The sequence below is a fragment of the Alteromonas abrolhosensis genome (assembly GCF_001953635.1).
Classification (GTDB): domain Bacteria; phylum Pseudomonadota; class Gammaproteobacteria; order Enterobacterales; family Alteromonadaceae; genus Alteromonas; species Alteromonas abrolhosensis.
In genome coordinates this window covers 922,742-980,412 of sequence record NZ_MEJH01000003.1, presented here as the reverse complement: position 1 = coordinate 980,412, position 57,671 = coordinate 922,742, and the positions used below count along the sequence as shown (strand labels likewise).

50 protein-coding genes (2 of these 50 running past the window's edge) are annotated in these 57,671 nt (G+C 45.3%); 22 read left to right on the top strand and 28 right to left on the bottom strand.

Translation table 11 applies throughout. From position 1 onward, the window contains the following. A protein-coding gene (locus BGK61_RS06405; RefSeq protein WP_076012503.1) for an Nramp family divalent metal transporter crosses the window boundary here: on the bottom strand, positions 1-666 show its 5' portion. The gene continues 531 nt to the left of window position 1, outside the view; only the first 666 of its 1,197 coding nucleotides appear in the window; it begins with the start codon at positions 664-666; the stop codon falls past the left edge of the window. Between the two features lie 251 nt (positions 667-917). Here BGK61_RS06405 and BGK61_RS06400 point away from each other — a divergent pair, with 251 nt between their 5' ends. Continuing rightward, a complete protein-coding gene (locus tag BGK61_RS06400) occupies positions 918-1,625 on the top strand; it encodes a UPF0149 family protein (RefSeq protein WP_076012504.1) in 708 nt (235 codons plus the stop codon). 54 nt (positions 1,626-1,679) lie between these two features. On the opposite strand, the gene BGK61_RS06395 is transcribed toward BGK61_RS06400, so the two are convergent. From BGK61_RS06395 to BGK61_RS06385, 3 genes are all read right to left on the bottom strand, one after another. Then, positions 1,680-1,871, bottom strand: coding sequence for a hypothetical protein (locus BGK61_RS06395; protein WP_014950582.1), 192 nt, complete (start codon positions 1,869-1,871; stop codon positions 1,680-1,682). A gap of 194 nt (positions 1,872-2,065) precedes the next feature. Next, positions 2,066-2,494 (bottom strand): CopD family protein, encoded by a 429-nt coding sequence (locus BGK61_RS06390; protein ID WP_076012505.1) that lies wholly within the window; start codon positions 2,492-2,494, stop codon positions 2,066-2,068. A gap of 1 nt (position 2,495) precedes the next feature. After that, on the bottom strand, positions 2,496-4,172 hold the full coding sequence (locus BGK61_RS06385; RefSeq protein ID WP_044556839.1) for a chloride channel protein: 1,677 nt from the start codon (positions 4,170-4,172) through the stop codon (positions 2,496-2,498). A gap of 106 nt (positions 4,173-4,278) precedes the next feature. On the opposite strand from BGK61_RS06385, the gene BGK61_RS06380 reads away from it, so the two are divergent. Continuing rightward, positions 4,279-4,986: a DUF6776 family protein gene (locus BGK61_RS06380; RefSeq protein ID WP_076012509.1), complete on the top strand. Its 708-nt coding sequence runs from the start codon at positions 4,279-4,281 to the stop codon at positions 4,984-4,986. Positions 4,987-5,035: 49 nt separating this feature from the next. On the opposite strand, the gene BGK61_RS06375 is transcribed toward BGK61_RS06380, so the two are convergent. After that, complete coding sequence (locus BGK61_RS06375; RefSeq protein ID WP_083648715.1) at positions 5,036-6,283, bottom strand: putative manganese transporter; 1,248 nt, start codon at positions 6,281-6,283, stop codon at positions 5,036-5,038. A 77-nt stretch (positions 6,284-6,360) separates the two neighbouring features. Further along, entirely contained in the window at positions 6,361-6,810 is a 450-nt protein-coding gene (gene azu / locus BGK61_RS06370; RefSeq protein ID WP_076012506.1) for an azurin, read from the bottom strand. A 159-nt stretch (positions 6,811-6,969) separates the two neighbouring features. Here azu and BGK61_RS06365 point away from each other — a divergent pair, with 159 nt between their 5' ends. From BGK61_RS06365 to minE, 5 genes are all read left to right on the top strand, one after another. Next, positions 6,970-7,302, top strand: coding sequence for a hypothetical protein (locus BGK61_RS06365; RefSeq protein WP_076012507.1), 333 nt, complete (start codon positions 6,970-6,972; stop codon positions 7,300-7,302). 105 nt (positions 7,303-7,407) lie between these two features. After that, complete coding sequence (locus BGK61_RS06360) at positions 7,408-8,781, top strand: class II fumarate hydratase (protein ID WP_076026032.1); 1,374 nt, start codon at positions 7,408-7,410, stop codon at positions 8,779-8,781. 362 nt (positions 8,782-9,143) lie between these two features. Continuing rightward, positions 9,144-9,923: a septum site-determining protein MinC gene (minC, locus tag BGK61_RS06355; protein WP_076026041.1), complete on the top strand. Its 780-nt coding sequence runs from the start codon at positions 9,144-9,146 to the stop codon at positions 9,921-9,923. 30 nt (positions 9,924-9,953) lie between these two features. Then, positions 9,954-10,763 carry a septum site-determining protein MinD gene (gene minD, locus BGK61_RS06350; RefSeq protein ID WP_014999406.1) on the top strand — a complete coding sequence of 270 codons (810 nt, stop codon included), beginning with the start codon at positions 9,954-9,956 and terminating at the stop codon, positions 10,761-10,763. After that, on the top strand, positions 10,763-11,023 hold the full coding sequence (gene minE / locus BGK61_RS06345) for a cell division topological specificity factor MinE (protein WP_014999405.1): 261 nt from the start codon (positions 10,763-10,765) through the stop codon (positions 11,021-11,023). Before minD ends, minE begins: the two co-directional genes overlap by 1 nt. A 48-nt stretch (positions 11,024-11,071) precedes the next feature. Here minE and BGK61_RS06340 read toward each other — a convergent pair whose 3' ends face one another. Continuing rightward, positions 11,072-11,905, bottom strand: coding sequence for a polyphosphate kinase 2 family protein (locus tag BGK61_RS06340; protein ID WP_014999404.1), 834 nt, complete (start codon positions 11,903-11,905; stop codon positions 11,072-11,074). A 246-nt stretch (positions 11,906-12,151) separates the two neighbouring features. Between BGK61_RS06340 and erpA the strand changes: the two genes are divergently transcribed. Both erpA and BGK61_RS06330 read left to right on the top strand, forming a co-directional pair. Beyond that, positions 12,152-12,496, top strand: coding sequence for an iron-sulfur cluster insertion protein ErpA (gene erpA / locus BGK61_RS06335; RefSeq protein ID WP_014999403.1), 345 nt, complete (start codon positions 12,152-12,154; stop codon positions 12,494-12,496). A 173-nt stretch (positions 12,497-12,669) separates the two neighbouring features. Beyond that, positions 12,670-13,242, top strand: a complete 573-nt coding sequence (locus BGK61_RS06330) for a glutathione S-transferase family protein (protein ID WP_014999402.1) — start codon at positions 12,670-12,672, stop codon at positions 13,240-13,242. Positions 13,243-13,332: 90 nt separating this feature from the next. Here BGK61_RS06330 and BGK61_RS06325 read toward each other — a convergent pair whose 3' ends face one another. Further along, complete coding sequence (locus BGK61_RS06325) at positions 13,333-14,325, bottom strand: D-2-hydroxyacid dehydrogenase (RefSeq protein ID WP_076012023.1); 993 nt, start codon at positions 14,323-14,325, stop codon at positions 13,333-13,335. 155 nt (positions 14,326-14,480) lie between these two features. Here BGK61_RS06325 and BGK61_RS06320 point away from each other — a divergent pair, with 155 nt between their 5' ends. Continuing rightward, positions 14,481-16,292, top strand: a complete 1,812-nt coding sequence (locus tag BGK61_RS06320; protein WP_044556837.1) for a trans-sulfuration enzyme family protein — start codon at positions 14,481-14,483, stop codon at positions 16,290-16,292. A 201-nt stretch (positions 16,293-16,493) separates the two neighbouring features. Then, complete coding sequence (locus tag BGK61_RS06315) at positions 16,494-16,940, top strand: SRPBCC family protein (protein ID WP_014999399.1); 447 nt, start codon at positions 16,494-16,496, stop codon at positions 16,938-16,940. A 100-nt stretch (positions 16,941-17,040) separates the two neighbouring features. On the opposite strand, the gene BGK61_RS06310 is transcribed toward BGK61_RS06315, so the two are convergent. Beyond that, positions 17,041-18,162 (bottom strand): alkene reductase, encoded by a 1,122-nt coding sequence (locus BGK61_RS06310; RefSeq protein WP_014999398.1) that lies wholly within the window; start codon positions 18,160-18,162, stop codon positions 17,041-17,043. Between the two features lie 212 nt (positions 18,163-18,374). Continuing rightward, positions 18,375-19,694: a carbohydrate porin gene (locus tag BGK61_RS06305; RefSeq protein ID WP_076012024.1), complete on the bottom strand. Its 1,320-nt coding sequence runs from the start codon at positions 19,692-19,694 to the stop codon at positions 18,375-18,377. A gap of 503 nt (positions 19,695-20,197) precedes the next feature. Between BGK61_RS06305 and fucP the strand changes: the two genes are divergently transcribed. Further along, on the top strand, positions 20,198-21,535 hold the full coding sequence (gene fucP, locus BGK61_RS06300; protein WP_076012025.1) for an L-fucose:H+ symporter permease: 1,338 nt from the start codon (positions 20,198-20,200) through the stop codon (positions 21,533-21,535). Between the two features lie 260 nt (positions 21,536-21,795). Beyond that, positions 21,796-23,049 (top strand): sodium:proton antiporter NhaD, encoded by a 1,254-nt coding sequence (gene nhaD / locus BGK61_RS06295; protein ID WP_076012026.1) that lies wholly within the window; start codon positions 21,796-21,798, stop codon positions 23,047-23,049. 63 nt (positions 23,050-23,112) lie between these two features. Here nhaD and BGK61_RS06290 read toward each other — a convergent pair whose 3' ends face one another. Next, positions 23,113-24,315, bottom strand: coding sequence for an anhydro-N-acetylmuramic acid kinase (locus BGK61_RS06290; RefSeq protein WP_076012027.1), 1,203 nt, complete (start codon positions 24,313-24,315; stop codon positions 23,113-23,115). Positions 24,316-24,325: 10 nt separating this feature from the next. Beyond that, positions 24,326-25,651 (bottom strand): OapA family protein, encoded by a 1,326-nt coding sequence (locus BGK61_RS06285; protein WP_014999393.1) that lies wholly within the window; start codon positions 25,649-25,651, stop codon positions 24,326-24,328. A 302-nt stretch (positions 25,652-25,953) separates the two neighbouring features. On the opposite strand from BGK61_RS06285, the gene tyrS reads away from it, so the two are divergent. The 4 genes from tyrS to BGK61_RS06265 all read left to right on the top strand — a co-directional run bounded on the left by tyrS (position 25,954) and on the right by BGK61_RS06265 (position 29,518). Then, the gene (gene tyrS / locus BGK61_RS06280) at positions 25,954-27,153 is read left to right on the top strand and encodes a tyrosine--tRNA ligase (protein ID WP_076012028.1); all 1,200 of its coding nucleotides are present in this window, start codon (positions 25,954-25,956) and stop codon (positions 27,151-27,153) included. A 373-nt stretch (positions 27,154-27,526) separates the two neighbouring features. After that, complete coding sequence (locus BGK61_RS06275) at positions 27,527-28,234, top strand: hypothetical protein (protein WP_076012029.1); 708 nt, start codon at positions 27,527-27,529, stop codon at positions 28,232-28,234. 70 nt (positions 28,235-28,304) lie between these two features. Beyond that, a complete protein-coding gene (locus BGK61_RS06270) occupies positions 28,305-28,832 on the top strand; it encodes an RNA polymerase sigma factor (RefSeq protein WP_076012034.1) in 528 nt (175 codons plus the stop codon). Continuing rightward, positions 28,829-29,518, top strand: coding sequence for a hypothetical protein (locus BGK61_RS06265; protein ID WP_234349491.1), 690 nt, complete (start codon positions 28,829-28,831; stop codon positions 29,516-29,518). The genes BGK61_RS06270 and BGK61_RS06265 overlap by 4 nt, the downstream gene beginning before the upstream one ends. 15 nt (positions 29,519-29,533) lie before the next feature. Here the strand turns inward: BGK61_RS06265 and BGK61_RS06260 are convergent, their stop codons facing one another. From BGK61_RS06260 to gltB, 12 genes are all read right to left on the bottom strand, one after another. Beyond that, positions 29,534-29,887, bottom strand: a complete 354-nt coding sequence (locus tag BGK61_RS06260) for a DUF1428 domain-containing protein (RefSeq protein ID WP_014980153.1) — start codon at positions 29,885-29,887, stop codon at positions 29,534-29,536. Positions 29,888-29,984: 97 nt separating this feature from the next. Next, on the bottom strand, positions 29,985-31,343 hold the full coding sequence (locus tag BGK61_RS06255; RefSeq protein ID WP_076012030.1) for an NAD(P)/FAD-dependent oxidoreductase: 1,359 nt from the start codon (positions 31,341-31,343) through the stop codon (positions 29,985-29,987). A 30-nt stretch (positions 31,344-31,373) separates the two neighbouring features. Continuing rightward, positions 31,374-31,979, bottom strand: coding sequence for a GNAT family N-acetyltransferase (locus BGK61_RS06250; protein WP_014999386.1), 606 nt, complete (start codon positions 31,977-31,979; stop codon positions 31,374-31,376). Next, complete coding sequence (locus tag BGK61_RS06245) at positions 31,976-32,377, bottom strand: DUF2721 domain-containing protein (protein WP_014999385.1); 402 nt, start codon at positions 32,375-32,377, stop codon at positions 31,976-31,978. The genes BGK61_RS06250 and BGK61_RS06245 overlap by 4 nt, the downstream gene beginning before the upstream one ends. Positions 32,378-32,528: 151 nt before the next feature. Further along, the gene (locus tag BGK61_RS06240; protein ID WP_014999384.1) at positions 32,529-32,933 is read right to left on the bottom strand and encodes a rhodanese-like domain-containing protein; all 405 of its coding nucleotides are present in this window, start codon (positions 32,931-32,933) and stop codon (positions 32,529-32,531) included. Positions 32,934-33,064: 131 nt separating this feature from the next. Beyond that, the gene (locus BGK61_RS06235) at positions 33,065-33,988 is read right to left on the bottom strand and encodes a cobalamin-binding protein (protein WP_199820726.1); all 924 of its coding nucleotides are present in this window, start codon (positions 33,986-33,988) and stop codon (positions 33,065-33,067) included. Continuing rightward, the gene (locus BGK61_RS06230) at positions 33,988-34,932 is read right to left on the bottom strand and encodes a cobalamin biosynthesis protein CobD/CbiB (RefSeq protein WP_076012031.1); all 945 of its coding nucleotides are present in this window, start codon (positions 34,930-34,932) and stop codon (positions 33,988-33,990) included. Before BGK61_RS06230 ends, BGK61_RS06235 begins: the two co-directional genes overlap by 1 nt. A 1-nt stretch (position 34,933) precedes the next feature. Continuing rightward, entirely contained in the window at positions 34,934-35,635 is a 702-nt protein-coding gene (locus tag BGK61_RS06225) for a 5'-methylthioadenosine/adenosylhomocysteine nucleosidase (protein ID WP_014950548.1), read from the bottom strand. Positions 35,636-35,784: 149 nt separating this feature from the next. Beyond that, on the bottom strand, positions 35,785-36,372 hold the full coding sequence (locus BGK61_RS06220; RefSeq protein ID WP_076012032.1) for a DUF2726 domain-containing protein: 588 nt from the start codon (positions 36,370-36,372) through the stop codon (positions 35,785-35,787). 209 nt (positions 36,373-36,581) lie between these two features. Next, entirely contained in the window at positions 36,582-37,019 is a 438-nt protein-coding gene (locus BGK61_RS06215) for a hypothetical protein (RefSeq protein ID WP_014999380.1), read from the bottom strand. Between the two features lie 212 nt (positions 37,020-37,231). After that, positions 37,232-38,647, bottom strand: coding sequence for an FAD-dependent oxidoreductase (locus tag BGK61_RS06210; protein WP_076012033.1), 1,416 nt, complete (start codon positions 38,645-38,647; stop codon positions 37,232-37,234). Between the two features lie 13 nt (positions 38,648-38,660). Then, positions 38,661-43,127 (bottom strand): glutamate synthase large subunit, encoded by a 4,467-nt coding sequence (gene gltB, locus BGK61_RS06205; RefSeq protein WP_014999378.1) that lies wholly within the window; start codon positions 43,125-43,127, stop codon positions 38,661-38,663. 663 nt (positions 43,128-43,790) lie between these two features. Here gltB and BGK61_RS06195 point away from each other — a divergent pair. The 5 genes from BGK61_RS06195 (at position 43,791) to BGK61_RS06175 (ending at position 51,291) form a co-directional block, all read left to right on the top strand. Further along, positions 43,791-44,726, top strand: a complete 936-nt coding sequence (locus BGK61_RS06195) for an N-acetylmuramoyl-L-alanine amidase (RefSeq protein WP_076012581.1) — start codon at positions 43,791-43,793, stop codon at positions 44,724-44,726. Between the two features lie 99 nt (positions 44,727-44,825). Further along, a complete protein-coding gene (arcB, locus tag BGK61_RS06190) occupies positions 44,826-47,180 on the top strand; it encodes an aerobic respiration two-component sensor histidine kinase ArcB (protein WP_076012580.1) in 2,355 nt (784 codons plus the stop codon). Between the two features lie 172 nt (positions 47,181-47,352). Beyond that, positions 47,353-47,907: a PH domain-containing protein gene (locus tag BGK61_RS06185; RefSeq protein ID WP_076012579.1), complete on the top strand. Its 555-nt coding sequence runs from the start codon at positions 47,353-47,355 to the stop codon at positions 47,905-47,907. After that, positions 47,907-49,628 (top strand): PH domain-containing protein, encoded by a 1,722-nt coding sequence (locus BGK61_RS06180; protein WP_076012578.1) that lies wholly within the window; start codon positions 47,907-47,909, stop codon positions 49,626-49,628. Before BGK61_RS06185 ends, BGK61_RS06180 begins: the two co-directional genes overlap by 1 nt. 85 nt (positions 49,629-49,713) lie before the next feature. Continuing rightward, positions 49,714-51,291 carry a sodium:solute symporter family transporter gene (locus tag BGK61_RS06175; RefSeq protein ID WP_076012577.1) on the top strand — a complete coding sequence of 526 codons (1,578 nt, stop codon included), beginning with the start codon at positions 49,714-49,716 and terminating at the stop codon, positions 51,289-51,291. Between the two features lie 10 nt (positions 51,292-51,301). On the opposite strand, the gene BGK61_RS06170 is transcribed toward BGK61_RS06175, so the two are convergent. The 4 genes from BGK61_RS06170 to prpC form a co-directional block, all read right to left on the bottom strand. Continuing rightward, complete coding sequence (locus BGK61_RS06170) at positions 51,302-52,558, bottom strand: diguanylate cyclase (RefSeq protein WP_014999371.1); 1,257 nt, start codon at positions 52,556-52,558, stop codon at positions 51,302-51,304. 121 nt (positions 52,559-52,679) lie between these two features. Further along, a complete protein-coding gene (gene prpF, locus BGK61_RS06165; protein ID WP_076026031.1) occupies positions 52,680-53,861 on the bottom strand; it encodes a 2-methylaconitate cis-trans isomerase PrpF in 1,182 nt (393 codons plus the stop codon). 211 nt (positions 53,862-54,072) lie between these two features. Beyond that, positions 54,073-56,664, bottom strand: coding sequence for a Fe/S-dependent 2-methylisocitrate dehydratase AcnD (acnD, locus tag BGK61_RS06160; RefSeq protein WP_014999369.1), 2,592 nt, complete (start codon positions 56,662-56,664; stop codon positions 54,073-54,075). Between the two features lie 18 nt (positions 56,665-56,682). Then, positions 56,683-57,671 carry the 3' portion of a bifunctional 2-methylcitrate synthase/citrate synthase gene (gene prpC, locus BGK61_RS06155; RefSeq protein ID WP_014999368.1) on the bottom strand. The gene runs 136 nt beyond the window's last position, so the window shows 989 of its 1,125 coding nt (coding positions 137-1,125); its start codon lies beyond the right edge, outside the window — the gene reads right to left on this strand; the stop codon is at positions 56,683-56,685.

The following is a 57,671-nucleotide window of genomic DNA, read 5'->3' as shown; positions in this document are numbered from 1 at the left end:
GTTTCGGCAGGCGATGACCGCTTCTTGTTTATCTTGGCCTTCCGATGATTTTGCAACGAGACTGGCGTGAAGGAACAGGTTGTACGGTACTATGGTTGTGCCGATTAACGCCAGTACCGTCGTGATGGCATCTGCATCTAGCCGAGGTGATATGAGCTGGCTAAACATAGCGGCAATATCAGGTTTCGCTACCAGTAGTGTAATCAGAAAAACGCCAGCCATAATGAAGACAAGGTAAACTAAAACTGTTTCTATCCACTTATAGCTACCTGACCAAAGCAGTACAATAGCAATAGCACCGAGGATGCTGGCCCAGGGACCTATACCAATATTAATAAAAGCATCTAGGCCAATAGCAGCACCGGTGAGGTTACCGGATTCATAGGCTGCATTGCCAACGCCGATAGCACTGACGATAAGTATGATAAAAAGGTTCTTTAGCCATGGCTTGTAAGCCATGTCTTTCATTGCACTGGCTAAGCTCTGCCCGCTGGCCACACCCAGACGCGCCGCCATGTCTTGCAGTATAATGGTTGCGAATATTGAGAAAAGCAGAGCCCATACAAGGTGAAAGCCAAAGTTTGCACCTGCCAGACTTGCTGTAGTTACTGTTCCAGGGCCAATAAAGGCGGCCGCGATGATATATCCTGATTTATCTTTTGCCATTGCAACGACTCTTAGTTAAGTTTTGCTATCATGACAATAGGTAGGCGAGCACGCAACAGTACCGCTAAACCAATACAGTAACAGATTGGTTTTAAACCTATTGTCGCGTACCCAATACAGATAAGCCGCTTTTCTTCAGCCTTATATCCCATTATTTTGTGTAGATATTAGGTAAGAAAACGCACCCTCTGTAAAGTGGCCGCGCAGACTACCGTTTCATAAAACAGAACGCAAATTAAAATAGGAACGCAATGGTGAAAGACGGGTTTCCAATAGACATAATCAGCGGTATTGTTTCGCTTCCTAGCTTCGAGAATGTGCTTCCAAGTGCCTATCAAGTGGATGGAATGATCTTCGCCGTAGCGTCAGCGCCAGAAATCCCTATGCCCGAACAGTGGATGCCGTGGCTTATTCAATCAAGCGATAGTCACCTTGTAGACAAAGACGTAGACAAACTTGCCGATACACTGATGAACGGCCTGCGGGCACATCTAGATTTCATGCGTCAGGATAAATCGCCATTGCCCGGTCAATTGACCGAAACGTCTGAGATTCATGGAGCAGCTAGGCCGTTAAAGGAACTAGAAAGCTGGCTAAACGGATTATTGCAAGTGCATAAACAGTTAGAACCTGTGTGGCAAAATGCCTGGAATCACTGGGAAAAGCAGTCAGAAAAAAGCGAAGTAGATAAGGAAGAGGCAGGCGAAAATAATTCACATCATCAGCCAAATGAGCCTGCAGAAGCAAGGTTGTCCCGCTGTTTAAAATTATTCTCAACGCTCGCCAATATAGAATTAGCGTTGTCGTATAGAAACGACAAACAAGCCGCGCAGCTGGAAAGCAATATTCAGATGCTTGTTAAGCAACTACCGTCGGTACTAGCTGATTACACGAAATTATCAGGGGAGCTTGCAGGGGCGTTGCCCAATCAGTTTGAAACCTTCAATAAGGTTACGTAACTTGAGACTTCTTAAGCCTGTAGTAAAGACACAATCGAATTACGCGACTGTGAACTAACGTTGTCTTTGTTGCTGGTGGCGTTGGTTTAAAGTGTGTTTTAGCGAAGCAGTGTAGCTATCCAGCTCTAGCTTCGCTTTTTCATATTGCTCGTTCAAAAGCCTGGATGCAGGCTCTCTCATAAGCGCTTTGAAGGCGATGTCTGTTTGCTTAAGCAAATGCTTGAGGTGTTGATTACTGTCATCCATGGTTAGTATTCCGATATAAACAATTCATTAAACCCAAGAAATAACACGTTATGGGCGGTATTGTGTAATGACTACAACACGCTCTACATTAAGTTACAATTTACTTATCACATTACACAGCAGCACTGGTTCCATGAGTACTGGCTTTGACACACTTCTTACGTTTCTCTTTACTATTTAGTTTTGTATTACCTTTAAAGCGGTTTCACCACAGCCAGGCAAACAATAGCAAGAATGAGCAACACCGGCGCTTCGTTTAAAAAGCGATAAAAGCGCGGAGAATGTCTATTTTCGTCACGTGCGAATTGCTTCATTAATTTAAACAAATAGAAGTGATAACCATAAATAGCAAGCAACAGCAGTAACTTTATATGAAGCCACCCCGACATTTTAAACCATGTACCACCGTAGCTGACAATAAGCGCAACGCCGAATGCTAGAGTTAATAAGGCGAATGGAGTTACGAAGAACCATAGACGGCGCTCCATGACCTTAAATTCATCTTTAACCACTTGTGATGTCGTTGTTGCGTGATAAACGAAGAGTCGAGGTAGATAGAAAAGACCGGCCATCCACGCAAGCATAAAAAAGATGTGCAGAGCCTTAAACCATAAAATGTACATATTAATAATGCGCCTTCTGTAAGAAGCTTTGTAAGATATTCCACGTCACTACGCCAATAATATCGTTAAGCTCCTGATCATAAATATAAACTGCGCCAGAGCGCGAATTCTTGAGATGTTCGTATACTTCGTGAAGCGTAGATTGTGCGCTTACACCTTCCATTTCGTAATAGTTTAATGCAGTTGCATCGTGGTCCAAACTCACATTGTATTGGACCAGTTTATACTGCACATCTATTTCAAATCGTGATTTCTGAATGACAATTTTTGTGGGTTCACTTTCTAAATAATTGGTTATTGCTTGCTCTGGTGCGTCATGAAATAGCTTGTACTCGGTATTCATCGCCGCAAGTACCCCAGTCTTCTCAAGCGCTTCGCGAATAGACGAAATGGCGTAAGGAAGGTTTTGATAGTCGAGTTGGCGAATAAATATAGAACGGTTGCCAAAAAACTGCGTTGAGGTCACGTAAGCAGGCACAATAACCAACATGGCAGGCAGAATTATTTGAGGGCTGTAGGATAGCTCCATAACCGCGGAAAGCGCCGCAAGGGGAGCATGCAATACGGCGGTCAACATGCCAGCAATGCCCAGCAGAGCAAAGCTATTAGTAAATTCAGGCACATTGATAAAGTACGACAGCGGCAGTAAAAGTACAGCGCCTGCCAGCATACCAATCACCATAACCGGCCCAATTATCCCCCCTGGGATACCAAGTCCAATGGCAAAAACAGCGAGGATTACCTTAAACACCAAGGTAGACACTAACAACAAAGCGCCGGGGGAACTATCAAACAAATGTTCGACGTCCATGAAGTTTGCACCTAAGGCCTCAGGAATGAACATGCCAATAGTACCTGTAATAAGTGCGGCAAGTATTAAACGCCACACCATTGAAACCGGTCTAAACCACGTCATCACCCGCATGAGTTGGTTATTAAATAGTACCGCTAACATGCCTAACAGAATGCCGAGTAACACTAAATAAAAATACATCCATTGGCTAAACGCATTAAACGATAAAAATGAAAGCTCGTTGACCTCCCCAAATACGATGCGGGTGAGTACAGAACCGCAGGCTGCGGCCAACATGACGGGAACAAAGATGTGTATTTTATATTCCCTAAGTACCACTTCCATCACGAAAATGACGGCAGCAAACGGTGTGTTGAAAGACGCTGATATTCCTGCCGCGACGCCGCAACCAGCGAGAATTCGAATGCTGTTGTAAGGTAAGCGAAGCCACTGTCCTAAAAAGCTACTGCCCGAGGCGCCTAAATGAACAGAAGGGCCTTCTCTCCCCACTACAAATCCGCCAGCAAGCGCTAGCATGCCGCCAAAGAACTGATTAATTGTAGTTCTAAATGGAATGTGGCCGTAATAGTATTTTACTCTGTGTATAACAAAGGGAATACCAAGGCGGTAGTGCTTAAAGCCTGTAAGAAAGGCAATAAATAAAATTAGCCCTACACTGATAAATGGCATGATAAGCCAAACTAACCAGTCATAGGCAAGAACGGATTGAAGCGACGTAATACCTGTTTCTTGCAGCCACTCTACGCAAAGGCGAAACAGTATAATCAAAAGCGCCGCGCAGGTTCCCCCGACAATGCCCAGCATGCACAACTGAATGGATGTGCGTGGATGAGCTACTTCCTCTCTTAAAGCCTGCAAGCGCATGTTGTGGTACAGTAGATTAACGTAAATAGAAGCTTACCATAAACACCTAAAATTCATAATGTTTAGAGCGCCTTAGCGCAGGGTGTTTTTTGTTGATGTAGAAATCATGACGACAGACCAATTAAAAGAAGTATTAGGCAACTATAAGTGGACATTGCTAGTAGCGTTTATCATGTTCGCAATGGTTGGGTTTGGCTACAAGCTGGCGCGAATAATTGATGAAGGCGACAGTAAAAAAGTGCTGGCTCAACAGGAAACGATTGCGATTTTGTCGGAAGAAAATCACGCGCTCACTACGAGGGTGAATCAACTTGAAGTCGCCATGGAACTGGCCACACTCGAAACTGAGAATATTACGAGTACCTTGAGCGAACAGAAAAAAGAGCTTGAGGCGCAGCAGGAGCTTCTGAGTTTCTATGAACGCGTCATGGCGCCAGAGAAAACCGATGACGGTTTTGTCATTGAAGGAGTTGAGGTATTTAAGTTAAGTGATAACACATATCAACTTAGGCTGGTTTTACTGCAGTCTAAGCAGCAAAAGGCAGTCATAAATGGCAGTTTAGACATTGCTATAGTGGGCCAGCGTAACGGCGAAAGCGTTACGCTGAAATCTGGTGAGTCTAACCTGCTCGAAGAAGACGTAAAATATCGCTTTCGCTTTTTCCAGGCAGTTAACGTCATGCTTACTATCGATGAGGATATCGACGTCGAATCTATTGTCTTTTCTACATCGGTATACCAATACAAAACCCGTAAAGGCAATTATCAGATCAGCGTGCCGTGGAAAGAGGCGCTTTCTGTGGAAATAGAGTAATCCTTAAAAGGCAGCGCTAACCTATTTTATGCCTTGGCGCTTAAAAGCTTTATTCGAATAAATACCAGTAGCCATAGCCTACAAGAAACGCTGGAATAGCAGAGTATAGTGTGGCGATAAGAGCAGCTTTGGGAGACAGAGCGATAGCTGGAAATAAGGCGTCGCCGTCATTACTTATTGCATTGCCCAACTGCGCTGAAAAGGGAACTGCGCCGTTTAAATATAAGGTGGTTACCAGTATCTGAGGGCCGCATCCAGGCAAGAAGCCAATGATTATTGCTAAGGCAACCAATCCGGGCCCCATGGCGTTAAACATGCCAACAATGTCCAGTCCAAACCAAACAACAGACAGTTCGAACATCAGAAATGCTAGCACCACCCACGCTAGTACAAATTGTGTATCTAACGCGGCCTTTTCCTGCCACTTAGGCGGAGGCGGAATTAAATCTTCTTTTGTTATTGATGCATACCCGCTTCCCGAACCACACAACCACCAAAGCACTAGGCTCGAAATACATGCTGTGGCACCAATTAGGGTTAAGCTGCTTTCATCAATTCCGAGGTAATTGTGTACGGGAAGCTGAAATGCTAGCGCAAGTGCAACAGCTAGCGAGGGCAAACTGACAAGCATCCAAAATATTTTGGAAATGGATATGGCGCTACGGCTTACTACATGAGCACTCTCACAGTTTTGTGACGTGGAAACATCGCCTTCATTTTCAGGTGCTTGGTAATTGTGGAATTTGTTAACGACCAGCCCAGTTACTGCACCCACCGTCACGCTAACGGCCATTACAGTTAAAGCATCGAGCGGCGCTTGAGCGAGTAATAGGAATGCCGCATCCCCCATGGTGCTGGTCAATACTGCTACAACCGCGCCAAAGCTAGTTACACCCCGTGTATATTGCGTAACAACGATAATAGCACCGCCACAGCCTGGTAAGGCACCAAGCAGGGCAGACAACCCCACCTCGTGAACAGGATGCGCTCTCATGTAATTGCCAATAGCATCTGCTGAAACCCTCAATGTAGCTAGATAATAAAGGGCAAGCGAAGCATACACGAATGCGGCCACTTGAAAATATGCATCTGAGAGTACTGAAAGTGTAACAGGGCGAGTATTGTCGTAGGCAAGGAGAACCGCGATAAAAAGCGGCATGAGTAATCGTTTATTAGTGAGGTGTGGGTAAAAAACGTCGCGAGTCAGGTTGCGAAAAAGGCTGCCTGAGAAGTAGGCTAAGTGCCTATGCAGAAACATCCCTTTTGTGCTTTTTGATGCCTGAGACGTCGTGTCCATTACAACCGTTCCCTTGACCTTGCGGTATCCATTTAGAAAGGCGCACTTTAATGAGCGCGCCTTATTATCGTGGAAAGTTAGCTAGAAAATGTAACTGTGCCTTTCATAATGCCTATATGGCCAGGGAAAGAGCAGAAGAACATGTATTCTTCATCTTTGTTTAGGCCTTCAACAGAGAAGGTGGTAGAGGCCTGCTCGCCGCCGCCAATGATGTTTGTGGCACCTATTACTCGCTCGTCGTCAGGTTTAAGGTAGTTGTTGTCTAAGCCCGCACCCATGCCATCTGTTGCGACGGCTTGTCCATCAGCTTTTGTAGTCATTACCCAGTTATGTCCCATAGATTGCTTAGGCAATTGACCGGTGTGTTTCAGGGTAACCGTAAACTCGCTACAGCTCGCAGGGATGGTGACATTCGACGTATTGAACTGCATGGCATCATTCGACTCCACTGTAACCTCACACTCGTTAGCAAACGCGCTAGAGGCTAGAAAGAAGAGGGCTGTGCCACCTAGTAGTTTCTTAATCATAAAAAATGTCCTTTGAATATTGGTTAATTACACCTTTCGGGTGGAATCGGGAGACTCAAATTCCTATACGAAAAAGAATAGCACTGGATCATTGTAAATGCTAACGATTATCATTTATATTAATTGGGTTGTTCAATTTTTGCTACGTTAGGGAGTCGCATGTCATCGATACGCAATGCACTTCGTCAAGTTCGACTAGGTCACCACGAAAAAGACTTCGACGTATTAGTTAACTACCTTGATGGTGTAACGTGTGTAGCAAACCTTATGCGAAGCGATCACGACAGGTTTTCTGTCTATAGAAACGCCATTGAAGTGCTTTACGAAACCATTTGTGACCCATTGGTGAGTGAGCAGTGGCGTTATTATTGTTTAGATCACGTATACAAACCTTTGCTCAAAGCTGAACGATACGCAAAGAGTGAGAGTGATCGAATTGCGCTAGCAAGAATAAAAATAGATATGCAAATGTTAGTACCCCATTTTTTATAGGCGATCTTATTAGCGCTAGTTGATTTTTTCTGAACTTAAAAAGTCTTCAACTTGTGCGCAATAAATACGCCATATATAAGTTTCATCAACACAAGGATACGAGTCATGTCAGCAACACGCACAGAACGCGACAGTATGGGAGAGTTAGAGGTTCCCGAAAAAGCACTGTATGGCGCGCAAACTCAACGTGCTATTCAAAATTTTCCTGTGAGTGGGCAGCGAATGCCTGAAGCATTTATACGTGCACTGCTTACAGTTAAGAAAGCCGCGGCACAAGCCAATATGAAACTAAAAGCGCTTGATGGCGACCGGGGACAAGCCATCGTTAAAGCGTGTGATGAACTACTGGCTCTTGATGACGTGATGCAGCACTTTCCGGTAGATATTTTTCAGACAGGTTCTGGCACCAGTACCAATATGAACGCCAACGAAGTCATTGCACGATTAGCGTCGCGTTATTCAAGTGAAGAGGTTCACCCGAATGATCATGTCAATTACGGGCAAAGCTCAAACGACGTAATACCTACAACCATTCATGTAAGTGCAGCCATCGCGTTGTCGGATGAGCTCATACCGGCTGTTGAAAATCTTGTTCGCATAATTGAAGTTAAAGCGAAATCGGTAGCGCAATATTGCAAAACCGGGCGCACACATTTAATGGATGCAATGCCGGTGGGCATGGATCAGAGTTTACTCGCGTGGGCATCTCAGCTTAAACAGCAGATAAAGACACTTCGTGCTGTGCAGCCAGCAATTCAAACTCTCGCTCAAGGTGGTACTGCAGTGGGAACAGGCGTAAACGCCCATGCTGATTTTGCGGTTACTTTTTCAGACGTGTTAGGGGAGCTTACCGATATTGCGTTTAAGCCCGCCGACAACTTCTTTGCACTGATAGGCTCTCAAGATACCGCAGTGACGCTTTCTGGCGCAACGAAAAGCTTGGCTGTAACCCTAATGAAGATTGCCAATGACCTTCGATGGATGAACTCTGGGCCCTTGGCTGGTTTGGGCGAAATCGCGCTGCCTGCATTACAGCCGGGTTCGTCTATCATGCCCGGCAAGGTAAACCCGGTTATCCCAGAAGCCGTGGCAATGGCTTCAGCGCAGGTAATGGGTAACGACACGGCGATTACCATTGGTGGGCAGTCTGGTAACTTTGAGCTCAATGTCATGCTGCCCATGATAGCCACCAACTTACTTTCAAGTTTGTCGCTAATGACCAACAGTGCAACGCTTATTGGCGAGCAGGCAATAGAAGGCTTTACTGTTAATCAAGACAATATAGAGGCTGCGCTTTACAGAAATCCTGTACTTGTTACAGCACTCAATCCAGTGATTGGCTATGCCAAAGCTGCAGAAATTGCAAAAACTGCTTACAAGGAAAATAAGCCTGTTATCGATGTGGCTGAAGCGATGACAGATATCTCCCGATCAGAGCTAGAGTCGTTGCTAGACCCTAAAAAGCTCACTACACCATAAGTGTTTAAAGCGGAATTTAAGTAGTAAAAAGTGCGTCTGACAATCGCACTTTTTTGCGTTTAAAGGGGAAAATTAATATAAGTGATTTTCGGAGCAAACTCGCAGAACTCCCCCTTGTTTAAAAACTGTTCGCTCATTGGCACGTTCTTGGCTTATTCTACGCGCGCTCTTGGGTATTGTAGGGGCAAAACGTGTTTAATCAGGCATAACAGTTGCTGTATGTGAACAGGATTTTTGATACAGTGATGCAATAAATTATTTGTATAGCTGCGTAAGACAGCAACAAACATTAGCGCTAATAGGTTTTACTTTTAATCATGGCTTTGGCTATGGAAAAAGTAACGCCTTTTCGGGAAGAAAAAATGACAGAAACTTGCTTTCGCATGAAGGGCACTACGCTCACCAGTATTGTGTTAGAAGTATTAGATTTTGAGCCAGATAACTTTGAAGCTCAGTTATCTCAGAAGATTGCGAGCGCGCCGCAGTTCTTCACCCGTTCCTCACTGATTTTGCATTTAATAAAGCCTTTATCTGCCACTGAATTTGAGCTGCTGGTAGCACTTTGCCGTCAACTGCAATTACAACCGATGGCGGTGAAAGGCGAAGTCGCAGAGCTTAAGCCTACTATTAATGATTTGGGTTTGGCCGATGTGAGCCAAAGTAAATTCACAGATAGTGCGCTTCGTTCGCAAAAAGCGAGCGCCGACGGCGGCAGTGAAACCAGTAACGGCAACACCGCTGCTCAGACTCAACAGCAAACTGCCGCTGCTCCGGCCCAAAGCGAGCCAGTTTCCACAACACCACCCACTCTTAAGCCTGCCAAAGTAATAAATCGACCTGTACGTTCAGGTCAGCAAGTTTATGCAGAGGGCAGCGACTTGGTGATTACGGCATCGGTTAGTGAAGGTGCTGAGCTTCTGGCTGATGGCAACATCCATGTTTACGGCACACTGCGCGGTCGTGCGTTGGCCGGAGTTAAAGGCAACACGGGAGCCCGTGTATTTTGTCAGTCGTTAGACGCGGAACTTATTTCAATTGCAGGGCAATTCATTATGCATGAAACCGTTAAAGGTGAATGTTGGAAGAAACCTGCACAAGTATATTTAGAAGAAGAAACATTACGTATAGAGCCGTTGGCTTAATGCTTTGTACGCACCAATAGGAAAGAATAGATGGCAAAGATTATCGTAGTAACCTCAGGAAAAGGTGGTGTAGGCAAAACTACATCGAGTGCAGCAATAAGTACGGGGCTTGCGCTAGCAGGTCACAAAACGGTCGTGATTGATTTCGATGTGGGTTTGCGAAATCTTGATCTTATCATGGGCTGTGAACGCCGCGTTGTGTACGATTTCGTAAATGTTATCAACAAAGAAGCATCCCTTAAGCAAGCGCTTATCAAAGATAAGAGAACAGAAAATCTTTTCATTCTTCCTGCATCGCAAACCCGCGATAAAGATGCCCTTACCGTTGAAGGTGTACAGGCAGTATTAGACGAGCTTAAAAAAGACTTTGAATACATTATTTGTGATTCACCTGCAGGTATAGAGCAGGGGGCTCAGATGGCGCTGTATTTCGCAGATGAAGCCATTGTAGTGACCAACCCAGAAGTATCTTCAGTGCGCGATTCAGACCGTATTTTAGGTATTCTTCAAAGTAAGTCGATGCGTGCAGAAAAGGGCGAGCCGGTTAAAGAGCACCTTTTATTAACCCGTTATAACCCAACCCGTGTTGAAAGCGCTGAAATGTTAAGCGTTGCAGACGTTGAAGAAATCTTAGCTATTCCGCTATTAGGGGTTATTCCAGAATCTGAAGCGGTACTTAAAGCGTCGAACCAAGGTCAGCCGGTTATCCTTGACGAAGAAGCTAATGCAGGACAAGCTTATGCAGACGCTGTTAAACGTCTGCTAGGCGAAACTGTTCCACATCGTTTCCTAGAAGCAGAGAAGAAAGGGTTCTTTAAGCGTCTGCTAGGAGGGAAGTAATGGGAATTTTCGACCTGCTCAAAAAGAAGCAAAAGCCGAGCACTGCGGCAGTAGCCAAAGAGCGGTTACAAATTATTGTTGCGCACGAGCGTAAAAAGCGGACAGAGCCTGATTACTTGCCCATGATGCAGCAGGAAATCATTCAGGTTATCCGTAAATATGTGACTATTGCTGACGACCAAGTATCGGTACAGCTAGACAACAATGACGATTGTAGTGTACTTGAGTTGAACGTAACGTTACCGGACAACAACAACTAGCGCGCATTCGCCAAATCAGTTTTGGTTGGCGTCTAATGGACGCGCGCTCTATTTGCTAATTAGGTCTTCATCCACATCAAGTTGTTTGGAGGCCAGCGCTATCAAACGCTCATTCAGTGGAGGTGGAGAGATATCTACGCCTTCACTGAGTCTCTCAATTACGGTATCGAGTACATTTACTCTTGCTTGCCATTTAAACTCTCCGTTTATTACATGCCACGGCGCGTAGCTGGTGTGAGTATGCTTGAACATGTCATTCGTTGCTTCGATATAGGCTTTACGCATTTTACGGTTATGCAAGTCTTCTTCGGTTAACTTCCAGCGCTTGAAGGGGTTGTGAAGACGCTCTTCAAATCGCTCGCGCTGCTCGCTTGACGATATATGCATAAAGAGTTTGATAATGCGAACCCCGCTGTCACTGAGCGTTTTTTCAAATGCGTTTATTTCGTCATAACCCCGTCGCCATACTTCTTCATCTACCAACTTATCTACTCTTTCTACAAGCACTCTTCCGTAGTGTGAGCGGTCAAATATTTTAAGAGATCCGGGAGAGGGAACCTGTTGCCAAAAGCGATAGAGAAAATGCTTTTCCTGATCTTCTTTAGCAGGCTTTGCCACAGGAAATACGCTTACGCCACGAGGATCAAGCTTTTCTGTAATACGTCTAATCGCGCCACCTTTTCCTGACGCATCCCATCCTTCAAACACAATGAGTGCACGCTTTTTCTGATGAAAGTAAGATTGCTGCACGTGAAAGAGCTTTTCTTGTTGTTGTACTAACGCATCTTTGTACTCTTCTTTACTAGCAAAGCGAGACTGTCCGAAATCTTCAAACAGAACAGGGCTAGAAGAAAGTATCTCTGTGTTATTGGGTTTGCTCATATCCGCCCCTTTATTCGTGTATCGCCGACACTTGGAAGCGTTGTTCACGCTGCTGTTTACTATTTGTCAGTGTTAACCAGTTTGCTTCACATTTCTATCTCAACGTGTCATTTAACTCAAACGCCATTACTGCGCAGTAACTTGAATCGTTAAGTTTTGCCCCAATAATTGCTAACTATCCGCAAGTATTAGATAATTGCGAGCAAGCACAAAGTGCGCAAGCACGAGGTTAATGTAGAGGTGGGTATGTCTGTAGAAACGGCGTTGCCAATTGAGTTTTCAGACGCTGCAGCAGCGAAAGTGAAAGCCCTTGTTTCAGAAGAAGAAAATCCTGATTTGAAATTACGTGTATACGTAACAGGTGGTGGTTGTTCAGGCTTCCAATATGGTTTCACATTCGATGAGAAAGTGAACGAAGGCGATATGACCATTGAAAAAGACAGCGTAACCATGGTTGTCGACCCAATGAGCCTACAATATTTAGTGGGTGGGGTGGTTGATTATGTGGACGGCTTAGAAGGTTCACGGTTTTTAGTTCAAAACCCAAATGCCACAACGACTTGTGGCTGTGGGGCAAGCTTCAGCGTTTAAACGATTTCGTTTGTTCGCTAAATCGTTCTTCAATAGACGATTGCAGCCAAAACGGTAGGCATACATCGCATCATTTTGTATGCCTGTCGGTTGTATCCAACGTTATACTTCCTTTTATTTTTAAATTCCGGCTACACTAATTTCAATATAGATCACGGCTTAGGATAGCGATTATGAAATTGTATGGCTCAACCACTTCTCCCTACGTACGTCGCATTCGCATTGTACTTGCTTCTACCGAGCACGAGTTTTTGAATCTTCAAATCTTTTCAGGCGAAGACCGCGAACTTCTGGCTTCTCGTAACCCCACGCTCAAAGTGCCCTGTCTTGAAGATGACGGCCAAATGATTTTCGATTCCCGGATCATCTACAATTACCTTGCTGACAAGCTTGATCACGATGGCTTGAGTTGGGAAGAAGAGAATCAACTCACCCTAATTGACGCAGCGAATGATTCATTTGTTCAGCTTATGCTACTTAAGCGTTCAGACTTTGATATTAACGAAGACAAAATGTATTACCGACTTCAAAATGAGCGAATTGAAGCGGTATTGAGCGCGCTGGCAGATCAGCTTGATGCGGGTGGTTTTAGTGGATGGACCTACCCAGAAATCTGTTTATACAGCATGATTGATTGGGTGCTTTTCCGTGAGTTGCACAACATGAGAGACTACCCTCAGTTATTAGCGTTTCATGAAAAGCATCACGATCGCATTGAGATAACGGCAACTGACCCCCGTATTTAAGCGGTGGCGTTTTAATTGGGCTTTAGCTAAGCACTAGCTGAACCTTGCACAGACACACTTGTTTAAACACAAAAAAGGGCTAGTTAACCTTTAATAGCCCTTTGCAAAATCAAACTGGTAATTAAGCGGTTCACCGTTGATGTAACGCAGTGCATTTTCTAAAAACACGTCAGCTACATCGCTCGGTTGAGATTCCGCGGCAGTATGAGCGGTCACCGAAATACGAGGGTGCTGCCAAAATGGATGAGCGGAGTCGAGTGGCTCGTTGCAAAATACGTCCAATACTGCATGGGCCAATGTGCCGTTGTCTAAGGCTTGCAAAAGCGCTTCGTCGTTAATAGCACTGCCTCGCCCTGCGTTAATAAACACACTGTGGGGTTTCAGCGCACTAAAAAATTCGTGAGACAGTATATTTTGCGTAGATGGCGTGTCGGGCATTAAATTCACCACATGATCACACGCTCTAGCAAATGCTTCTATATTTTCGGGAGTATAAACAGCCGCTGCACCTTCTATCTGCTTTCCGCTTCTTGTTAACCCCACCACATTCATTCCAAACGCGTGGGCGACGGGAATTAACGCCTGACCAATGCTTCCAAGCCCTACGATACCTAGCGTTTGACCATTTAGCGGCATCCGCTTTGACGCTTCCCATTTGGGCCGAGCGGCGCGCTGGTTTTGCTCAAATGCTTTTACGTTTCTGGCATGCCCAAGTAAGTAAGCAAAAACATACTCTCGCATGAGTTTTCCAAAAATGCCTTTTACGCCAGTAAGCGTGTAGTCTTTTTTGTCTGAAGTTAACAGTGGAGCATTGCCAGCCCAAGTTGATTGACACCAGGTGAGAGCTGAACACTTATCAATTATACGGGAGGCAAGGTCGGGGTCTGCAAGCATTACCGTAACGGTTTCTGAGTTTACATTTTCAGGGCATTGAGCAATTTGTTTAAGCGTTAAAAGCGGGAAACCATCAGCGCCTATGAAGTCGTTATTATCTGCTATTCTTTGGCGAATCGCTTCGGCAATATCATTCGCCTCATCGCTTAAAATGGTGAGTTCAATACTCTTCGAACCCCTTGCTGTCATTCGCTTAACACTCCTAAAGTAAACTTTTCTTTCCTCTGTCTAGCTGCACAATCGTCGGTCGAGTTGTTCTAAAAATGTGATTTAAGTTTTACATTTTTGTAAACAGTGTTGGTGTCATGTATATGCACCTGAAGTCAATTTGCAACGGAATCGCTATGCAGTCAGAAAACAAATTCCAAAACTCAACAGATGTTGATGTAACGCACGCTAAAGTGCTCTCACCTAAGCGTAACACAACCCAAGCTGAAACTACGCAGGCTTTAGTTGAGGAACAACTATCCCATTTCGGTATAAATGCTGAGAGCGACTACGGTAGAGCACTCGCTAACACCGCCCATCACTTATATGGTGCTCAAGCCAGCGTTATGCAGCTATGGGATATCACCAGCAATACCTTGCAAGGACTCGACAAAGAAGACAGATTAGCTTACTTCAACGCAAAAAAGTTTCTGTCTTTTCAAATTGCCAAAATATTAGATACGTTACAAAACCCATTTCGTGCCACGTATCAAAGTTTGTCGAGTGGCAATGGCTCGCAAGGGCACTATCCACTGTTCGACAATGTTACGGCACTTTTTTCTGCAACACCGGTGGTGGTAAGAACAGCGACTTATGTGTATGCCTGTACTGAATGGGTAGATGACGCGTTTCAAGGCAAAGAGTTCACCCACCAAATTTATTCGCGCCTGTTAAACCCTACTAATATCTCTCTTGCTAACGCCATTGTGGACATGGAAGCGGGTCCGTATGCTGCCGAATATTTAGCGTGGAACTTCAACTCGGGCATGGCGGCAATTGATGCGTGTTTATCAAATGTCCTTAGTCACGGCGATGTTTTGATTGTTTCTAGGAATGTTTACGGCGGGGTGTATCAGCTACTCCACGACTACTTTGCTCGCAGCAACCGAATGGATATCCAAATAGCGTGGTTTGATGGATACGACACCGCGAGCTTCGCTGAATTTATGCAGCAAACCAAGGCCGAGCATGCATCACGCTTAAGCAATGGCGCTAAAATGCATGTCTATCTAGAATCGCCTTGTAACCCACATGGCTACGTACTGGACGTGCCTGGAATATGTGAGTTAGCTCATGCACAAGATGCGTTGGTAATGTTGGACTCCACCCTTGCTACACCTGTACTGCACCAGCCACTTCAGCATAAAAACAAAGCTGCGCGACCAGACTATGTCATTCACAGCTATACCAAAGATCTATGTGGCAGTGGCGCAACTACAGCGGGCGTGGTGATTGGTGAAGGACACCGTATGTTCCAGCCAAAAGGCAGTTCAGCAAATGGTGTTGATTGGTCACAGACCATGTTCTGGGATGTTTACTACATTAAAGGCGCGTTCTTAGATTCTGAAAAGGCCTTTGATGTACTAAACGGCATGAAGACCCTAGAGCAGCGTATGATGACGAAGGTCATCAATACCCAAGTGTTTACTGCATTTTTGAATGCTCACGACCAAATTCGCGTTAACTGTCACGCACTGCCTGAACACAGTAATGCCGGGTTGCGCGAGAAGCAGCATACACACGGCTGGCCGTGTACCTTATTCACTGTTGATATGGCCCCGGCAAACCTGCCTCGCGATGTATTTGTGCGGTTCTTCGATGCCCTAGAGCCGGCATTCAGCCACCAAGTGAGTATTGGCCAGAATAATACGATAATTTTATGCCCGGCGCTGACGTCTCATTCGGAACTCAGTACCGAAGAGCAGAAGAAAGCCGGCATAGAATTGACGACTATGCGTATCGCCATGGGTACCGACAACGTTAAACAGCTCATTGCCCACTTCATGTTGGCCGCTAAACATTTTATCGAGCCTCATGTTCCGGGATTTTGTGAGAAGTTTATGGCAAATGCCGACATCGACAATCTGTATTTGTCGGTAAGTGAAAGAGTAAGTTCACAACACTTTGGCAGTAAAGCCAGCATGGATTCACTGATGAAAGGTGCATAGGTTCATTTTTTAGCTCAAGAAGTCGCATTGAGCTGTCGATAAAAAATGTTGAGGATGTTCTCCTTCTCCCGGGCCTTTCCTTACGCGGGCTCGGGATTTTTTTATTTATAGCAAAGGTAAATGACGTTAGAGCGCCTAACTTTTGTTATAAGGTAAGATAGACACAGACCCTTAACATTAAAGAATATCTAAGGCGGCTTTATGCACGAGTTTAAAATTGATGTAACGCTAGATGCATCATTGCCCTTTGTTTTTGCAGCATTTCATGAGCCTGAATATCTTAGTGAGTGGTTTGCGCCGGGCGATTGTTCGGTCACACAAATCATGAGTGATTTCAAGGAAGGCGGTCGCTATCGCATAAAGATGATGGATCCCAGCGGCATTGAAATGTCATTGACTGGTGAGTACGTGACTATTTTAGCGAACGAGCAGCTGTCGTTTTCTTGGGCGTGGGAAGATGATATGGAAGAGTCGGTGATGACATCAGTCGACATTCACTTCGAAAAGACTGAAGAGGGGAATGTAAGGTTGGTGCTCATTCAGCAAGGCTTTGTAAATAAGCAAGAATGCGATCAGCACAACTACGCGTGGATGTCGTGTCTAGAAAAACTTGCCGTATTAGCCGCTAAGAAAAAGTCGTTTAACTAAGGCCACATTTAGATAGTGAGAACGCGTTAGCATTACGCATCGTGTCATTTCAAATAACGCTTTTGAAAAGGGCAGAGCGCTAAGCTCTGCCCAAACAACATCAGGTCAACGATGTCATCGCGTCTTTCCCACTTTTCTCGCGATAGGTTTCAAAATCGTTGTAGCCTTCAACACCACCTCCGTACCATGATGATGGATCGTCAAAGGATTCGAGTGGGTAATCGTGCTTAAATCGAGTCGGGAGATCTGGATTCGTGATCCAAGGTCTTCCAAACGCAATCATGTCACCATCGCCATCAGATAAACGTTTCTCTGCTTCTTCTTTGGTGTAGCCACAGTTTCCAATGATCATTCCGTCGAATAGCGCTCTAAATTCAGCAAGGGTCATGGCTTCGCCCCTTTCATGGAAACCAAAGGCCAAGCCATCCATTACGTGTAAATAACCTATCTCTAATTTATTTAGCTGTTGAGCTACATAGGTAAAAGTTTCACGAAAATCATCAGCCCCCATATCGTTAAATACACCGTTGGGCGATAATCTGACGCCAACGTGCTCTTTAGCCCATACGCTTAGCACTGCGTCCATCACCTCGGCTAAGAAACGGTAGCGATTGGCCAAACTACCGCCGTAGTCATCATCCCGTTGATTACTTCGGCTATCTAAAAATTGATTGATGAGATAACCGTTTGCCGCATGAACCTCCACACCGTCGAATCCCGCTGCCTTGGCGTTTATAGCTGCTTTTTTGTAATCTTGTACAGTGCGCTTTATATCGTCGAATGTCATCGGTTTTGGCACTTCGTAAGGTTTCTTGCCTTTAGGAGTATGAATTTCATCCCCTTCAATTTTTATCGCTGATGCAGAAAGGGGCAAATTTCCATTGTGGAAGTCGCTGTGCGAAGCACGTCCAGTATGCCATAGCTGTAGCACAATCTTTCCGCCTGCCTCGTGCACTCTATTGACTACCGAGCGCCAGCCCTCAACCATGTCGTCAGTATAAATTCCAGGGGTATCAACCCAACCAATACCTTCTTCTGAGATGGCCGTCGCTTCAGTAATAATGAGCCCTGCATCAGCACGCTGAACATAATGATCGCCCATAATTTTATTGGGTATGCGATCTGCGCCTGCTCTGCCTCTGGTCATTGGCGCTAACACCATGCGATTTTGCAATGTATTACCGGCCCAATCATACGAGCTAAAAAGTACTGACTCTGTCATTCGTAATCCTTATCTAACATTGAATAGATTGTTATAGCAGCGCCAAGCGTTACGGCGTGCATGCGTTTTTTGATAGTATTGAATACAGAAATTACGTGAAGTTGGATTGATTAACCTAGTTGCGAGAATTAAATAAATACAAATGAATAAAGTGCACTACGATTAGCAAAAAAAAGCGCCCGAGGGCGCTGTTAAGTGTATTGCAGGGAGGATTAGTTAACTATCAAAGCTGCTAGATTTACGTCGAATCTCAGCCCTAGAACAATAGCGTCATCAAGTTCCATGACCCTGTCGCGCTGTGCGAATTGGTCGGGGTTGATGATGTAGTGAATGTTCGGCTGAATTCTTATGTGGTCGTTGAGCTCATACCCATAACTCAGTTCTAACATAGTCTGACTGCTTGAGGGTGTTCCTACACCGCCGTTGGTGGCTCTTAGTATACGCTGGTCTTCCAACGCTTCGTCACTGTACTGTTGGCGGGTAAATACAAAACCAATGGTATCGTTAGGGCGTGAGGCCAGGGTGCCTCGTAGTACAAAACCCGCTTTTATATAGTAGTTTTCAATCAGCTCACCCGATGTACCACCTAGCACTGCACCGAATAGGGTTAACCCTTCTTTCGTTAGCGGGTTAGGGCGGGTAACGGTTTGTTCAAAACGTGCAAATATACCCGAGCGACCGTTTCTAACTGCGTAATCATTACCTGACTGCGCCGCATAGTTGCCTTCATCATCAAAGACTGGGTCGGTGTAGTCTGCGCCATCGTACCAACCGCCAATCTCGTAACGTCTCGGTAATTCGTCATTGTCCCACGTGGTTTGATATCCCAGAGTGAAGGGGACAACAACACCAGTCGCCTCATTTGTTGCCCAATCGAAGCCGTGATCACCCAAGTCTTGATGACTGGTGTTATCTTCGTAGACGCCGGCATGGAAGTATGTTTTTGGTGAAAGCCAGTATTTTGCATGGCCGCCCCAGCTTGAAACCGGCCACCAAGTAAAGTTACTGGTTCTAAATACAAAGGTTGGATTTCCACAAGCAGCATTGGTTTGAAAGTACTGACAAAGCTCAGAGCCTAAAAAGCTGATATTCGCTACCGTACGGCCACCTTCAAGTTCTAAATCACCATCTAAAAACGAGGAAGAAATCGTAAACCGTGCAAGACGAGTATTTTGACCACCAAAGATCTCTTGTACAGAAGTGCTGTTTCCAATGTAGTGCTCGGCTAAGTTTTTGCCGTGTCGGTTTGTCATAGCAATATGGATTGTAGTGTCATCCCAGCCTGCCAACGAATCTAAATCTAATTCTCCACCAACAAAGAGCTGACCAGCATAGGCACTGCCTCTGCGCTCGCCACCGCTAACATTGGTGGCTGACTCACCCGTATAACTTGCTTGAAAGTCGAACGCGTCTTGTAACTTACCTTGTGATGCCGACACAGTGGAGGCAAAAAGGAAGGGGCTAACTAAGAGCGCTGTATGTAAGCTTTTCTTACATCCAGTGAAATAGCGTGCGGCGTTAGTTGTTTTCATCGTTCTTCTCTCAATAAAAAATGCTTATCAGTCTCCATTTGTCTTTAACGGGGGACTGATATCATCTGCGCGTTTGTTGCTAACCCCTTGTTGATGCTTGATAAATCAGTGTGTGGAACACGTTACAAGGCGTTAACATACGATTGTTTTGAACGAAATCTAACGAACCTTGTAAATTAAATCAACCTTGTTTATTTAATAATATTTTGCAACTTGTAGGTTTTTGGTTAATGAGATAAGGGTGAGATCCGAAGAATATAAGAGATTGAAAAAGCTTTAAGTTAACCTTGTTTGTGTTCCTATCTTATTGACTATTAGTGATTTTATTGCTCACGCGCAGACCAGCAAGGAAAACCCTTTAGCGATGTGTTAATGAGCGTCTAAACATAAAGTATAAATTTTAGCGTAATTCGCATTAAGTAAATTAAATTGATTTATTGACAGGGCAAATGAGCAATGCTTAAATTGGTTAACTAATTATTTACAAGCGAAAGGCCGTTCTTATGAAAAACAACGCCCCTTTGGTTTCCAAAGACACACTGATTCCCTTTGTATTGTTAACGATTTGCTTTGCTGCATGGGGTGTGGCTGCCAATATGACAGATCCCTTGGTTAAAGTTTTTAGTAAAATATTTACCATGTCATCTTTGCAATCGGCACTGGTTCAATTTGCCTACTATGGCGCGTATTTTTGCTTAGCCATTCCTGCTGCTTTTATAAATAAGCGCTTTTCTTATAAAACAGGTGTATTAACCGGACTGGGCTGCGCGGCTGCGGGGGCATTCTTGTTTTACCCTGCAAGCCAAACCATGACTTACGGCTTTTTCCTTGCGGCACTCTTTGTACTAGCCGGTGGTTTATCCATTCTTGAAACGTCGGCGAACCCTTACGTCATGGCGATGGGAAATCAAAAAAGCGCGACACGCCGTTTAAATCTAGCTCAAGCATTTAATCCTGTTGGTACTAATTTAGGTGTGTTTTTGGCTGCAACGCTTATATTGCCAAACCTGAATCAGGCATCTGCACAAGAGCGTGCCGCCATGTCGGTAAGCGAGCTTAAAAACGTGATAGGGGCTGAGCTTGATGCGGTAATGCTTCCTTATGTAGGTATGGCGTGTGTACTAGTTTTGGTTTGGGTTGCAATTTTCCTAATTAAAGCGCCAATTCAAGAATCGGTTGAGTCTAGCGTGGAAGACGTAAAGTTGGGTGCATCGCTTAAGCGCTTGGTTGCCAACAGGCATTATCGGTTTGGCGTGTTGGCTCAGTTCTTTAACGTCGGAGCACAAACGTGCGTGTGGACCTTCACCATCCAATATGCAATGAAAGCGACAGGTGGCAACGAAGTGAGTGGTGGTGAAATTTTACAATACAGCATGATTGTATTTCTAATTTCTCGCTTCGTGATGACGTGGGCTATGCAGTATCTCTACCCAGCTAGACTGCTAATGATCATGTCACTTATTGCCATGGCGCTATGTATCTTTATGACACAGTCACCCAATTTAGCAGGCGTGATAGCATTGGTATCTATTTCTGCATGTTTGTCGCTAATGTTCCCTACGATTTACGGTATTGCACTGGAAGGACTGGGAGATGACACCAAACTAGGCGCAGCAGGTCTTGTAATGGCTATTCTTGGTGGAGCCATTATGCCGCTGTTCCAAGCCGCCATTATCGATAGTGCAGGTGTAGTTGTCTCTTATGTTGTTCCAGCCATTTGCTTCTTGCTTGTAGGTGGCTACGGCTATTTCGATATGCGCGCTAAAAAGAGCAGTGTTAAATCCCCTTTAGCAACAGGCACTGAAACGCTTAAAGAAATGGAAATGGGAATAGCTAAATAGCTTTTAGATGTAACTTCTGAGGGCCAATAATTATATTATTGGCCCTTTTTTATTTTTTAAGAGCACTAGTTACAAGTGCAGGAAATCTCCCATCTCTTAAAAAATCCACTCAATTTATTAACAGCATTTTTTCACTTTATTTTCATCAGTTTAGTGCATGTTGAATATAACTGATTTATCCCCTTTTATGGCGCAGAACACCTGCTAATGCATGAACAGCAATCGTATAATTCACCCCTGACAATTTGGGAGTAAAACGTATGCTGGACTATGTGCTCATTGGCATAGCGGTAATGGCATTATTGGGCGTAGTATTTGAAGAAGTGCTACACGTGAATAAGGCCAAAACCACACTTTTTTTCGGAACATTCGCATGGATCCTTCTTTTCATAGATGCGAATAGGGGCCCTCACCTAGCAGAGCTTAATGAACACCTCATAGAAAACATAAGCGAAATATCCACCCTCTGGTTATTCCTTGTGGCGGCAATGACTTTCGTTGCTTACCTTAACCGCAAAGGTATGATTGAAAACATGTTAAACATTATCATGCCGCAAAAAATAACCCTCAAAAAACTCATTTTCTTTACCGCTATTTTTAGTTTTTGCTTCTCCTCATTAGCTGACAACATCACAGCGACCTTGGTGTCTATTGCCATGGTTTTATCCTTGGGCTTACCCTTCAATCAAACTATGCGATTTGCGGTGCTGGTGGTGTTTGCTGTGAACTCTGGGGGCGTGTCGCTAATAACCGGCGATGTGACCACGCTGATGATTTTCTTAGATGAAAAGGTCACTATAACTCAGCTGCTCCTGCTGATTTTTCCTTCGCTTACCGCAGTACTATTTTTAGCATTACTGTTGAGTATAGGTATGAATGGTACGGTAAAAATTAAAAAGACACGCCATGAACTTAGGCGAGTTGATTACGTTATTGCGGGAATATTCTTATCTACCATTGTGCTGACGTTAATCGCCAATGTACTTTTTGCCATCCCACCTATGCTGTCGTTTTTAGCGGGTATGGCGGTTATGTTCTTAGTCGCAACCTTTATGGGCGAAGAAGAGTATGACGATCCTATCTTGGACTATATTCGCCTAATAGAATTCGACACGCTTCTGTTTTTCCTTGGCGTATTGTTGTTGGTTGGTATGCTTGACCATATTGACGCGTTGGGCGCACTGTTGCATGTATACAGCGTAATGCCTTCAACAGGGGCGAACTTTGTGATGGGTGTGCTGTCTTCCATGATAGACAATGTGCCGTTAACTGCTGCGTTGTTAAAAGCGGACATTGCCATGTCGACGGCCGAGTGGATGGCGTTCACGTATGCAGTAGGCGTAGGTGGATCGTTACTTATTATCGGCTCGTCAGCAGGCATAGTTACTATGAGTAAGGTAAAGGGCCTGACGTTTGCCAAATACGGCAAATTCGCGTTGCTTCTTCTTGCCGCCTATAGTGTGGGGTACACGTTGGTACTGGTGATGGCGAATATGTTTGTTTCCGCAAGTTAAAGTGGTGAAGTGGCATTTATAGACTGAGCCAAAAAAGCGTTTGAGGGCGATAGCCTGTCGCCCTTACGCTTTTTTATATAACGCTCCGAGTACCGTGGCTTTCGAAGCCCCTGTGACTTCAGGCACGTTGCCTGGAATATCATTCATATACGCATGTGCAAACCACGCAAATGCTGCGCCTTCAACGTGCTGTGGATGGATGCCCAGAGCATGGCTGTCTGTTACTACATAATCGCTTAACGCATTGCTCAGGTTATGCATCAATGCTTTGTTGAATGCGCCACCGCCACACACTATCACTTCGCTTTTTGCGCCTTCTCTATTCGTTTTAGGTAAATGCTTCGCAATTTCCTGAGCGATAGTGCTACCTGTTAGCGAAAGTAAGGTTGCTTGCACGTCTTTAGGGGCTAAATTATTGTTCTTTTCTTCGCTTTGTAGCTCTGCACTAGAAGGGAAGTAATCGGCAAGCGCATTGCTTAACCAATTGATATTGAAATACTCTCTGCCAGTACTTTTAGGCGCAGTCACAGCAAAGTAATCATCCAGTAAGAGCCTGTCTAACAGACCTGAGTGACAATGCCCTGACGCCGCCCATGCTCCGTCTTTATCAAAGCTTTTATTTAAATGAAGGCTTATCCACTGATCCATCAAGGTGTTACCTGGTCCGGTATCAAACCCTTTAGGTGGCGAAGCATCTTGTTTTGGCGCAAGCAGTGAAACGTTTGCTATACCGCCAATGTTAACGAGTGCTCGGTGTTTATCATCACTGGCAAATACTGCATTGTGAAAAGCGGGAACTAAGGGAGCACCCTGACCACCAAGGGCAATATCTTTGCGCCTAAAGTCGGCAATAACGTCAATGCCGGTAAGAACAGCGATGGTATTAGGATCGCCTATCTGACAGGTGAAGCCGCGTATGGATGATTCTGCAAAGTGTGCTGACAATACATCGGAATTCGGGTGGTGACGCACGGTTTGGCCGTGCGAGCCGATAGCCGTAATGTCCGAGGGACGTAGGTTGTTTTTCTCAAGCAGCGCTAAGGTGACCTTTGCAAAGGTTTCAGCAACCAGTCTATCAGCGATGGCTAAACTATTAAGTTCATCAGGACCTTCACTACATAGTGCATTGAGTGCAGTAAGTAATTCGGCAGAATAAGGAATTGAATGGGCGGCGAGGGTAGTACAAGACGTATGTGAAATATCGCATAGGACGGCGTCGACGCCGTCCATGCTAGTACCTGACATCAGGCCAATATATTTTGCCATCTAGTCGCCGCTATTGCATCGCAAGCATAATGCGCTTGTTATTATCTAGCTGCTCTTGGCGTATTGCGGCTATTTCCATAAATCTTTCTTTCTCTTCCTTAGCAATAGGAAGCGCCTTCGGTAGCTCTACCGTACGAGGGTTTCGGTGAACACCATCCACTAAGAACTCGTAGTGAAGATGGGCGCCAGTAACCATACCTGAACTACCTAAATAGCCCACGGTTTGGCCTTGCTTAACCGTATCTCCCACTTTCACTGCACGCTTCTTAAAGTGAAGATATTTGGTCGTGTATTTCTCGCCATGCTGAATGAAAACATGGTGACCGTTATATTTATCGTATCCCGCTTTAATTACTTTACCGTCACCCGCAGCCATAATTGGCGTACCAACCGCAGCAACGTAATCTGTACCGCGGTGCGCTTTCCAACGCTTTTGCACTGGGTGGAAGCGAGCTTTTGTGAAGTTAGAGCTTACATATCTAAAATTCACTGGCGCACGCAGGAAGCTCTTACGCATACTGCGCCCTTCAGGCGTGTAGTATGTGCCATCTTCGTGAAGAATAGCACTAAAATGCTCGCCTTGGTTGGTAAATTCCGCTGCTACGATGTCGCCGTAACCGACAAATTCACCATCAATGTACTGCTCTTCGAATACTACGTTAAACGTATCGCCAGATCGGATCTCAATAGCGAAGTCGATATCCCAGCCGAAAATGCCAGCCAAATTCATAATTTGATTGCTGGTTAAACCTGCTTCACTGGCGGCATTCCAAAAACTTGAGTGAATTTCACCTTGGGCGAAGTTGTAGCGAATGTCTACATCTCGCTTTTCAAGCTCAGCGGTTAAGGCGCTGTTCTCATCCGACGATTCTGGACGTACAAACAGGGTTTCAGTCGAAGACAATTTGTACTTCAACTCGCCGAAGCTGCCGTCTTTATTTGCTTTAAACGAAAGTTCATCGCCAGGCAATAAAGTAACCAGCGTTTTCGTAAGCTCACCTGCCTGCGTTACGTTATATACGTCACGCGAAGTGAAGCCAGCACGCTTAAATAGTTTTGCTAATGTATCGCCACTGCGCACCTTGTACGTCTGCCATGAAGATTCTTCTTCACCAGAAAATACGTTGGTTGACGGTGCAATATGAAGCTCCACCGGATAGCGGACGCCCGCATCCAGAATGTGTGCTTCTTGATGGCGACTGGCTTCTACTGGTTCACTTGGAAAAAGAATAAGCCCACCCAGAAATAAGCTAGCTACTGCTAACCCAGTTCTGTGCTGTTTCGGTAATTTTTTAAATAAATTGAGCGCTTTAGAAGCGTCTAATTTCTTTCTCATACTACTGCCCACCTGAGAAATGTTATGTGCACAACACTATTTCACATACGTTGCTCAAAAATGCAACTTTTCTCATTATATTGTTAGCGCAAATTGTTACACCCAATAGCTCTTATCGTCGAGATTATCTCTTGAGTCCACGTTAATTCAGTACTCTGAATTAACGTTAAAAGCTGTTGGGTTTAACAACATGACTGTTTGTAATCCGTTTTTTGACGCGCAAACCTTTTAATGGTTCCGTTGTACGCGTAAAATGCCCGCCAATATTGAATATACAGTTTTTTTAAGAGTGTGACGTACAAATGAAAGATTGGCAAACAGCGCTAGCTGAGATTAAACGGGGCGTTGATGAAATACTCCCCGAAGAGGATTTAATTGAAAAACTAAAATCCGGCAAAACCCTTACTATCAAAGCGGGTTTTGATCCAACTGCGCCTGATCTGCATCTTGGTCACACTGTGTTGATCAACAAGTTGCGTACATTTCAGCAACTAGGCCACAAAGTTGTTTTTCTTATTGGCGATTTTACTGGCCTAATTGGCGATCCTACAGGTAAAAATGTAACACGCAAGCCTTTAAGTAAAGAACAGGTATTAGAGAACGCGAAAACGTATCAAGAACAGGTGTTCAAGATCCTTGACGAAGATAAAACGGAAATACGTTTTAACTCTGAGTGGATGGACGACCTGGGTGCGGCGGGCATGATCAAACTTGCTGCAAGTCAGACGGTTGCTCGTATGCTAGAGCGTGATGACTTTAAAAAGCGTTATAACAACGGTCAGCCAATTGCTATTCATGAGTTCCTGTACCCGTTGGTGCAAGGTTGGGACTCGGTAGCGCTTAAATCTGATGTTGAATTAGGTGGTACAGACCAGCGCTTTAACTTACTAATGGGTCGTGAGCTTCAAAAAGAGCAAGGACTCACTCAACAGTCTATTGTGATGGTACCGCTTCTTGAAGGTCTAGATGGTGTTCAGAAGATGTCTAAGTCTTTGAACAACTACATTGGTATTACAGACGCGCCAAACGACATGTTTGGTAAAGTGATGTCTATTTCTGATGATTTGATGTGGCGTTACTATGATCTTCTAAGCTTCCGTCCGCTAGAAGAGATTGCTGAACTTAAAACTCGCGTTGCAAACGGTGAAAACCCACGTGATATCAAAATCATGCTGGCGAAAGAAATTATTGCACGTTTCCATGACGACGCAGCAGCAGAAGGCGCGCATCAGGACTTTATTCAACGTTTCCAGAAAAATGCTATTCCTGACGACATGCCTGAGCTTGAAATTGCATTAAGCGATGACGGTATTGCCATTGGTAACTTGTTGAAAGAAGCTAACCTTGTAGGTTCGACTTCAGATGCTATGCGCATGATTAAGCAAGGCGCAGTAAAAATTAACGGCGACAAAGTGGAAGACACCCGCTTAGTAATCACCGAAAAAGGTGAAAATGTGTATCAGGTGGGTAAACGCAAGTTTGCGCGTATTACACTAGCCTAATGTTTTTCTGATAGTTTTTGAAAGCCCGCTTAGTTAAGCGGGCTTTTTTTTGCCTGAAATATAAGTACTAGAGGAAAGTAGGGGGATTATTTTTTTAGAAGGCCCTAATTACTCATACAAAGTTGAGCTTCAAGCCAAATTTAACAGTGGGGATATTGACTTTAACGTTTATAAGTAATTGTCGCTAAAAGTTTTTTTATTTTTCTTACTTTTTTTTGAAAAAGTTTGTCAGGTTTTTGCAATCGCTATCGTCTATAGGGGAAAAATCAATCAATGAACCCAACTGTACGATAAGCAGTTAACGCGTAGCAGGCTGGGATGAAACAACAGTGAAACTCAATACTAACGCTTACGCAATGCAAAGGATAAAAACATGACAACGGTAACTTCAACAAGTGCAACATACCATCAAGCTAACAAGAGTCTTCCTGCGAAGGAAGCGTTCACATGGCTGAAAGAGGGTTGGCAGCTTTTCGTAAAAGCGCCTTTTAAATTATTGGGGCTTTCTTTTGTTACCTTATTTGCCGCGGGGCTCATTCAAGCGTTAGCAGGGCCAATTGGCCTAGGCATATCGAAATGGATAGGTCCGCTTCTGGCTACCGTGATGTGGCTGGCCATTGCCAACTTAGCAGAAAATAACAAGCTGAGATTGTCGGGCGGAACCCTGCGCTCATGGACAAATGTTGCCTTGTGGAGTTTGACCGGGCCAGTAATCGCGTGGATCCAATTTCAAATTGGCGCTATGTTAATGGGCGCAGATTCAGTGGCGGCGTTAGCAAATGGTGTTGTAGTAGATGTACCCGCTTGGAAGGTCGGGCTAATGATGGGCTCGGCAACACCAATAAATTTACTGCTTTTATTTGTACCTATGTTGCTTATTTTAAAACATCGCTCAATCCCAGCATCTTTTACAAATAGTATTGCTGCAGTAGTGGGCGCTTATAAGCCGATGTTGATAATAGGTGCCCTGATTTTCTTAACAGTTGCACTTGCGCCCTATACTTTCGCATTGTCGGGATTAGTGTTTGGCCCTATTGTTTCATGTATGTGCTTTGTTGCTTACCAGCGCTTATTTCGCTAATCAGCTAGGAAGCGTAATTCAACTGCTCACTTAAAGCGTGGAATTAAAAAATAATAAAAATGGAAATGCAGTGAAAGAAACCATTCAAATAGAAAAACTGCTTAGTGAATACGCGCCGCTCATGGCGCGTATTGCGGCAACATTTGAGGCTAATAAATCACTTCAAGATGAGCTGATACAAGAAATGTCACTGGCGGTTTGGCGCGCTTTTGAAGGAGCCTCAAAAGACAGTGATAGTGGCTTTCGCGGTGAGGCAAGTGTGAAAACGTTTGTTGCCAAAGTCGCGCATAACAAGGCGGTTGATCACGTGATTAAAGAGCAGCGGCGTCAAGAGTTTACCCATGACGGCGAGTTTGATTCTTCTCACACAACCAGCGCCAGCTCATCTCGGGATGCCACGTTACAAGAAAATGCGATGGATCTCATGACAGGCTTACGTCAGCTAGAACTAAAGTACAGACAGGTACTGGCATTGCTTTTAGAAGGTTTCAGTCAGCTGGAAATAGCTAATATGTTAGGTATCAAAGAGACTGCCGTCGCTAAGCGAGTAAGCCGCGCCCGCCAACAGCTAACGCAGATAATGGAGCAACAGCCTTGAGCGATAACAAAAAAGCCTTGAGCGAAGATAAAACAGCCTTGAGCGAAGATAAAACAGCCATAAGCGAAGATAAAACAGCCTTGAGCGAAGATAAAACAGCCATAAGCGACGACGGCTCGCAGATGAGCGAACTAGATAAGCAACTCGCTCAGTGGCAAAGTGCCTACAAGGATGCAACCCCTTCAGTAGATACAGATGCCCTGATTAAAGAAACCAAGAGCGCAAGACTTAAACTTAAATTAAAAGGTGCCGTTGATTTGGTGCTAGGGCTAGCGGTTTCTGTGTGGTGTTTAACTTTGGTGTTGTTCGAGCCACTTAGCACATATCAATTTTTGCTTTTCATGCTACTTACACCTATTCCCGCCGCTTTCGGGGCATGGGGATATTGGGTAAGGCAAAAACAGTGGAAGGTCCAGACGTTAGACGTTCAGTCAATGTTGGCGTTTAAACAAAACCAATTAAAACAACAATTACATTACTGGAAAATCAGCCTCTATGGATGCTTGGCTTTGTGGTGTGGACTGCTGGCACTCGCCGTCTTTAATGTACTCATGTTTAACGCCTTCACGCTGTGGGGAACACAGCTTTTGATAAACAGTGTGGTCGTTTTAATCGTATACCGCCGGTACAAAAAGTTAGCCGCCGACTTGCCGTCGGCGTTAGCGAAAATAGACGATATGAAATAGCGAAGAGCTGTACCTTTATAATTCAAGAATAGGAGCGAAGCCCCCATAAATAAGGCGCTTACCGTCGAAAGGCATGGGGTTTTCGTTTTCCTGCATTCTAGGATCTTCCATCACCTTTTTCCATGCAGTATCTCGTACTTCTTTTGAAGGCCAAAATGCAATGGAAAACACCACGGTTTCATTTTCTTTGGCTTTAACAGCCATCGGGAAAGACGTGACTTCCCCTTCAGGGACATCGTCACCCCAAGCTTCAAGTATTTTAGTCGCACCATACTCTTTAAAAATATCGCCGGCGAGTTTGGCGTGCTCAATGTATAACGCTTTATTTTCAGTGGGAACGGCTACAGCAAAGGCATCGATATATGACATGAGGTGACTCCGTCAAAGGATAGATACCTAAAATAGCCCAATTTATAGACAGTATGCAATGCTTAACATTAAGGTGAATCGTAAATTATAACCATTACTAGCGTTCTGCTATTTTCGCCCATTGGTACAAGCCATGCAGTGCCAGCCTTCTTGCTTTCGCAAAGGGGTAGGTTTTCAAAGGAGAACGATAAAGGGGAAGCGATAAATCGACGTCATTGCTACCCATCATACGTTGAGCGAGTCGCTGCCCTGCAAACGCGGCAAAAGATACGCCCGAACCGCAATACCCCATGGCGTAACCGATATTACCGCTAGAGCGGTTAGAATTGTTGCCGCTAACCTCATTGTCGATAAAAATCCGGGGCATGCTGTCTAACGATACACTTACCCAACCACTCCAAAAGTAATCCATGGCTATACCGCTAAGTGAAGGGAAGCTTTTTACCATGGCGCGGTATAGTCGCTGTTTCTCTGACGCGTTATCTGCATCTTTACCTTTTACGGCACCACGACCGCCAAATAATAATCTGCCATCTGGCAAAACACGGTAGTAGTATTTCATCATCCGCGTATCCATAAAGCTCATTGGCGTGGTTAGGCCAGACTTTGCGCGCTGTTCGCTACTCAATGGCGCAGTGACAAAAATGCTCGACTGAACAGGAAATTGCTTATTGTCTACGCTGTCATGGAAGCGCTTAGGAGTATAAGCATTAGTAGCAATGAGTATGTGTTTGGCCGAAACTGACCCGCTGGGTGTTGCGACAATATATCCGGTCTTGTGCTTTTCAATGCGAATGGCTGGTGAGTCGTAAAAAAGCGTTGCTCCAAGCTCCTTTGCTACTCTTGCATATTCGCTTACTAATTTTAATGGGTGTAAGCATGCACCCTCTAGCTCGACGCCACCATACGCCCCTTCAATACCAAAGCGCGAAGTAAGGTCTTTTTCACTAAGTGGAGAGCTCGGTACGTTGAAGTGTGACTCAAGATGCTTAGCACTGGCACAGAGTAGTTCGGCTTGCTTTGGGCTATGAGCCAGTTTTAAATAGGGGCCTTCTACCAAATCGACCTGCATATCAAAGTCTGCAATACGTTGTTTAAGCAGATGTACCGCGCCATCAAACTCGTCCTGCATAGCTCTGGCGACGTCGCGACCCCACTTGTCTTCTATGGCGCTTAAGCTCAATCGGCCGCTACCAGATAGAATAAAGCCCCCGTTGCGGCCCGCACAGCCAAATCCCAGCGAATTTGCATCAAGTAGCGTGACTTCTTGTTTAGCTTGGGCAAGAGTGATGGCAGCTGAAAGACCAGTATAACCACCACCGATAACGAGGTATTCGGTGCTCACCTTTTTATTTAAAGGCGGCATTGTCGGTGGTTTATGCGTGGCATGCCAGTAGCTGTTTGCCGCGGGTAACATTGAAGAAACGCCGCGTGAAATAAGAGGATCGTAGGTCATAGAATGAAAACGTTGTTAACAGTGTCGTACTTATGGGGCTTGAAATTGAAGTAGCATTTCCGCACCTTCACACTCGCAATAACCCTCGCATACAGGACAATCGTAGCCTTCGTGAATAGATGCGTAGCGCCATTTGTTGGGGTGTTTCTTGATAAGCTGCCCCCCATTTTTGGTGAAATACTTAAATGCGCTGTTGCCAGGGCTTGCCAACCAAATATGTGCCAACCCTGCTTTGGCACCTTGAGCCTGAGCGCATTCTATAGATTTACTCAGCAACCGGCTGCCAATTCCACAACCCTGCATAGCCGGGTCTACCGTATTACATTTGAAATAACACACAGCGTTCGCGTTTACCGGCCAAAGAGAAGGTGTACACCACTCGTCGGTTTGCCACTGAGTATGGGCAAAGGTTAGTCTGAAGCCCACTACGTTGTTTTTGTATAATGCTACCCAGCTAGCATTAAGGTCGTCGACAAAACTTTTTGCGAAATAATCAGCGAGCAGTTCGTCGGTCAGGTAGTTGTCACCGTGCACGAAGTTACCAAGAGAAATAACGCCAGCGAAATATTTCGGAGCTAGTGGCTCGTAGCTTATTTCGTCTTGAAGTAAATGATTCATATGATTGGTAGTTCTCATACTTTGTCTTTGCCCGAGGCGTTCTTCATTCCGTCAAGGTGTACATCCAAGGCTTCCACGGAAATCAATATTTCTCTCACCGACATCCATAGTGAGTAAAGCAGAGACACCAAGCTTGCCGCGAATACCCAATTGCCAACCTGCTGATAGGTAAGGTAAATTGCCAACATCGACACCACGCATAGAAAAAAGCTACCCACACCTGCTATTTGCATGCGTTTAATCAGCTGAATGCGCAATCTAAGGTTTTTGATTTGTGCTTGAGTATTTTCATCTCTTTCTTCCTTCGAGAAATTTCGAATGATGGTAGCAAGCGTCAAAAAGCGATTGGTGTAAGCTAACAACAATAGGGAAATTGCCGGAAATAACATGGCCGGGGTCGCAATATCTATTTTCATGGGTGTTTCATACAATCGTCGGATAAAAAGAGTGTATCACAGGGGCTCAGTTACACACAGTGGTCAGCCTGCAACCTAACTTTATGACACCACTAACCCAAGTAAGAATGTTGGGGCAGAGGATGCGAATAGGGAAGGCTGAATAGAGGCGCTACATCCTGTCTACGGTCATGCCTGCGGCACTCCAACCCAACATATCGCCCTCTAAGTGCATAACTTCTGAAAAATCGGCTTCCTCTAGCACTTTCATGGCCAGTTTCGCTCTTCTGCCAGAGCGGCAGTAAATAATAATGGGTTTGTTCTTGTGGTTTTCTAGCTCACTCAAATAGTCATTAATATTTTCGTGGGGCATGTTTACCGCGCCAGGGATATGGCCATCGGCGAACTCTTGCGGGGAGCGGACGTCAATAAGTAACCACTCGTTATTTGCTACTCGTTCAATTAGGTAGGGAGAGGCGGCGACAGAGGATTGAGCGGTCGCTTTTGCTGTGCACTGAAGCGACACAAATAATGCAACACTGATAACAACAAGAAAACCCGCAACAACAATCCGCATGAATAAAAACTCTTACCTTTCTATTGAAGTATTGACCTGCTTTACTATACCAAACATTAGCCCATGGACGGGTTTATTTAAGTGTAATTTACACTCAGAAAAACTATATAACTAGGCGCAAAGTATAGCGCTTATGCACCTTCTTTAATACCTTTACAGAGCACTTTCAGTTCATTTATTAATCGCAATGAAAAGCGACTGGTAACGTCAGGATCCACCACAATTAGGGGGGCTTTGAGGAAAACGCGATGGTCGCGCCAAAACACTTCAAGCTCTGAATATGAACTTTTAGACGCCGCAACGAGCGCATGAGGTTGGCGAGTAAGTACATCCTTAACCGCCACTTGAGGATAATCTACCGGACTGTCTGCAAATAGAGTTTCTGCTCCACATACATTCAATAGCTGATTACCCCACGCGTCGGGCCCTATGGTCATAAGGGGAGCCGTCCATGAGTAGTAAAACACCGGTATCAACGGCGCTTTGTCGTATTTATTTCTAAGTTGACTTAACTCGTTGAGAAAGTCATTACTGAGCTGGGTTGCCTTTTGTTGCGTGTGAGTAAGGGCGCCAAGCCTTTTTATTTCACTGGCAATATCAGTGATGCTCTCAATCTTACTGCTAAATACATTAAGCCCCATGGATGAAAGCTTATGAATATCTTGCGGCTTATTGCCTCCTTCCCAGGCCAAGATTAAATCGGGTTCTAGAGCAACAATTGCAGCAATATCTGCACCTTGAAAATCCGCCACGCGCTTAATGTTTTTCGCGGCGTCAGGGTAGTCACTATAGTCGCTTACACCTATAAGATTAGCGCCTAACCCCAAACTAAACGCCCACTCTGTAAGGTGAGGGGCAAGGCTGACTATTTTTAGCTCGGCGGGATTTGATAATGGGCTTGATTCCGAGTTTGGTGCAACATCGGCGGAAGCAAATTGACTTGCATGAGATAGTTGATTTATCTCGACGTCTGATTCTGAGTTAGCAAATGTGAGAAGAGGTAAATAGCTTAAAATTACAAAAAATATGGTCTTCATCATTACTGCCGTTTTCATTAAGCCACCGCCATTATCAGCATTGCTAACGATGCGAAGGCGCTGACCGCAATCATGGCATGAGTAACGGTATTTTTGGCCGCCAACATGTGAGAGTACTTTACTTCGTTAACGCCACCCACACGGGGGTATCGAATTTTTTTGTTCGCGTAAATTGCTGGCCCGCCAAGTTTTATATCAAGTACACCACCCATAAGGGCGAGTAGCAGTGACGTTTTATCTTTAACCGGAGAGCGTTTCATGGCGCGAAATCCCTTAAAAGGATGGCTGACTAGCAGGGTTATCAATCCGCCAATGACCGCAGGTGGAATATTAAGTAAATAAACCAGCTTGCGCACAGGTTTGGCAAAGAAAGTCATTGCGGGGGTTCGGTAATGCCACTGCCAAGATGTAAGCAAAAGCAATCGATAAATGAGCGCGCCTATGGGGCCTGCCACTACAAAATAAAAAATGACACCGCAATAAAGATAAAGAAATTTAAGCCATAGCGACTCTATCGCGGCCTTAGCGATACCTATGTCGGTAAGTGAGTCACATTGTCTGGCGGTAATGGTCTGCACCATTTCACGGGCGAGAGACTTTTTGTTTCTGCCCACACTCGCCAACACTTTTTTAAATTGCTGACGCTGGTAACCGTAATCGAGTAGTGCGACTAGCATAATTGCCTCAAAGAATACGGGGTACTGAGCCATATACACTAAGATAGCAACACATATTACCAATGGCGTAAGAAGAACTAAGGCGGCTAGCGAGCCTGAAATATAGTGTTGAGATCGACCGTAGTCGCGAGAGGGTACTACTTTGCGCCCCATTTGCTGAACAAGGTAGCGCATAAGTGTCAATGGATGAGTACTTGGGGGCCAGCGCCATAACGCGTCAACAGCGATAGCCAGCCAAAGTACGAATAGCGACTGGTATTGCGGGTCGCTAATTACCTCTGTCATCTTATTTTGCGAGGGCCTTAATCATTGCCATAACAAGTTGTGCTGAGTGCTTAGCGGCAGTATCTAAATACTCTTTAAAGCTCACTGACGACGTTTTTCCTGCAATATCTGACAATGAACGAATGACAAGGAAAGGCGTGTCGAGCATATGGCAAGTCTGACCTATAGCAGCACCTTCCATCTCAACCGCCTTCATGTCTGGGAAGTTTTCACGCAATTCTGCTACCGCTTCGTCGCTACCGATAAACGCATCGCCCGTACAGATTAAACCTGTTGTCGACTGTAGCGACGTTATGCCTGTGGCAGCACTACGAGCCGCTTCCATTAACCTTGTATCGCAACGGAAATCTTCAGGCATACCTGCGCATTGACCGAGCTTGTAACCAAAATGGGTTAAATCGGCATCATGGTGAATAACGTGGCTGGCGATCACTAAATCACCAATGTTTAAGTTCTTGTCGAAACCTCCGGCAGAACCGGTATTTACAACAGCATCGGGGGCGTACTGCTCAATAAGTACGGTAGTAGCAATTGCTGCTGCCACTTTACCAATACCGCATTTTACAAGTACCACTTCTATGTCGTTAAGTGTGCCTTCGTAAAATGTCAGGTGCTTCCACTGGGTTTCTTTAACATTCCAAAGTGACGCTTTAAGTAGCGCAACTTCTTCATCCATTGCACCTAAAATACCAATTTTTTTCATAACTATACCGACGGTGTTAAGGGAGTTTAACGAATGGATTAATTGTATAAGGAAAACGGGCAAACTGACAGAAAAATGCCTTTGTTACCGCTATTTGAGAGTAAGAAAATAGCAAAGCAACAAAGGCTAGGGGAAGTGGAGCCTATGTTTTAAGCAGCAGCTGGTCTGCTTGAACGCACTGGGCGAGTAGGGCGCTTAGGAGGTTCAGGGTTATGTGTTGGTAACTGCGCCATTTTCTGCTGTATACGGCGATATGGAATGAGCTTGTTTTCCAAACATTCGCGGATATCCTCAACCGAGTAGCCAGATTTTACTTTAATTCGTGCATGAGGAAGGCCGGCGGCATCGAGTGCACCAGATACAAACCAATCTTTTTGCGATTTATAGCCTTCTTTTCCTTGGCTATGAACTAAATCGATAGCGAGTACTGGGCTCATGTCGTGTTTGTCTACTAATACAAAATCAAGCTGTCTACTTGAAGCTCTGCTGATGGCTTGGCTTGCTGTCTTTTTATTCGCAGACTGGCGAACTGCCACCAAATCGTTAAGGCGTACACGGCACACGATGCGAAACTCTCTTCCCATGGCCTGCTCAATCAGGTTTAGAAAAGAATGTTCAACAGGCGTGAATAGCTGTGGCTTTCGCCTAAATGGAAAAGCGACACCACCGTCTGACAACTTTATGGCACCTAGTGCAACGACAATAAGTAACATCATTAGAATAATTGCCAATTCCATCGTAACCCTCGCAAATATCAATAGTTAAAGTCCACGGCGTGCAACGCTCAAATGCCAGCAAATTCGTTTTTTGCAGAAAAAGCTTGAGCTTGGTTCACAGTATGAGCGTCATAAAAATGACACCTACCACCGCAGTGGAGTAGTTATTGATGAAATTGCAAAGCAGATGCCAACATGAGCAAACTTTGTTGCACTGCTGTGAATAGGGATTATTTATTTGTAGATGTAACGAGAATATCCACTTGAGAGCCAGCTTTATCCGGGCTAATTATTACCCTGACCGCCTTATCGTTAGAGGATAGCAAGGTTCGACCGCTAATTGGCGCATGGGCCTTTAAAGAGGGGTGTGCCGTTTGATAAACGTTTAGCATTTCATTGGGTGAACGAGGAGAGTGGTAAACCATCACGGCTGTCATGTTCTTGTCAAATGCTTGGCATTGCCTCGCATCTTCAGCAATTTTGACCTGCTGAAAATCAGAAGGACAAGACACAACGCTTGACTTAATCGGTGAATGTTTCTCGGCTTGGTTTTTAGTTTGAGCGTTCAATGAAGAATCTACAGCAATGGTATCAGCAAAACTGGTATTGCTCATCGCCGATGCCAGAGCTAAACAAAGTACAAGTTTCTTCGTGTTTAAGTGCTTCATAGACAGATTCTTTATCCAACGTTCGATGTTTTTAATTACCTTTACGATAGTAGAGTCGTAAACCTCGCGCTTCAACTAAACCTTGGTCTATTAACGTATGCTTTTAGGGTTTTCCGTATTATCCAAGCGTGCATAAAAAAGCTCGATAGCGGAGCTATCGAGCTTTTTGCATTAGAACTTCCATCTTTCAATGGAAGGGGGTATAAGAAAATTTAAACCCCGATGTAATCCATAATGCCCTCAGCGGCTTTACGGCCTTCGTCGATAGCAGTAACAACCAAGTCACTACCACGTACCATATCGCCACCGGCAAAGACTTGCGGGTGAGAGGTCTGGTAAGCAAATTTGCCAGCAGATGGCGCGCGTACGCGACCTTTTTCATCTAGCATAATGCCGAAGTCAGCAAACCATGGTGCAGGGCTTGGCTGGAAGCCAAAGGCGATAATTACCGCGTCAGCTTCTAGTATGTGCTCTGAACCCTCTACTTCAACAGGGCGGCGGCGACCATTGGCATCTGGCGGCCCCATTTCGGTTCTAACCAGCTTAACGCCACAGGCTTTGCCGTTTTCGTCTACTGCAATGTCTAGCGGCTGAAGGTTGAATTTAAACTCAACCCCTTCCTCTTTTGCGTTTACAACCTCACGGCGAGAGCCCGGCATGCTTTCTTCGTCACGACGATATGCACAAGTTACTTGTGCCGCGCCTTGGCGAATTGACGTACGTACACAGTCCATGGTGGTGTCACCACCACCTAATACCACTACGCGCTTGCCTTTCATATCAATGTAATCAGCAGGGTCTTTTTCAAGACCCATAACGCGGTTGGTGTTGGCGATAAGGAAAGGTAGTGCTTCGTGAACACCTTCTACTTCTTCGTTATCAAAACCACCTTGCATCGACTTGTATGTACCCATGCCTAGGAAAACGGCATCGTATTTATCAAGCAAATCCTGGAACTGAATGTCTTTGCCAATTTCGGTGTTAAGTACGAATTCAACACCCATCTCGGTAAAGATTTGGCGGCGAAGCTTAATCACGTCTTTCTCTAATTTAAAAGACGGAATACCAAATGTAAGTAAGCCACCAATTTCTTCGTATTTATCGTAAACAACAGGTTTAACGCCGTTACGAACCAGAATATCAGCACATGCAAGACCAGCAGGGCCAGCACCTACAATCGCCACTTTCTTGTCGGTCCATACTACGTCAGACAAATCTGGGCGCCAGCCCATTTTGAATGCCGTATCGGTAATGTATTTTTCAATACTACCAATGGTCACTGCACCAAAGTCATCATTCAGCGTGCATGCACCTTCGCACAGTCTGTCCTGAGGACATACGCGGCCGCATACTTCAGGCAAGCTGTTGGTTTTATGAGAAAGTTCCGCAGCTTCTAAAATGCGGCCTTCGTTCGCCAAGCTTAACCACTGAGGAATGTAGTTGTGCACTGGGCACTTCCATTCACAGTATGGGTTACCGCAGTCCAAGCAGCGATCTGCTTGGCCTTCGGTTTGAGATTGGCTCAGCGGCTGATAAATCTCCGCGAACTCTTGTTTACGAACCATGATCGGCTTTTTAGGCGGATCGATACGTTCAACATCGACAAATTGATATACGTTCTTTGCCATAAACTAAATCCTCCTACTGAGCCTGAATGCGTAATTCAGCACTTGAACGACTAATGTGACCAAGCAAGTTTTTCACATCACTGGTTTTTGGCTTAATAAGCTTGAAGCGTTTCAGCGTTGCGGCGAAATCAGTAAGCAACGACAACGAGTGCTCGCTTCCTGTTTCTTCGTAATGCTGATTAATTAAGCCACGTAAGTGCTCAGCAAGAATCGCTTTATCTTCAATTGGCATTACATCGACCAGTTCGGCATTTACACGGTTATCAAGGTCGTTGCCATCATCCATAAGATAAGCAAAACCACCTGTCATACCGGCACCGAAGTTAACGCCAACCGGACCAAGTACAGCAACAATACCGCCTGTCATATACTCACAGCCGTTATCGCCAATGCCTTCCACTACCGCAATAGCACCAGAGTTACGTACGCCAAAGCGCTCGCCTGCACGGCCAGCTGCAAACAGCTTTCCGCCTGTTGCGCCGTAAAGGCAGGTGTTACCCATAATGGCGCTGTCGTGGGGGTCGTACGAGATATTGCGAGGTGGGTAAATAACAAGCTTACCGCCAGTCATCCCTTTACCTACATAATCGTTGGCATCACCTTCAAGGTGCATATGCAGTCCGCCAGCGTTCCACACACCGAAGCTCTGACCTGCTGTACCGGTAAGTTCAACTTTGATAGGTGTGTCTTCAAAGTCGTGGTTACCATGATGTTTAGCAATTTCACCCGACAGCAATGCGCCGACAGAACGATCCGTATTGCGGATAGGGTATTTAAGAGTAATAGACTTACCGTCAACAACCGCTTGCTGACCGTCTTTAAGCATCTGCGCGTTCAACTCACCTTTATCGATAGGTGCGTTAGTCGTTTGTGAACAGAATAAGCGCGTATGATCGCCTGCTTTAGGCTGCGCTAGTAACGGAGACAAATCTAAACGGTTCTGCTTAGCGGTAATGCCATCTAAAACTTTAAGTAGCTCTGTGCGACCAACAAGGTCGTCGAACTTAGCAATACCCATAGACGCCATGATTTCACGTACTTCTTGAGCAATAAACTTGAAGTAGTTCATTACCATATCAGGTAAGCCAATGAAGTGGTCGTCACGCAGTTTTTGATCTTGCGTTGCAACACCGGTCGCACAGTTGTTCAAGTGGCAAATACGCAAATATTTACAGCCTAACGCCACCATTGGACCTGTACCAAAACCAAAGCTCTCAGCACCTAAAATACCGGCTTTTACTACGTCTAAGCCTGTTTTCAAACCACCGTCGGTTTGAACGCGTACTTTGTGACGTAAGCCGTTTTCAATAAGCGCTTGTTGCGTTTCAGACAAACCAAGTTCGAACGGACTACCCGCATACTTAACTGATGTTAGCGGGCTTGCACCTGTACCGCCATCGTAACCAGAAACGGTAATAAGGTCGGCATAGGCTTTCGCTACACCCGTTGCAATGGTACCAACACCCGGCTCAGATACTAGCTTAACGGATATAAGTGCCGTTGGATTAACCTGTTTCAAATCGAAAATTAGCTGTGCCAAATCTTCAATTGAATAAATATCGTGGTGTGGAGGTGGTGAAATAAGGGTTACACCCGGCACAGAGAATCGTAGCTGTGCGATGTACTTATTTACCTTATCGCCAGGAAGCTGACCGCCTTCACCCGGTTTTGCACCTTGCGCCACTTTAATTTGAATAACGTTAGCGTTAACCAAATAGTGAGGCGTCACACCAAAGCGACCTGAAGCCACCTGCTTAATTTTAGAGTTCTTTTCAGTTCCAAAGCGAGAAGGGTGTTCGCCACCTTCACCTGAGTTGGACTGACCGCCCAAGCGGTTCATAGCGATCGCTAGCGCTTCGTGCGCTTCAGGGCTTAGTGCACCAATTGACATTGCTGCCGTATCAAAGCGTGGGAATAAATTTTCCGGTGCTTCTACTTCACTAATATCAATAGGGTCGCAATCAGGGTTTATAGCTAGCAAGTCGCGAATGTGCGCAGGCGCACGCTCGTTAACAAGCTTCGCATATTGCTGGTAGTCGTCGTAGTTACCAGACACCACAGCCTTTTGAAGCGTACTGACTACGTCTGGGTTATAGGCGTGATACTCGCCACCGTGCACGTATTTAAGCAAGCCGCCGTGATCGACAGATTTACGCTTAAGCCAAGCAATACGGTTTAGGTTGATAAGATCTTGCTGGAAATCATCGAAGCCCGCACCTTGAATGCGTGAGGTCACACCTTTAAAGCATAACTTCATCACTTCGTTGTTAATACCCACTGCTTCAAACAGTTTAGAGCTACGGTAGCTAGCAACGGTACTAATACCCATTTTCGACATGATCTTATACAAGCCCTTGTTGATACCCTTACGGTAGTTCAACGTGGCCTGCATAGGAGATATATCTAGCTCGCCTTTTTCACAAAGCTGCTCAATGGTTTCGTATGCTAGGAATGGATAAACCGCAGTAGCACCTAAACCAATCAACACCGCGAAATGGTGTGGATCGCGGGCACTTGCTGTCTCAACAACAACGTTAGCATCGCAGCGCAATGACTTTTCAACTAAGCGACGCTGTACCGCTCCAACTGCCATTGCTGCAGGGATAACCAAACGATTTTGTTTAATGTTTCTGTCAGACAGAATAACGAATGCAGCACGCTTGTTTTTAACCAGCATTTCTACTTCGTTACACACGCGCTCGATGGCTTTCTTCAAGCCTTCTTGCGGTGCATATTGAAGCTCGACGACTTCTGAGTAGTAGTTGTCTGGGTTAAATTCGCGCAGTTGCTTAAGGTCGGTATACATTAGCACTGGCGAGTCGAACAATACGCGGTCGGCGTAACCTGAGGTTTCGCTAAATACGTTTTGCTCGCGGCCAATACAGGTTGCCAACGACATAACGTGGTTTTCACGTAGCGGGTCGATAGGCGGGTTAGTAACCTGTGCGAATTGCTGACGGAAATAGTCGTAAACCGTACGCTGACGCGATGACATAACCGCCATTGGCGTGTCATCACCCATTGAACCAACGGCTTCTTGACCGTCTTTCGCGAGTACTTTTACAACTTGTTGAATTTCCTCATAGCTGTAGGCGTGTAGCTTGTGGTACACCGCCATGGCATCGTCGTCAAACACGCGCTTGCCAATTAACGACGCATCAAGCTTTTCAATTGGTGTAAGTCGACGAATATGCTTATCTAGCCACTCTTTATAAGGGTGACGCGCTTTTAAGTCTTCATCAATTTCAGTAGAGCGCCAGATTTTGCCTGTGTATGTGTCTACAGCAAGCATTTCACCTGGGCCTACACGTCCTTTTTCAATGACGTCAGCTTGCTCGTAATCCCAAATTCCTACTTCTGAGGCTAGGGTAATGAAACCGTTCTTAGTAATAACGTAACGCGCAGGACGTAGACCGTTTCTATCAAGGTTACAGGCTACGTGGCGACCGTTAGTTAAAACGATACCCGCAGGGCCGTCCCATGGTTCCATGTGCATAGAGTTGAACTCGTAAAATGCACGAAGGTCATCGTCCATGGTTTTGTTGTTTTGATAGGCGGGTGGAACAAGTAACCGCATAGCACGGAATAAATCCATACCGCCGGCTAAGAATAGCTCCAGCATGTTATCCAGCGAGGATGAGTCTGATCCTTCAGTATTCACGAAAGGGGCTGCATCTTTAAGATCTGGAATAAGTGGCGTTGCGAATTTAGCAGCACGTGCCATGGCCCAGTCGCGGTTTCCTTTAATGGTGTTAATTTCACCATTGTGCGCAAGGAAGCGGAAAGGCTGAGCAAGAGGCCAGCGTGGTAATGTATTTGTTGAGAAGCGTTGGTGGAAAACGCAAATTGCGCTTTGCATACGCTCATCGGCAAGATCGTGGTAGAAGGCAGGTAAGTCTTTTGGCATTACCAAGCCTTTGTAGATCGTTACCAAGCCTGACAAACAAGCTACGTAAAAATCGGGATCTTTCTCAAGACGTTTTTCAGCGCGGCGGCGGATCATATACAAACGACGCTCAAGGTCGCGTTTTCTCCAACCTGCTGGCGCGTTCACAAATACCTGTTCGATTTGCGGAACACCCGTTAGCGCTAGTTCACCCAGTACTGAGCGGTCGACAGGCACTTCGCGCCAACCCACTACTGAAAGTGTTTCTTTTTCTAGTTCTTCATTGAGTACGTCACGCGCGGCTTGCGCAAGTACTGGGTCCTGACTTAAGAAAATCATGCCCACGCCGTATTTTTTGCTGAGTTTCCAGCCATTTTCTTCGGCGATTGCATGGAAGAACGCATCCGGTTTCTGTAGTAATAAACCACAGCCGTCACCGGTTTTCCCGTCGGCAGCGATGCCGCCACGATGCTGCATACGGTCAAGACCGTGTATTGCAGTAGTTACCAATTCATGACTGGCTTCCCCATGAGTGTGAGCGATTAAGCCAAACCCACAGTTGTCCCGGGAATCATTGGGATTATATAAACTCATCTCTTAACTCCTTCAACCTTTTGACTGGGCAAGGTATGCGTTGCGTGTAGATGCGCCTAGGTTTGCGTATCACAACATTATTAGACGTCTTTTGTGCCTGCGAGCGGTATTGCTTGCGGCGTGCGCCTTTCTTGTCGTTATTTTATTATTAGAGGATTCCAGTCGTTTCCGCATTTTTATGCATTATTGCGATGCGGGCCGTACAAAATACCCACATTAAAAACTAAAATCAAACGCTAAAAGTATAAGCTTTATAGTGAATTAGTATAAATATAATTAAATATAGAATAATCAAATGTTTACGCATGGATGTTTATGTTTGTAACAAAAATGTTATCAATATTGAAAAGTGGATAATTCGCTTCAATCAAATGATATTGGTTATCATTTGCATTGTTTGGTTGAATAAATATGCTTATATTTCGATGTTTTATGTTGTCAATAGCGGTTTGCGGTGTATTTTTATTAAATTGTAAAGCTATGGTTCCACTCATATAAGCAGTTTGTTATATTGTTTGAAAATTGACCGCAGGTAAGGCTCGTAGTGTTATATACGATGCTGAAAGAAAGAGCTGTGTGTAAATTGAATGTGCGCTTAGTGTGAAAGGCGAAGAATAAAAATTCACTGTAGTGGCGTGCCGTTAAGACAATAAGGATTATTGTATGAATACGCTACACGCTTCACCAGCGCCTACCTTTAGCATAGATGATCACATTTTAACTGGCGACAATATCAGTTTCAGGCTTTCTCCTAATACACCTGGACGTTTTCAATCTGGCTCTCCCGATACTATTGTTATTCATTTTACCGCTGGTAGTAGCCTTGCTTCCTCGGTCAATGTGTTAACCAATGCCGACAGCGGCGTGTCAGCCCATTTTGTCGTCGGGCGTAACGGTGACATCGTGCAAATGTTACCTACCAATAAAATTGCGTGGCATGCAGGAGAGAGTCACTATGAAGGTCGCAGTGGGTTGAACCAATATTCCATTGGCATTGAATTAGACAATGCTGGCCAGCTGAAAGCCAGAGGAGACGGTACTTATGAAAGTTGGTTTGGCGAAGTTTATGGTGAGAATGAAGTATTGGCTGCGCAACACGCCAACCAGCAATCGATTGGCTACTGGCACAAATATACAGAGGTACAAATTGCAAGGACACTATCGATTTGTAAAGCACTGAGTAGTTACTACGATATCTCTACCGTAGTTGGGCACGAAGAGATTGCCCCCGCGAGAAAGGTTGACCCTGGCCCTGCTTTTCCCCTCCAGAAATTCAAAGCTTTGGTGTTGCAAAGTGAAAGCGACAAATGGGCGAGAGAATCAAGTGAATCGAGCTCGCAGCGAGAAGCCCACGATCAAATACAACGAGATCTCGCAAGCCCGGTGAAACGGGTGGCAAACGTAAGTGCTAATGCATTGAATGTGAGAAAAGGGCCTGACGTCTCATTTGGGGTGGTCGAGAACGGATTAAACAAAGGCGAGGTGTTAAAAGTTTTAGAGAAGCGGGGAGAGTGGGCAAAAGTTTCCTACACCAAGGTTGGGTGGGTGAATACCAAGTACATTAACGAAATTACCGAAAAGTCTCCCTTTAAATCCTGACGTTAAGCGGGGCGATAGCATCTCGCATTGACATAGCGCATTCCCGAAGCAGTGAAAGCCTGATAGGATAACCGCAAAATAAGCTTAAATTTGACGTACATGCATTCAGATTCACCAAACGATTCTTGGGCAATTCGCTTTGCCCAATTTGTTCAGCGTTTTGGCACTCTAAAGCTCAGCATATTGTTTGTTGTTCTTTCACTTGTGTTTACGCTAGGCGGCTCATACGTAATACGCGTGAGCATGGGAAGCCAGGTTCAGCCTGATGATTTTATCAGTGCAGTTGTACTGACCATGCTGTCTGCGCCTTGGGTACTTTATTTCTTTAGCGAGTTAATAAAGCAATTAGAGAATTCACGCACCAATTTAAAGGAAGTTGTCAGCCAACTAGAAAGCTTGCGAGAAGAAGATGTCTTTCTTAACCGCGAACTTCAAAGCAACATCAGGCAGCTTAACCACGAGATAGAGCAGCGTAAGCAAGCACAAGAAGAGCGTGAGGCGCTGTTTAAAGATTTAGAAAAAGAGATTCAGGATAAATCTGAACAGGAAGCACAAGCACGCCGCTTATCAACCTTGTTACGTTCAATCATTGATGCCTCGCCAGACTTAATATACTACCGGAATGAAGAAGGTCGGTTTGCTGGTTGTAACCGCATAGCGGAACTGATGACGGGTAAAACCGAGCAAGAGTTGCTGGGTTTAACGCCAAAAGACGTATATGAGGAAGAGCTTGCCCGTCAAATTGTAGCGAGTGATCACGAAGTCTTAGAGACTAACGCCAGTATTACAGAAGAGTTGTGGCTTCGCTTTGCCGATGGACGTCGTCGTTACTTCGAAATGAAACGTGTACCTTTCTTCGATAAAGACGGTAATCGCCTTGGCTTATTGTCGTTCGGTCGAGATATGACTGAGCGTAAGCAGGCTGAAAATGCTGCAGCAAAAGCCAGTACCGATAAAACTCGCTTTATCGCAACCATAAGTCATGAGCTACGCACACCACTAAACGGAATCGTGGGCTTAAGCCGTATGCTGCGTGATACCGACTTGAGTGAAGAACAATTTAACTGGGTCAGTACGATATATGCCAGCGCTATAACGTTAGGTAACATTTTTAACGATATTATCGACCTTGATAAGTTAGACAGAGACAAGCTTGAGCTGAGTCTTAAAACCATATCGTTAAAAGACTTTACCGAAGAACTTAGCAGCATTATTCGCCTGCTTGCTGCCGACAAACAGCTAGAGCTTAAAACGACAATTAACGAGCCGCTTCCCCGCCTTGTTGAAATAGATGGTACGCGCCTTCGTCAGATATTGTGGAACATCTTGTTTAACGCAGTGAAGTTCACACAAAAAGGGCACGTGAGCCTCACGGTTTCATCGACCAAACCCGATGGTGATAAGGCGTACGTAACGTTTGTGATCGAAGACACGGGCGTAGGTATTCCTGAAAGCGAAATTGATAAAATTTTTGCCATGTACTATCAGGTCGATCACCCTGACCACCAATCGGCCACAGGTACCGGTATTGGGTTGGCGATTTGTAAGCAAATGGTCGACTTGATGAAAGGTGAAATTCACGTTTCAAGTAAAGTGGGTAAAGGCACCCGTTTTGAAATTGTGTTGCCAGTTCAAATTTCTAACAGCCCAATGAAAGTGGCGCAGCTTCAAGTGACAGGGCTTAATATCTTGTTAGTAGAAGATATTGAATTGAACGTAATGGTCGCCAAAGCCTTACTCGAGAAGCTTGGCCAGAAAGTCGATGTAGCAATGACGGGGCAAGAAGCCATAGATAAAGTCAGGGAAAACCAATACGACCTTATCTTGCTTGATATTCAATTGCCTGACATGACCGGGTTCGATGTGGCAAGTACGATTATTGAAGAAGATCTGGTTATGCAAACGCCTATCGTGGCGCTAACGGCAAACGTCATTAAAAAGCGTGATGAATACTTAGAAAACGGTATGGATGACGTTATTGCTAAGCCGATTAAAAAATCTCGCGTTATTGAGGTGTTTAACGAGTTGTTCCATGCACCGCCTGCGCCGCTAGAAATTGATGGTGAAGTAGAGCGCCCTGAACCTAACAAAACATTAAGTAACATTTTAGATATGGACTTATTACAGATGTTAGTTGATACCATAGGGGATGAAATGGTGCGAGCTAGCGTTAAAGTATTCCAAGAAAAAATGCCCGAATACATGGAAATACTGCAGCTAAGCTTAAGTGCGGACGAAAAGTCAGAAGTGTGCTCACAGGCTCACAAAATTAAAGGAGCCGCTGGCTCTGTTGGTTTGGCTCGCGTACAGCGTATTGCTAATCAAATTCAACAGGGCGACCACCCAACATGGTGGGAGAACGTGCATGATTGGGTGGAAGAGCTGCAAATGGCCGTTCAGCACGACATGAAGGCATTACACGATTGGCTGAATGAACAGCAGGTTGATGACTAGTTGGCGTAACGCGCTCTTTAATAGGTAATGTAAAAAAAGAGGGCTTGCCCTCTTTTTTGTTATGAAACCGGTGCTTGAGTAATCTCTAGGAACAGAGTTGTCCGCTAGCCTACCTCAATAAGGAAAACGGCAGCTTGTTCTTAATTTATAAGTGGTAAAAGGAATTAATGTGATGGCAATTAGCGCACAACAAGAGACAGTATTTTCAAACAATCAGCTAAGCGTTGATGAGATCCCTTCACTTCAAACGCTCACGTTATTGCCTATATCCAAAAAGTACCGCGCGCTAAATATGTTCTCAATTTTATTGATAGCGCTAGTGCTAATAGGTATAGCAACGGCGATAAGATTTCAAAGTTTTTGGTCATTGCCAGACGGTTTACTGCAAGCTTATCCGTATGTTATTGCAGGTATCGTCGCTTTAGGCAGCGTATGGGCCTTGTACCATTTCTTTGCTGATGTACGCATATTTTACGCCATTCGCGAACAAGACATCAGCAAGCAGTCTGGGTTAATTTTTAGGAAGCTCTCGTGCCAACCCATTTTGCGTGTTCAGCACGTTGAAGTTAATCGCGGGCCTCTGGAAAGATGGGCGGGCCTTGCTTCACTACAGGTTTTTTCTGCCGGTGGGGAAATGTATACCTTTGAAATACCAGGGTTAAGCATTGAAAGGGCAGAGCAGTTGCGTGAGTTCATACTTGCTCACAAAGACATCGGTGCACGCTAATGACGGTATCTGAAACCTCTTCAAACCAAGCGCCTACACTGAATCAGTCAAAAGATCTGAAAGAAGATGCTGCGCTTGAGTCCCATGGCCCAGATGCTGGAGTGATAGAACCGAAACTTAAAGTAGAAACGGGTGATGAGTGGCAGCGCCTCTCCCTGATTTCTATTTTGTATTTTACTATTCGTAATTTTACCAACTCGGCTCAAGTGCTTATTTACACCATTCCCGCCTTAGCCATATCGTTCAATATCTGGGATAACCTACTGTCCCCTGAAGTGCTAATAGGTGCCGGAATCCTTTTTTTATCTACAAGTGGTAGTGGCGTAATAAGCTTCTTAATGTACAAGTTTCGCGTGCATAACCAGCACGTTGAGATTCATCATGGCGTGTTTCAGCGCCGCTATACCAACTTACCTTTGTGGCGTATTCAAAACGTTAAGATTGAGCGCCCTTTTTATTATCGTCCTTTTGGATACGCGTTAGTGGTACTCGATACGGCAGGAAGTGGTAAAGAAGAGGCCAAAATAGTAGCGGTGCCAGAAGCCTACGCCGAAGCTCTGAAAAAACAGGTGTTGTATGAAAAAGCGCATCACGAAGTGAGCGAAAGAGATGAGCTATCAAGCGAGGACGTCTATGATGGAGAATTGGCCGATGGACAAAGTTCGTCTTTGCGAACACAAAGCATGGGGGCTAAAGCAGCAGATAACCTCCATACAAGTGAAGAAGTGCTGAATCGACGTTCCGTAAAAGACATTATTATTCACGGCATCACTAACAATCGCGTTTGGATCATACTGGGTGCCGCAGCGCCTTTTTATGACGATGTGTTTGGGGTTGTATCAGAGTGGTTAGCCGATAAAGGCTTACAGCTTAATCAGTTAGTCGGGGAACAAACGGTAGCGTGGTGGCAATTTGGTTTGTATGCCTTTGTGGTTGTTATGATGCTGATGGCATTGGTGGCACTGCTAAGTGTTGGTGGCGCGCTTTTCACTTTCTACGGCTACACGCTTTCAAGAGCAGGGGACCGCTATATTCGTCGCAGCGGCTTGCTCAATAAGCTGGAAGTCAGCATGCGTGCATCACGCATTCAAATGATAACTGCAAAGCAAGATTGGCTGGATAAAATCCTTAAACGAGTTAATTTGTATTTTGAACAGAACTCTACTGCTGGCCAGCAAGTGCAAGAACTGATGTCGCCAAATAAGCTTATTGTGCCATCGGTAACCGAAGATGAAGCCTTCGCGCTTAGTCAAGAAGTGATGCCAGGATGTGACCTGCGAGGTCAAGATTATCAAACCATTAGTAAGCGATTTATTACTTTTTGGTTGCTTGCGGGCTGGACGTTGCCTTTTATTATCTTTTTCACTATTGGCGCTGTGTCGTCCCATCTAGATATTATGCTTGGGGCACTCATTGTCTTTAGTGCCATAGCGCTGTTACTCACGCTTAGATGGTGGCGATGGGGTATAGCTTTCGATAACAAGTACGTTTACATAAGACGAGGTAGAGTAGGCGTTGATTATCAGTGCTTTGAACCCTACAAAGCGCAACAAGTCATCGTTAAGCAGAGCGTGTTTATGAAACGGAAAAAGCTGGCCACCATTAAGTTTGTACTGGCCTCGGGGGCGGTTACCATTCCGTTTCTGCCAGAAGAATACGTTAATAAACTAGTAGATAGTGTGTTATTCGAGGTGGAGTCGACGAGAAAGTCCTGGATGTAAAGTACACAATTTTTGTGCGCTTTGTTATGCAAATAGAGCGAGTTTATGTAAAGGTAGATATTCAGTTGCACAACCTTGCGTTTATATGGATATTCTTGATTACAGTGTTATTGCGATTTACCTCATTACTTTACTCATAATCGGCTTTAGTCTGCGCGGTCAGCAGTCAAAGAAAGACTATTTTTTAGCTGGTCGAAGCTTAAACTGGAAACCACTGTTACTCTCAGTTATGGCGACCCAGCTCTCTGCGGTCAGTTTCATCTCCGCCCCTGCATTTGTTGGGTTTCGCGAGGGGGGAGGCCTAATTTGGCTCTCGTATGAGCTAGCAGTGCCGCTAGCCATGCTTTTACTCATCACCACCGTACTGCCAACATTATACCGAAGCGGTGTGGTAAGTATTTATGACTATCTTGAGCGGCGCTTCTCTACCTCTACCCGTATTTGTATCAGTATAGTTTTTCAATTTAGTAGAGCGTTTGCCACCGGCATAATGGTGTACGCCCTTTCCATTATCTTACAAGGAACCATGCAGTTTTCCTCTACACAGGCAATATTGCTCATTGGCGTTATTACCGTTTTATACTCCTTACAGGGGGGAATGAAAGCTGTTGTATATGGCGATGCTGTACAAATGGTGGTTATTGTCATGGGGACGGCTATTTGTATTGCTTTTGGTCTTAGTGCATTAGGCGGGTGGGAATCTTTTCTACAATTACTTCCAAGCGAACGAGTTTCTACTCTCAACTTTTCATCTCTGGGCTTTGATGGTGACGGCTTCGGCTTTTTTCCTATGGTGCTAGGTGGCATTATCCTCTATGCCTCTTACTACGGTTGCGATCAATCTGAAGCGCAACGGGCATTGTCAGCGAAATCGGAAAGCGATCTTAAAAAGATGATGTTAGCTAATGGCATTTTCAGGTTCCCTATAACACTTCTATATTGTTTGGCGGGCTTGGTGGTTGGTACGCTAGCGTTTAACGACGCCAACCTGCTATCTCAAATTCCTAAAGATAACCCGGACTGGCTTATGCCCGTGTTTATTCTTAACTATTTACCTCATGGGCTCATCGGCCTGCTTGTCGTCGCCATTCTTGCCGCAGCCATGTCGTCATTAAGCTCTGCAATCAATTCACTTGCGGCAGTTTCACTTGAAGACTATTTCAAACTTACTGGCAAGCGAACAAAACCTGACGGCTACCTGAGTTCTGCTAAATTTGCTGGATTGACCTGGGGCGTGATCATTTTACTGCTCTCACTCAATGCAGGCGATATAGCACCTACAGTAATAGAAGCGGTAAACAAAGTGGGTTCTGTCTTTTTTGGGCCTGTATTGGCTGTTTTCTTACTCGGTATGTTGTCGAAAAAGGTTAATGCGACTCAGGTTAATATTGCGCTGGCTTGTGGTGTACTGACCAATTTGTCATTTGCATTTTTTATAGACGAGGTATTTTGGTTTTGGTGGAATGTGACGGGATTCATAAGCACAGTAATACCAGCTATCACCTTTTCTGTCCTGTCACCTAGCGATGAAAGCAACGTGTGTTCGGCTCCCCATTCGAGCAAAGGCAATTTCCTCATTGATAAGTCGATTGCCACTGTGTTGATAGGCTACTTCGGCTTGCTGATCTTTATTTGCTATATGTTACCAAGTTGGCTGCTATAGAAACCGCCTATCACGCATGAGCAGCTGTAGCCACAGAGTCTCGAAGAATGATCTGATTTTTTCCCGCGTGCTTAGCTTCGTATAAGCGCGCGTCTGCCACTTCCAATTGTGATTCCAAGCATTCGTGTTCTTCAGCACATACGCCAATGCTGCAGGTAATATTGAACTTGTGGTTGGTAAAAATAGTAGAGCGCACTGCATCCATAAACGCTGAAAGCGCTGATAAGTAAACCTTGGGCGGCCTTACCGATACTACGGTAAACTCTTCTCCACCGTATCGCACAATAAGATCGTCGGGGAAGTAATCTTTAAGCAACGCTGCAAATTCCTGCAACAGCATGTCACCCGTTTTATGGCCGTATGTATCGTTTACGCTTTTGAAGTTATCAGCATCGATCATAGACACAATAACATCCTTTCTCGATGCTTTATTTGCAAATAACTCTTCTGCTTTTTCGTAAAGAAAACGACGATTGTAGACTTTGGTTAGCGGATCTAAGTTCGCTGAATTTCTAATGGTTTGAATCATTTCTTGTGATTCAAGGTTTTGCATAATTCTGCAGTAGAACTCTTCGTGATAAAAGGGTTTGGACAGGAAGTCATTGGCACCGCTTTTAATGAATTTCGACGTTAACACGCTATCGCCGTTTGCCGATAAACCGATAAATACCAAGTCTTGCATGCGCTTTTCGTGGCGTATAGCTTTTACCAGCTCATAACCGTCCATGTTTGGCATACGGTGGTCGGCAATAACCATTTTTATATCGCGGTGATTATCAAGCTCTTCCAACGCTTCTAAACCATCGTTCGCTTCGTGCACCTGAAATTGGAATTTGCGAAGTAATGAGCAAATGTGATTTCGGCTGGTTCTTGAATCTTCCACTACCAGTACTTTGGTTGTGAGGTTCTTTCTTAAGCGATCTACAAGCTTAGACACCTGAAGATATGAATAGCGTGATTCTTTAGTAATGTAATCCAGTACGCCCTGATCAAGTAGCTGGGCACGGGTAAATTCGTCGAAATTTCCAGTAAGAACGATGGTTGGAACATTGTAGGAAAGTGCAAGTTCTACACTCTCGCCATTGGGAGCATCGGGAAGATTTAAGTCGACAATGGCAGCCAAGTATTCGGTGTCACTCTCAAGGGCACTTTGAGCTTGTGCAAGATCTTCGCACAGATCACACGTAAAGTGAGGATTATCCTCAATAAGTTTGTTTACAATCTTTCGGACAGTAAGGCTGTCTTCTACTACAAGAACTTTATACATGTGATCTACTCTCGGCACTTAGGCTTCGATAATAACCAATTGTAGACAAAAAAGCCCTCGGCAAGAGGGCTTTTTAAACTAATGTCTAAATAAATTCTATCTTATATAACATTGTTTTGTATTAACTTTGCTCAACGGGAACGCGTACCGTACCTTCCATCAAAATACGGGCGCTTCGGCTCATTACAGCTTGCTTAATTTGCCATTTGTTATCTTCAAACGTCGCTTTAGCACCTACTCTTAGCGTTCCTGATGGATGCCCAAAAGTAACTGAGTCTCTGTCACTGCCGCCTGCTGCAATATTTACCAGCGTACCTGGAATCGCCGCAGCTGCTGCAATAGCGACCGCCGCTGTGCCCATCATGGCGTGATGAAGTTTTCCCATAGACAGCGCGCGAACCAATACATCGATATCTGAGCCTAAAATATCTTTGCCGCTTGAAGCTTTATAACCTCTCGGAGGGGCGACAAACGCAACCTTTGGCGTGTGCTGTCTGTTTGCCGCTTCGCCCACATCGTTAATTAAACCCATTTGGACCGCGCCGTGTGCACGAATGGCTTCGAACTTGGAAAGTGCTTCTGAATCGCTGTTAATGTCATTCTGCAGCTCAGTGCCTGTGTAGCCAAGATCCTCTGCATTGATAAAAATAGTCGGAATACCCGCGTTTATCATAGTCGCCTGAAGAGAGCCTACGCCCGGGACTTCCAGTGTGTCGACTAAGCGTCCTGTGGGGAATATAGCTCCTTCACCGTCAGCTGGGTCAACGAACGCCACTTCTACTTCTGCAGCAGGAAAGGTGACGCCGTCCAGTTCAAAGTCGCCAGTTTCTTGAACTTCGCCATTGGTCATTGGCACCTTAGCGATAATGGCTTTGTTGATGTTGGCTTGCCAAATATTGACGGTGGCAATGCCGTTTTCTGGAATTTTACTTTTATCTACCAGTCCATTGGTTATCGCAAAAGCGCCCACGGCTGCCGTTAGGTTTCCGCAGTTACCACTCCAGTCTACGAATGGCTTATCTATGGCAACTTGCCCAAACAGATAGTCGACATCGTAACCTTCACGTTCACTTTTGCTTAAGATAACGGTTTTGCTGGTACTTGATGTAGCGCCGCCCATACCGTCAGTTTGTTTACCGTATGGATCGGGGCTTCCGATAACGCGCAGAAGCAGGGCATCGCGCGCCGGTCCCGGCTTTTGCGCTGCTTCTGGCAAATCGGTTAAATTGAAAAACACACCCTTGCTGGTACCGCCACGCATGTAGGTAGCCGGTACTCGAAGTTGTGGCGCATACTTTGTCATGTTTTTTCCTTTTTGGGGGGGAGAGGAAGTTGGTTTCAAATCGTAACCAACCTCCTTCCCAAAAAATAGTAAACCCTGTCAACAGAAGTTAGCTGATTTAGGAAGTACTGAGTTGGGTGCGGGACCCTCAATTCGCATGGATGCGAATTGGGAGCCTACATGGATGTATTCACGGCGTGTCCAGCAACCGGTTCAGTTCTTCCCAGCTGCCTCAGCTAGCCTCAGCTTCCAAAAAGTCTTTGGCGAAGCGTTGTAGTACCCCGCCTGCGCTGTAAATAGAGACTTCTTCTGCTGTGTCTAAGCGACAGGTTACCGGTACTTCTAATTGCTCGCCGTTTTTACGGTTTACTATTAGCGTAAGCGTTGCGCCAGGTGACGGTTCGCCGCTAACGTCGTAGGTTTCTGTACCGTCTAACTCTAACGTTTTACGCGTGGTGCCAGGCTTGAACTCAAGCGGTAATACGCCCATACCAATTAGGTTAGTGCGGTGAATACGCTCAAAGCCTTCTGCAACAATCACTTCAACACCCGCAAGGCGCACCCCTTTGGCTGCCCAGTCTCGTGACGAGCCCTGACCGTAATCAGCGCCTGCAACAATAATTAGCGGTTGTCTGCGGTTCATGTAAGTTTCAATGGCTTCCCACATGCGCATAACTTTGCCTTCGGGCTCAACGCGCGCTAGAGAACCTTGTTTTACTTCACCGTTTTCAAGCACCATCTCGTTGAACACTTTCGGGTTCGCTAGGGTAGCGCGCTGTGCGGTTAAGTGATCACCACGGTGTGTGGCATACGAGTTAAAGTCTTCTTCAGGTAGACCCATTTTCGCCAAATATTCACCTGCTGCACTGCTTGCCAAAATAGCATTAGAAGGAGACAGGTGATCGGTGGTGATGTTATCTCCCAAAATGGCTAGCGGACGCATACCTTTCATGGTGCGCTCGGCATCCATTGCGCCTTCCCAATAGGGTGGGCGGCGAATATAGGTACTCATTTCACGCCAGTCATAAAGCGGGTTAATGTCTTTGCCGTAGTCCACGCTTAAATCGAACATTGGCTCGTACACTTTTCTGAAGTGCTCTGGCTTCACCGACTTCGCTACAATAGCGTCAATTTCTTCATCGCTTGGCCAAATATCTTTAAGCGTTACCGGGTTGCCGTCTTTGTCGGTGCCCAATACGTCCTTTTCAATATCAAAGCGAATGGTACCGGCAATAGCATATGCAACAACTAGCGGTGGCGATGCCAAAAAGGCTTGCTTCGCGTAGGGGTGAATACGGCCGTCGAAGTTACGGTTACCAGATAGTACCGCTGTCGCATAAAGGTCGCGGTCGATAATTTCTTGCTGGATTTTAGGGTCTAGCGCGCCGCTCATACCGTTACAGGTAGTACACGCAAAGGCAACCACGCCAAAGCCTAAATCTTCCAACTCGCTCATTAAGTTGGCTTCTTCAAGATACAGCTTAACGGCCTTAGAGCCTGGTGCTAGCGAGCTTTTTACCCATGGTTTACGAGTTAAACCGCGCGCGTTGGCGTTGCGTGCCAATAAGCCTGCCGCAATGACGTTACGCGGGTTCGAGGTATTGGTACAGCTTGTAATTGCCGCTATAATAACCGCGCCATCAGGCATTTTGCCTTCCTCCTCGGTCCACTTCGCTGCTATACCGCGACTTTCTAAATCGCTGGTAGGCAAGCGTGCGTGTGGGTTAGAAGGGCCAGCCATGTTACGGCCAACAGAAGACAGGTCGAATGTAAGCACCCGCTCGTACTCGGCGGTTTCTAAGTCATCAGCCCATAAGCCAGTATGCTTGGCATATTGCTCAACAAGTGCAATTTGCTTTTCCTCACGCCCTGTTAGGCGTAAGTAATCGATGGTTTGCTGGTCAATGTAGAACATGGCTGCAGTGGCGCCATACTCCGGTGTCATGTTCGAAATAGTAGCACGGTCGCCCAGCGTCAGGTGCGATGCACCTTCACCATAGAATTCAAGGTAAGCAGAGACTACGCGCTCTTTACGCAAGAATTCAGTAAGCGCTAATACAATGTCGGTAGCCGTAATACCTGGCTGTGGTTTGCCGGTAAGTTCAACACCTACAATGTCGGGCAAACGCATGTAAGACGCGCGGCCCAGCATTACGCTTTCCGCTTCAAGACCGCCCACACCTACCGCAATAACGCCAAGTGCATCAACATGCGGCGTATGGCTGTCCGTACCCACTAGCGTATCAGGGAAGGCAACGCCGTCACGAGCTTGAATAACCGGAGACATACGCTCCAAGTTAATTTGGTGCATAATGCCGTTACCCGGAGGGATAACATCCACGTTTTTAAACGCGGTTTTTGTCCAGTTAATGAAGTGGAAACGGTCGTCGTTACGTCTGTCTTCGATAGCACGGTTCTTTTCAAACGCGTCTTTCTCGAAACCAGCATGCTCTACAGCCAATGAGTGATCCACAATTAGCTGCGTAGGAACAACGGGGTTTACCTTCGCCGGGTCGCCACCTTTTTCTGCAATAGCGTCGCGAAGACCAGCTAGGTCGACAAGTGCCGTTTGACCCAAAATGTCGTGACACACTACGCGAGCCGGAAACCACGGAAAGTCTAAGTCGCGCTTGCGATAAATCAGCTGTTTAAGCGAATCGGTTAGCATCTCAGGTGCGCATTTGCGCACCAAGTTTTCAGCCAGTACACGTGAGGTGTAAGGCAGCTTGGCGTAGGCGCCAGGCTCAATAGCATCTACCGCTTCACGGGTATCGAAAAAATCGATACCCGCGTTTGGAAGCGGTTTACGGTAATCAATATTCATAAAACCCCAACCTTAATCTTAAGCGCGTTCGCTAATAGCTGGCACTGGGCGTAGTTCTTCGCCTGTATATTCTGCTGACGGACGAATAATGCGGTTGTCAGCGCGCTGTTCCATAACGTGTGCTGCCCAACCAGTTAGACGAGACATTACGAAGATTGGTGTAAACAATGGCGTAGGGATACCCATAAAGTTATACGCAGAGGCATGGAAGAAATCGGCGTTACAGAAAAGCTTCTTCTCGCGCCACATCACTTCTTCACAGCGAACAGACACAGGATAAAGTACGTCGTCACCCACATCAGCAGCCAGTTTTTCAGACCATTGCTTGATAATTTCATTACGCGGATCAGACTCAGAGTAGATAGCGTGGCCAAAGCCCATGATCTTCTCTTTGCGCTCAAGCATGCCCATCATCTTCTCTTCAGCATCATCAGGTGAAGTGAATCCTTCAATCATTTCCATGGCGGCTTCATTAGCACCACCGTGAAGTGGACCACGCAGAGAACCGATAGCACCGGTTACACAAGAATGCATATCAGATAAGGTTGAAGCACAAACACGTGCAGTGAAGGTAGACGCGTTAAATTCATGCTCTGCATAAAGAATGAGTGATACATGCATGACTTGTTCATGAAGTTCACGTGGCTTTTCACCGTGAAGCATGTGAAGGAAGTGACCACCAATTGAATCGTCATCGGTTTCAACATCTACGCGCACGCCGTCGTGCGAGAAGCGGTACCAGTAGCAGATAATACTTGGGAAACATGCCAACATACGGTCTGTCACGTCTTGCTGCTGGTCAAAGCTCGTTTCCATTTCAAGGTTACCCAGCATTGAACAACCCGTGCGAAGTACATCCATTGGGTGAGCATTTTTAGGAATGCGCTCTAGCACCTCTTTAAGCGCGGTAGGAAGACCGCGCATACCGCGAAGTTTTGCTTTATAAGCGTCTAGCTCAGACTGATTAGGTAGCTTGCCCTTAAGAATAAGATACGCCACTTCTTCAA

What these genes read in the sequence shown, in the direction of transcription:
- erpA (WP_014999403.1), top strand. Translation starts at nt 12,152, where the DNA reads ATGTCTGTAGAAACGGCGTTGCCAATTGAGTTTTCAGACGCTGCAGCA.
- BGK61_RS06395 (WP_014950582.1), bottom strand. Translation starts at nt 1,871, where the DNA reads ATGGATGACAGTAATCAACACCTCAAGCATTTGCTTAAGCAAACAGAC.
- BGK61_RS06400 (WP_076012504.1), top strand. Translation starts at nt 918, where the DNA reads ATGGTGAAAGACGGGTTTCCAATAGACATAATCAGCGGTATTGTTTCG.
- tyrS (WP_076012028.1), top strand. Translation starts at nt 25,954, where the DNA reads ATGAAAGATTGGCAAACAGCGCTAGCTGAGATTAAACGGGGCGTTGAT.
- BGK61_RS06230 (WP_076012031.1), bottom strand. Translation starts at nt 34,932, where the DNA reads ATGACAGAGGTAATTAGCGACCCGCAATACCAGTCGCTATTCGTACTT.
- BGK61_RS06380 (WP_076012509.1), top strand. Translation starts at nt 4,279, where the DNA reads ATGACGACAGACCAATTAAAAGAAGTATTAGGCAACTATAAGTGGACA.
- BGK61_RS06375 (WP_083648715.1), bottom strand. Translation starts at nt 6,283, where the DNA reads ATGGACACGACGTCTCAGGCATCAAAAAGCACAAAAGGGATGTTTCTG.
- BGK61_RS06235 (WP_199820726.1), bottom strand. Translation starts at nt 33,988, where the DNA reads ATGAAAACGGCAGTAATGATGAAGACCATATTTTTTGTAATTTTAAGC.
- BGK61_RS06175 (WP_076012577.1), top strand. Translation starts at nt 49,714, where the DNA reads ATGGATATTCTTGATTACAGTGTTATTGCGATTTACCTCATTACTTTA.
- BGK61_RS06360 (WP_076026032.1), top strand. Translation starts at nt 7,408, where the DNA reads ATGTCAGCAACACGCACAGAACGCGACAGTATGGGAGAGTTAGAGGTT.
- BGK61_RS06290 (WP_076012027.1), bottom strand. Translation starts at nt 24,315, where the DNA reads ATGGCAAAATATATTGGCCTGATGTCAGGTACTAGCATGGACGGCGTC.
- azu (WP_076012506.1), bottom strand. Translation starts at nt 6,810, where the DNA reads ATGATTAAGAAACTACTAGGTGGCACAGCCCTCTTCTTTCTAGCCTCT.
- BGK61_RS06330 (WP_014999402.1), top strand. Translation starts at nt 12,670, where the DNA reads ATGAAATTGTATGGCTCAACCACTTCTCCCTACGTACGTCGCATTCGC.
- BGK61_RS06195 (WP_076012581.1), top strand. Translation starts at nt 43,791, where the DNA reads ATGAATACGCTACACGCTTCACCAGCGCCTACCTTTAGCATAGATGAT.
- BGK61_RS06275 (WP_076012029.1), top strand. Translation starts at nt 27,527, where the DNA reads ATGACAACGGTAACTTCAACAAGTGCAACATACCATCAAGCTAACAAG.
- BGK61_RS06260 (WP_014980153.1), bottom strand. Translation starts at nt 29,887, where the DNA reads ATGTCATATATCGATGCCTTTGCTGTAGCCGTTCCCACTGAAAATAAA.
- BGK61_RS06310 (WP_014999398.1), bottom strand. Translation starts at nt 18,162, where the DNA reads ATGACAGAGTCAGTACTTTTTAGCTCGTATGATTGGGCCGGTAATACA.
- BGK61_RS06220 (WP_076012032.1), bottom strand. Translation starts at nt 36,372, where the DNA reads ATGGAATTGGCAATTATTCTAATGATGTTACTTATTGTCGTTGCACTA.
- fucP (WP_076012025.1), top strand. Translation starts at nt 20,198, where the DNA reads ATGAAAAACAACGCCCCTTTGGTTTCCAAAGACACACTGATTCCCTTT.
- acnD (WP_014999369.1), bottom strand. Translation starts at nt 56,664, where the DNA reads ATGAATATTGATTACCGTAAACCGCTTCCAAACGCGGGTATCGATTTT.
- BGK61_RS06385 (WP_044556839.1), bottom strand. Translation starts at nt 4,172, where the DNA reads ATGCGCTTGCAGGCTTTAAGAGAGGAAGTAGCTCATCCACGCACATCC.
- BGK61_RS06215 (WP_014999380.1), bottom strand. Translation starts at nt 37,019, where the DNA reads ATGAAGCACTTAAACACGAAGAAACTTGTACTTTGTTTAGCTCTGGCA.
- BGK61_RS06250 (WP_014999386.1), bottom strand. Translation starts at nt 31,979, where the DNA reads ATGAGAACTACCAATCATATGAATCATTTACTTCAAGACGAAATAAGC.
- minD (WP_014999406.1), top strand. Translation starts at nt 9,954, where the DNA reads ATGGCAAAGATTATCGTAGTAACCTCAGGAAAAGGTGGTGTAGGCAAA.
- BGK61_RS06390 (WP_076012505.1), bottom strand. Translation starts at nt 2,494, where the DNA reads ATGTACATTTTATGGTTTAAGGCTCTGCACATCTTTTTTATGCTTGCG.
- BGK61_RS06285 (WP_014999393.1), bottom strand. Translation starts at nt 25,651, where the DNA reads ATGAGAAAGAAATTAGACGCTTCTAAAGCGCTCAATTTATTTAAAAAA.
- BGK61_RS06170 (WP_014999371.1), bottom strand. Translation starts at nt 52,558, where the DNA reads ATGTATAAAGTTCTTGTAGTAGAAGACAGCCTTACTGTCCGAAAGATT.
- BGK61_RS06365 (WP_076012507.1), top strand. Translation starts at nt 6,970, where the DNA reads ATGTCATCGATACGCAATGCACTTCGTCAAGTTCGACTAGGTCACCAC.
- minE (WP_014999405.1), top strand. Translation starts at nt 10,763, where the DNA reads ATGGGAATTTTCGACCTGCTCAAAAAGAAGCAAAAGCCGAGCACTGCG.
- minC (WP_076026041.1), top strand. Translation starts at nt 9,144, where the DNA reads ATGACAGAAACTTGCTTTCGCATGAAGGGCACTACGCTCACCAGTATT.
- BGK61_RS06340 (WP_014999404.1), bottom strand. Translation starts at nt 11,905, where the DNA reads ATGAGCAAACCCAATAACACAGAGATACTTTCTTCTAGCCCTGTTCTG.
- BGK61_RS06315 (WP_014999399.1), top strand. Translation starts at nt 16,494, where the DNA reads ATGCACGAGTTTAAAATTGATGTAACGCTAGATGCATCATTGCCCTTT.
- BGK61_RS06210 (WP_076012033.1), bottom strand. Translation starts at nt 38,647, where the DNA reads ATGGCAAAGAACGTATATCAATTTGTCGATGTTGAACGTATCGATCCG.
- BGK61_RS06245 (WP_014999385.1), bottom strand. Translation starts at nt 32,377, where the DNA reads ATGAAAATAGATATTGCGACCCCGGCCATGTTATTTCCGGCAATTTCC.
- gltB (WP_014999378.1), bottom strand. Translation starts at nt 43,127, where the DNA reads ATGAGTTTATATAATCCCAATGATTCCCGGGACAACTGTGGGTTTGGC.
- BGK61_RS06325 (WP_076012023.1), bottom strand. Translation starts at nt 14,325, where the DNA reads ATGACAGCAAGGGGTTCGAAGAGTATTGAACTCACCATTTTAAGCGAT.
- BGK61_RS06225 (WP_014950548.1), bottom strand. Translation starts at nt 35,635, where the DNA reads ATGAAAAAAATTGGTATTTTAGGTGCAATGGATGAAGAAGTTGCGCTA.
- BGK61_RS06240 (WP_014999384.1), bottom strand. Translation starts at nt 32,933, where the DNA reads ATGCGGATTGTTGTTGCGGGTTTTCTTGTTGTTATCAGTGTTGCATTA.
- prpF (WP_076026031.1), bottom strand. Translation starts at nt 53,861, where the DNA reads ATGACAAAGTATGCGCCACAACTTCGAGTACCGGCTACCTACATGCGT.
- BGK61_RS06255 (WP_076012030.1), bottom strand. Translation starts at nt 31,343, where the DNA reads ATGACCTACGATCCTCTTATTTCACGCGGCGTTTCTTCAATGTTACCC.
- BGK61_RS06180 (WP_076012578.1), top strand. Translation starts at nt 47,907, where the DNA reads ATGACGGTATCTGAAACCTCTTCAAACCAAGCGCCTACACTGAATCAG.
- BGK61_RS06320 (WP_044556837.1), top strand. Translation starts at nt 14,481, where the DNA reads ATGCAGTCAGAAAACAAATTCCAAAACTCAACAGATGTTGATGTAACG.
- BGK61_RS06185 (WP_076012579.1), top strand. Translation starts at nt 47,353, where the DNA reads ATGGCAATTAGCGCACAACAAGAGACAGTATTTTCAAACAATCAGCTA.
- BGK61_RS06305 (WP_076012024.1), bottom strand. Translation starts at nt 19,694, where the DNA reads ATGAAAACAACTAACGCCGCACGCTATTTCACTGGATGTAAGAAAAGC.
- arcB (WP_076012580.1), top strand. Translation starts at nt 44,826, where the DNA reads ATGCATTCAGATTCACCAAACGATTCTTGGGCAATTCGCTTTGCCCAA.
- nhaD (WP_076012026.1), top strand. Translation starts at nt 21,796, where the DNA reads ATGCTGGACTATGTGCTCATTGGCATAGCGGTAATGGCATTATTGGGC.